Source organism: Sorangium sp. KYC3313, from assembly GCF_052075895.1.
GTDB classification, from domain to species: domain Bacteria; phylum Myxococcota_A; class Polyangia; order Polyangiales; family Polyangiaceae; genus Sorangium; species Sorangium cellulosum_B.
Window position 1 is genome coordinate 7,011,888 of record NZ_CP197255.1, and the last position, 57,671, is coordinate 7,069,558.

At 71.0% G+C, this 57,671-nt stretch carries 40 protein-coding genes (2 of these 40 cut by a window edge); 24 read left to right on the plus strand and 16 right to left on the minus strand.

Translation table 11 applies throughout. From position 1 onward, the window contains the following. A protein-coding gene (locus tag ACSRUE_RS27210; RefSeq protein WP_441286130.1) for a hypothetical protein crosses the window boundary here: on the plus strand, positions 1–347 show its 3' portion. The gene continues 610 nt to the left of window position 1, outside the view; only the last 347 of its 957 coding nucleotides appear in the window; the start codon falls outside the window, past its left edge; its stop codon occupies positions 345–347. A gap of 60 nt (positions 348–407) precedes the next feature. Here the strand turns inward: ACSRUE_RS27210 and ACSRUE_RS27215 are convergent, their stop codons facing one another. Beyond that, positions 408–1,697, minus strand: a complete 1,290-nt coding sequence (locus ACSRUE_RS27215) for a PAS domain S-box protein (RefSeq protein WP_441286131.1) — start codon at positions 1,695–1,697, stop codon at positions 408–410. A gap of 314 nt (positions 1,698–2,011) precedes the next feature. Here ACSRUE_RS27215 and ACSRUE_RS27220 point away from each other — a divergent pair, with 314 nt between their 5' ends. After that, on the plus strand, positions 2,012–3,175 hold the full coding sequence (locus ACSRUE_RS27220; protein WP_441286132.1) for a lysylphosphatidylglycerol synthase transmembrane domain-containing protein: 1,164 nt from the start codon (positions 2,012–2,014) through the stop codon (positions 3,173–3,175). A gap of 229 nt (positions 3,176–3,404) precedes the next feature. Then, complete coding sequence (locus tag ACSRUE_RS27225) at positions 3,405–7,415, plus strand: chemotaxis protein CheB (protein WP_441286133.1); 4,011 nt, start codon at positions 3,405–3,407, stop codon at positions 7,413–7,415. 145 nt (positions 7,416–7,560) lie between these two features. On the opposite strand, the gene ACSRUE_RS27230 is transcribed toward ACSRUE_RS27225, so the two are convergent. Then, positions 7,561–8,115 carry a hypothetical protein gene (locus tag ACSRUE_RS27230; protein WP_441286134.1) on the minus strand — a complete coding sequence of 185 codons (555 nt, stop codon included), beginning with the start codon at positions 8,113–8,115 and terminating at the stop codon, positions 7,561–7,563. Between the two features lie 447 nt (positions 8,116–8,562). Here ACSRUE_RS27230 and ACSRUE_RS27235 point away from each other — a divergent pair, with 447 nt between their 5' ends. Continuing rightward, positions 8,563–9,138: a hypothetical protein gene (locus ACSRUE_RS27235; RefSeq protein WP_441286135.1), complete on the plus strand. Its 576-nt coding sequence runs from the start codon at positions 8,563–8,565 to the stop codon at positions 9,136–9,138. Continuing rightward, positions 9,132–9,692, plus strand: a complete 561-nt coding sequence (locus tag ACSRUE_RS27240; RefSeq protein WP_441286136.1) for a hypothetical protein — start codon at positions 9,132–9,134, stop codon at positions 9,690–9,692. Before ACSRUE_RS27235 ends, ACSRUE_RS27240 begins: the two co-directional genes overlap by 7 nt. 114 nt (positions 9,693–9,806) lie before the next feature. Here ACSRUE_RS27240 and ACSRUE_RS27245 read toward each other — a convergent pair whose 3' ends face one another. Then, the gene (locus ACSRUE_RS27245) at positions 9,807–10,571 is read right to left on the minus strand and encodes a CAP domain-containing protein (RefSeq protein ID WP_441286137.1); all 765 of its coding nucleotides are present in this window, start codon (positions 10,569–10,571) and stop codon (positions 9,807–9,809) included. 921 nt (positions 10,572–11,492) lie between these two features. Between ACSRUE_RS27245 and ACSRUE_RS27250 the strand changes: the two genes are divergently transcribed. Next, positions 11,493–14,039 carry an RTX toxin gene (locus tag ACSRUE_RS27250; protein WP_441286138.1) on the plus strand — a complete coding sequence of 849 codons (2,547 nt, stop codon included), beginning with the start codon at positions 11,493–11,495 and terminating at the stop codon, positions 14,037–14,039. 27 nt (positions 14,040–14,066) lie between these two features. On the opposite strand, the gene ACSRUE_RS27255 is transcribed toward ACSRUE_RS27250, so the two are convergent. Continuing rightward, complete coding sequence (locus tag ACSRUE_RS27255; protein WP_441286139.1) at positions 14,067–15,356, minus strand: extracellular catalytic domain type 1 short-chain-length polyhydroxyalkanoate depolymerase; 1,290 nt, start codon at positions 15,354–15,356, stop codon at positions 14,067–14,069. Between the two features lie 382 nt (positions 15,357–15,738). Between ACSRUE_RS27255 and ACSRUE_RS27260 the strand changes: the two genes are divergently transcribed. The 3 genes from ACSRUE_RS27260 to ACSRUE_RS27270 are packed head-to-tail and all read left to right on the plus strand — an operon-like array spanning position 15,739 to position 19,038. Continuing rightward, positions 15,739–17,265 (plus strand): protein kinase domain-containing protein, encoded by a 1,527-nt coding sequence (locus tag ACSRUE_RS27260; protein ID WP_441286140.1) that lies wholly within the window; start codon positions 15,739–15,741, stop codon positions 17,263–17,265. Beyond that, on the plus strand, positions 17,255–18,256 hold the full coding sequence (locus ACSRUE_RS27265) for a hypothetical protein (protein WP_441286141.1): 1,002 nt from the start codon (positions 17,255–17,257) through the stop codon (positions 18,254–18,256). The genes ACSRUE_RS27260 and ACSRUE_RS27265 overlap by 11 nt, the downstream gene beginning before the upstream one ends. Beyond that, a complete protein-coding gene (locus tag ACSRUE_RS27270) occupies positions 18,256–19,038 on the plus strand; it encodes a hypothetical protein (RefSeq protein WP_441286142.1) in 783 nt (260 codons plus the stop codon). The genes ACSRUE_RS27265 and ACSRUE_RS27270 overlap by 1 nt, the downstream gene beginning before the upstream one ends. Before the next feature lie 94 nt (positions 19,039–19,132). On the opposite strand, the gene ACSRUE_RS27275 is transcribed toward ACSRUE_RS27270, so the two are convergent. Beyond that, positions 19,133–19,597 carry a hypothetical protein gene (locus tag ACSRUE_RS27275; RefSeq protein WP_441286143.1) on the minus strand — a complete coding sequence of 155 codons (465 nt, stop codon included), beginning with the start codon at positions 19,595–19,597 and terminating at the stop codon, positions 19,133–19,135. Between ACSRUE_RS27275 and ACSRUE_RS27280 the strand changes: the two genes are divergently transcribed. After that, positions 19,551–19,922, plus strand: a complete 372-nt coding sequence (locus ACSRUE_RS27280) for a GxxExxY protein (RefSeq protein WP_441286144.1) — start codon at positions 19,551–19,553, stop codon at positions 19,920–19,922. The genes ACSRUE_RS27275 and ACSRUE_RS27280 overlap by 47 nt on opposite strands. Positions 19,923–20,399: 477 nt before the next feature. On the opposite strand, the gene ACSRUE_RS27285 is transcribed toward ACSRUE_RS27280, so the two are convergent. From ACSRUE_RS27285 to ACSRUE_RS27305, 5 genes are all read right to left on the minus strand, one after another. Then, a complete protein-coding gene (locus ACSRUE_RS27285; protein WP_441286145.1) occupies positions 20,400–21,455 on the minus strand; it encodes an alpha/beta hydrolase in 1,056 nt (351 codons plus the stop codon). Positions 21,456–22,410: 955 nt separating this feature from the next. Continuing rightward, entirely contained in the window at positions 22,411–25,023 is a 2,613-nt protein-coding gene (rph, locus tag ACSRUE_RS27290; RefSeq protein WP_441286146.1) for a rifamycin-inactivating phosphotransferase, read from the minus strand. Positions 25,024–25,462: 439 nt separating this feature from the next. After that, positions 25,463–26,128 (minus strand): dihydrofolate reductase family protein, encoded by a 666-nt coding sequence (locus ACSRUE_RS27295; protein WP_441286147.1) that lies wholly within the window; start codon positions 26,126–26,128, stop codon positions 25,463–25,465. A gap of 412 nt (positions 26,129–26,540) precedes the next feature. Continuing rightward, positions 26,541–27,179: a superoxide dismutase family protein gene (locus ACSRUE_RS27300; RefSeq protein ID WP_441286148.1), complete on the minus strand. Its 639-nt coding sequence runs from the start codon at positions 27,177–27,179 to the stop codon at positions 26,541–26,543. Between the two features lie 121 nt (positions 27,180–27,300). Continuing rightward, on the minus strand, positions 27,301–27,714 hold the full coding sequence (locus tag ACSRUE_RS27305) for a transposase (RefSeq protein WP_441286149.1): 414 nt from the start codon (positions 27,712–27,714) through the stop codon (positions 27,301–27,303). A gap of 101 nt (positions 27,715–27,815) precedes the next feature. On the opposite strand from ACSRUE_RS27305, the gene ACSRUE_RS27310 reads away from it, so the two are divergent. The 3 genes from ACSRUE_RS27310 to ACSRUE_RS27320 all read left to right on the plus strand — a co-directional run bounded on the left by ACSRUE_RS27310 (position 27,816) and on the right by ACSRUE_RS27320 (position 29,947). Beyond that, on the plus strand, positions 27,816–28,907 hold the full coding sequence (locus tag ACSRUE_RS27310; RefSeq protein WP_441286150.1) for a hypothetical protein: 1,092 nt from the start codon (positions 27,816–27,818) through the stop codon (positions 28,905–28,907). A gap of 180 nt (positions 28,908–29,087) precedes the next feature. After that, a complete protein-coding gene (locus ACSRUE_RS27315; RefSeq protein ID WP_441286151.1) occupies positions 29,088–29,453 on the plus strand; it encodes a metalloregulator ArsR/SmtB family transcription factor in 366 nt (121 codons plus the stop codon). Beyond that, positions 29,450–29,947, plus strand: a complete 498-nt coding sequence (locus ACSRUE_RS27320; RefSeq protein WP_441286152.1) for an SRPBCC family protein — start codon at positions 29,450–29,452, stop codon at positions 29,945–29,947. The genes ACSRUE_RS27315 and ACSRUE_RS27320 overlap by 4 nt, the downstream gene beginning before the upstream one ends. Positions 29,948–30,306: 359 nt before the next feature. Here ACSRUE_RS27320 and ACSRUE_RS27325 read toward each other — a convergent pair whose 3' ends face one another. Then, positions 30,307–30,885, minus strand: coding sequence for a superoxide dismutase (locus tag ACSRUE_RS27325; protein ID WP_437767126.1), 579 nt, complete (start codon positions 30,883–30,885; stop codon positions 30,307–30,309). A gap of 361 nt (positions 30,886–31,246) precedes the next feature. Then, on the minus strand, positions 31,247–32,464 hold the full coding sequence (locus ACSRUE_RS27330; protein ID WP_441286153.1) for an acyl-CoA dehydrogenase family protein: 1,218 nt from the start codon (positions 32,462–32,464) through the stop codon (positions 31,247–31,249). 241 nt (positions 32,465–32,705) lie between these two features. On the opposite strand from ACSRUE_RS27330, the gene ACSRUE_RS27335 reads away from it, so the two are divergent. Continuing rightward, the gene (locus tag ACSRUE_RS27335; RefSeq protein WP_441286154.1) at positions 32,706–34,112 is read left to right on the plus strand and encodes an MBL fold metallo-hydrolase RNA specificity domain-containing protein; all 1,407 of its coding nucleotides are present in this window, start codon (positions 32,706–32,708) and stop codon (positions 34,110–34,112) included. A gap of 415 nt (positions 34,113–34,527) precedes the next feature. Then, a complete protein-coding gene (locus ACSRUE_RS27340; RefSeq protein ID WP_441286155.1) occupies positions 34,528–35,424 on the plus strand; it encodes a LysR family transcriptional regulator in 897 nt (298 codons plus the stop codon). Between the two features lie 100 nt (positions 35,425–35,524). Here the strand turns inward: ACSRUE_RS27340 and ACSRUE_RS27345 are convergent, their stop codons facing one another. Beyond that, positions 35,525–36,757, minus strand: coding sequence for a GNAT family N-acetyltransferase (locus ACSRUE_RS27345; RefSeq protein WP_441286156.1), 1,233 nt, complete (start codon positions 36,755–36,757; stop codon positions 35,525–35,527). Positions 36,758–37,049: 292 nt separating this feature from the next. On the opposite strand from ACSRUE_RS27345, the gene ACSRUE_RS27350 reads away from it, so the two are divergent. The 5 genes from ACSRUE_RS27350 to ACSRUE_RS27370 all read left to right on the plus strand — a co-directional run bounded on the left by ACSRUE_RS27350 (position 37,050) and on the right by ACSRUE_RS27370 (position 46,492). Continuing rightward, the gene (locus ACSRUE_RS27350; protein ID WP_441286157.1) at positions 37,050–41,498 is read left to right on the plus strand and encodes a protein kinase domain-containing protein; all 4,449 of its coding nucleotides are present in this window, start codon (positions 37,050–37,052) and stop codon (positions 41,496–41,498) included. A 167-nt stretch (positions 41,499–41,665) separates the two neighbouring features. Beyond that, positions 41,666–42,916, plus strand: coding sequence for a hypothetical protein (locus ACSRUE_RS27355; RefSeq protein WP_441286158.1), 1,251 nt, complete (start codon positions 41,666–41,668; stop codon positions 42,914–42,916). A 242-nt stretch (positions 42,917–43,158) separates the two neighbouring features. Then, complete coding sequence (locus ACSRUE_RS27360) at positions 43,159–43,887, plus strand: PAN domain-containing protein (RefSeq protein WP_441286159.1); 729 nt, start codon at positions 43,159–43,161, stop codon at positions 43,885–43,887. A 225-nt stretch (positions 43,888–44,112) separates the two neighbouring features. Next, the gene (locus tag ACSRUE_RS27365; RefSeq protein ID WP_437767134.1) at positions 44,113–45,489 is read left to right on the plus strand and encodes a serine/threonine-protein kinase; all 1,377 of its coding nucleotides are present in this window, start codon (positions 44,113–44,115) and stop codon (positions 45,487–45,489) included. 439 nt (positions 45,490–45,928) lie between these two features. Next, positions 45,929–46,492 carry a hypothetical protein gene (locus ACSRUE_RS27370; RefSeq protein ID WP_437767135.1) on the plus strand — a complete coding sequence of 188 codons (564 nt, stop codon included), beginning with the start codon at positions 45,929–45,931 and terminating at the stop codon, positions 46,490–46,492. Positions 46,493–46,642: 150 nt separating this feature from the next. On the opposite strand, the gene ACSRUE_RS27375 is transcribed toward ACSRUE_RS27370, so the two are convergent. Both ACSRUE_RS27375 and ACSRUE_RS27380 read right to left on the minus strand, forming a co-directional pair. Then, positions 46,643–48,013: a sigma 54-interacting transcriptional regulator gene (locus tag ACSRUE_RS27375; protein ID WP_441286160.1), complete on the minus strand. Its 1,371-nt coding sequence runs from the start codon at positions 48,011–48,013 to the stop codon at positions 46,643–46,645. A gap of 103 nt (positions 48,014–48,116) precedes the next feature. After that, the gene (locus tag ACSRUE_RS27380) at positions 48,117–49,904 is read right to left on the minus strand and encodes a hypothetical protein (RefSeq protein ID WP_441286161.1); all 1,788 of its coding nucleotides are present in this window, start codon (positions 49,902–49,904) and stop codon (positions 48,117–48,119) included. 947 nt (positions 49,905–50,851) lie between these two features. Between ACSRUE_RS27380 and ACSRUE_RS27385 the strand changes: the two genes are divergently transcribed. Together ACSRUE_RS27385 and ACSRUE_RS27390 are read left to right on the plus strand one after the other, a co-directional pair. Beyond that, positions 50,852–52,552: a DUF1592 domain-containing protein gene (locus tag ACSRUE_RS27385; protein WP_441286162.1), complete on the plus strand. Its 1,701-nt coding sequence runs from the start codon at positions 50,852–50,854 to the stop codon at positions 52,550–52,552. Beyond that, a complete protein-coding gene (locus tag ACSRUE_RS27390; RefSeq protein ID WP_441286163.1) occupies positions 52,549–53,925 on the plus strand; it encodes a DUF1552 domain-containing protein in 1,377 nt (458 codons plus the stop codon). The genes ACSRUE_RS27385 and ACSRUE_RS27390 overlap by 4 nt, the downstream gene beginning before the upstream one ends. Positions 53,926–54,077: 152 nt before the next feature. Here ACSRUE_RS27390 and ACSRUE_RS27395 read toward each other — a convergent pair whose 3' ends face one another. Continuing rightward, positions 54,078–55,244, minus strand: coding sequence for a S1C family serine protease (locus tag ACSRUE_RS27395; RefSeq protein WP_441286164.1), 1,167 nt, complete (start codon positions 55,242–55,244; stop codon positions 54,078–54,080). A gap of 217 nt (positions 55,245–55,461) precedes the next feature. On the opposite strand from ACSRUE_RS27395, the gene serA reads away from it, so the two are divergent. Both serA and ACSRUE_RS27405 read left to right on the plus strand, forming a co-directional pair. After that, positions 55,462–56,721 (plus strand): phosphoglycerate dehydrogenase, encoded by a 1,260-nt coding sequence (gene serA / locus ACSRUE_RS27400; RefSeq protein WP_441286165.1) that lies wholly within the window; start codon positions 55,462–55,464, stop codon positions 56,719–56,721. Positions 56,722–56,787: 66 nt separating this feature from the next. Next, positions 56,788–57,671 carry the 5' portion of a LacI family DNA-binding transcriptional regulator gene (locus tag ACSRUE_RS27405; protein WP_441286166.1) on the plus strand. Its footprint extends 142 nt past the window's final position, so 884 of the gene's 1,026 nt are visible here — the first part of the coding sequence; its start codon is at positions 56,788–56,790; its stop codon lies beyond the right edge, outside the window.

Below are 57,671 nucleotides of genomic sequence, written 5' to 3' on the forward strand. Positions count from 1 at the left end.
GGGGGCACAACGTGCGGAAGGAGCTCGTCATGCTGATGGAGGACAGGGAAACGGAGAAGAAGCTGCTCCGGACCATCCCGATCATCGAAGAAATGCTCGCCGAGGCCGAACAGGAGGGCGCGAAGGAGGCCGCGCGGGCGGGGGCGCAGGCGGGGGCGCAGAAGGCCGTCGCCGAGCTCCTCGGCCGCCTCTTCGCGCGGCGGGTCGGGCGCCAGCCGACCGCCGAGGAGGAGCGCTCGATCGTCGAGCGCGCACAGGCCATCGGACCGGGCGAGGTCGAGGATGCCCTGCTCGATCTCGACAGCGATGCGCTGGTCCGCTGGCTCGCCGAGCCGATCTGCCGCTGACCCGAGCGCGATCCTGACGGCGGCGCCGCTCCGGGGAGGAGAGCCGTCGCCCGCAGCCCGTCACCCGTCGCGGCGCCGCTGGCCGCCCGACCTCCTCCCGCCGCGGCGCGAGCGCCCCAGCGCGTGGTGGAGCCCGCTCTGGAGCGAGCTCAGCGTGACGATCTCCCGGAGGTCGATGCCGATGCCCACCATCGTCTGCGCCACCTCGGGGCCGACGCCGGTGAGGATGACCTCCGCGCCGAGCAGCTTGACCGCCTGGGCCGCCCTGATCAGCGAGTCCGCGATCTCGGCGTCCACCACCGGCACGCCGGTGACGTCGAGGATGACCGTGGCCGCGCGCTGCGCCACCACCCCCTGGAGCAAGCGCTCCAGCAGCTGCTCGATGCGCACCCGGTCGAGCCGCCCGACGAGGGGCATCACCAGGATCCCCGCGTCGAGCGGGATGAGCGGCGTCGAGAGCTCCCGGATGGTCGCCTCCTGCGCGTCGATCATCTGCGCTTGAAGCGCCGCGCGCTCCGCCTCGGCCCGCCGGAGCTCGGTCACGTCGTACCCCTCGGCGATCAGGAGGACGCTCTGGCCCAGCGTGTCGAGGATCGGCTTCATCTTGAGGTCGAGCGTCGCCACGCGCCCGCCGGGCCCGTGGATCTGGACCTCGCACGACGACGGCTCGCCCGCCGCTGCACGGCGGACGCACTCCCTGATCCGCTCCCCAGCGCTCGCTCCGCCGACCCAGAACGGCGCCTGCCAGAGCGGCCCGCCGCGCGCCTCGCCCGGCCGCGCCGCGGTGAAATCGGCCATCGTCCGGTTGCGCTCGATCAGGTCCCCCTGCGGGGTGAGCAGGCCGATGAACATCGAGGTCTCGTCGAAGATCGCCCGGAACTTCTGCTCGCTCTCGCGCAGCGCCTGCTCGCGCTTCAGCTGCTCCGTGAGGGGGCGCGAGAAGGCCGAGAAGAACTGCTCATCACCGCTCTGGACGAGGTGAGAGCTCACCTCGACGTCGATCAGATGGCCGTCCTTGTGGCGGTGCCTCGCGAGGAAGCGGAGCGACCCCCTGGCCTTGATCTCCTCGATGACCATGACGACCTCGTGCGGCGGCCGCTGGTCGATCTGGCCGATGTTCATCGTCAGGAGCTCGCTCCGGTCGTAACCCACGATGCCGGCGAAGGATGGATTGCAGTCGAGGATCTCGCCGTTCATCCCGACGACGTGGAACCCCTCGCCGGCCGCCTGCAGGATCAGCCGCGTCCGCTCCTCCCGGCGCCCCAGCTGCTCATGGAGCCTGTCGATCTCCTTGCGCAATCCGGCGTTCTCCACCCGGAGCCGCTCGATGCTGTCCTGATCCGTCTCCACGTTCGCTCTTCCTTCCATCCTTCCGGCCGCCCCCTCCCATCCGCCGAGGAGCCGCTCGCCCCTCCCGCGCGTCTCCAACGAGCAAGGAAGATAGCCGATCCCGGCGTCACGCCGCGCGCTCGTCGGTCGGCTGTCCGGGCGCGTGGGGCGCGCTCGACCAGAGCGGACGAGCTCGGCGCGCCGCCGCGCGAGTCGTGGCGTGTCGTCGCGGCGTTGCGCCCATGACATCAGCGCGCGACGCGCCTGCGCGATACGAGCGCTCGCCCTCGCCCTCGACCTCAGGCCCTCGGCCGGCGCCGGAGCGCGAACGTGTGATGACCTTCCTTGCCCGTGACGCCCACGATGAGCCTCTCCCCGGGGCGCGCTCCCGCCCGGGCGCGGGCGCCGTCGCGCTGAGGTGGCTCGGGGTCGCCGTCGCGGCGGCGGCGCTCTGGAGCACGCTGCGCGGCGCGGATCTCCCGAGCGTCGCGGCGCTCATCGCCTCCGTGTCCGCGCCGATGATGGCGCTCGCCCTCGTCCCCAACCTCGTCGCGCGGCTCTTCCAGGCCGAAGCGAGCCGGCGCGTCTTCGACGACACGCGCACGCGCGACCCCGCGTCCGGCCGCCACGCGCCGTTCTCCCGGTATCTCGCGCTCACGCTGTCGACCGAGGCGCTCACGATGAGCGTCCCCGCCGGCGCTGCCCTCTCCGAGTCGGTCACGTTCTATCTGCTGCACCGGTGGTGCGGGATCCCGGGGCCGCAGGGCGTCGCCGGCATCGCGGCGCGCAGGGCGCTCATCGTCCTCGCGAACGCGGCGTATGTCGCGATCGCCCTCGCGCTCGGCTTTGGCCACCTGGAGCGCGCCTCGCGCCCCCTGATCGGCGGGCCGGGGCTCCCGTGGCTCGTGGTCCTCTCGGGGCTCGGCCTGCTCGCCGTGGCGCTCGCGCTCGGGGGCGCGCTCCTCTCGGGCACGGTCGCGTCGCGGGTCTTCGCGTGGCTGAAGCGCCTGCCCGGCCAGCGCGTGAAGGCCTCTATCGACGCGAGGGCCGCGGCCTTCTCCGCGACCGACCGGCACGCGGCCGCGCTCGGGGAGCGTCGCGCTGCGCTCGCCGCGGCGGCGCTGCTGCTGCTCGGGATGTGGCTCGCCGAGGGGGCGGAGACGTACTTCTTCCTCCGGCTCCTCGGGGTCGACGTCTCGCTCTCCGAGGTCCTCTCGTTCGAGGTCGTCCTCGCGCTGCTCCGCGCCGCCGCCGTCCTCGTGCCTGCCGGGCTCGGCGTGCAGGACGCCGGCTATGTCGCCTTCCTGACCGCGCTCGGCGTGCCCGCCGCCGCCACGGTGGGCGCCGCCTTCGTCCTCGTCAAGCGCGCCAAGGAGCTCGTGTGGATAGCGCTCGGCCTGCTCGTGTTCTTCGGTGGCCGGGCGGCCTTCCGCCCGGCGCCCGCCCCCATGGCGGGGAGCGAGGCGACGAGAGGACGAGGCGGTGGGGTGACGAGATGACGAGGCCGTCGCGACGCCGCAAGACCACCACATGTGGCGCGCAGCGAGGCAATTTGTCACACATCCGGCGTCCGCCCTCCGCCTGAATTCCGGGGGATTTTGGCCCAGGTGAAGGCGCTCGCCAGCGGCCACAGCCTGGGCACGCTTGCTGCCGTCGAGGTCGGTCATGTCGACCGAGCGCGAGGTGCGCGACGCAACAAAGACAAGAACCCGCACAGTCCGGCCAGAGGTGGCGCCCTACGTTGTAGGAATCGGCGCTTCGGCGGGGGGGCTCGAGGCGCTCGAGCACTTCTTCGCGAACATCCCGAAGGAGAGCGGGATGGCCTTCGTCGTGGTCCAGCATCTGTCGCCGGACTTCAAGAGCCTGATGGACGAGATCCTCGGGCGCCGCACCGAGCTGCCCATTCACCTCGTCGAGGACGGCATGGTGGTCGAGCCCGACCATGTCTATCTGATCCCGCCGAAGAAGGAGATGATCATCTCCGGAGGCCGCCTCCTCCTCAGCGAGAGGGATCGCGACCAGGAGCTCGCGCTGCCCATCGACGTGTTCTTTCGATCCCTCGCGCAGGACTGCGGCCCGCGGGCGATCGCCGTGGTCCTCTCCGGGGGCGGCAGCGACGGCTCGCGGGGGATCCGCGCGGTCCACGAGGCGGGCGGGCTGGTCGTCGTGCAGGACGTCGACAGCGCGCAGTTCGATGGGATGCCGAAGACCGCGCGAGACGCCGGTGTGGCCGATTGCGTCCTGCCTCCCCAGGACATGCCGCGCGTCCTCCTCGATCACGTGAGGTCCAAGGGGCGCCGGCCGGAGCGGGACGCGGTCGGCGTCGATCAGGGGATGAGCGCGGTCTACAGGATGCTCGAAGAGCAGTTCGGCATCGACTTCACGCACTACAAACCGAGCACCGTCACACGGCGCATCGAGCGGCGGATCCAGCTCGCGCATACGGACGATATCGAACAGTACGTCAAGCGCCTGAAGAGCAAGTCGAGCGAGCTCGACGTGCTCTACCGTGATCTCCTCATCGGCGTGACGCGCTTCTTCCGGAACGAGGAAGCGTTCGGCATCCTCGAGCGCTCGGTGCTCCCCGATCTCCTGCGCGCGGGGCCGCGGGACGCCCCGTTCCGCGTGTGGGTCGCCGGCTGCGCGACGGGCGAAGAGGTCTATTCGCTCGCCATCCTCCTCCACGAGCTGACGTCCGGGGGCGGCCACCGCCCGTTCAAGGTCTTCGCGACCGACGTGCACCATGGATCGCTCGAGGTCGCGACGCGCGGGCTCTACGAGGAAGAGGCGGTGATGAACGTCTCGCCCGAGCGGCTCGAGCGGTATTTCATCCGGCGCGGACGCAGCTACCAGGTTGTCCCGGATCTCCGCCAGGCGGTGGTCTTCGCGCACCACAACGTGATCAAGGACGCGCCGTTCACGCGCGTCGACTTCATCAGCTGCCGCAACATGCTCATCTACCTTCAGCCGGCCGTGCAGCAGAAGGTCCTGAGCCTCTTTCACTTCGCGCTCAACCGCGGGGGCGTGGTTCTCCTCGGGCCCAGCGAGACGCCGGGGCACCTCGCGCACGACTTCGAGATCGTCGACAAGCAATGGCGGATCTATCGGAAGTACAGCGACCGGCGGATGCAGGTCGAGCCCCGCTTTCAGCCGGCATCGCCGAAGGCCCGGAGCGCCTCGCGCTCGGGGATCACCGCGCCCGTCGCGCGCCACCCGGCGTCGCACCTGCTCGGGACCTACGACGCGCTGCTCGACGAGTTCATGCCTCCGAGCCTCCTCGTCAACGAGACCGGGGAGCTCGTCCACGCGTTCGGCGGCGCGAGCCGGTTCCTCAAGGTCAAGGATGGCAGACAGGGGCTCGACGCCTTCGAGATGCTGGACTGCGAGCTCAAGACGGTGCTGACGGGGGGCCTCCGGCGCGTCGTCAAGGAGCGCACGGCGGTCGTGTTCAAGGGGGTGCAAGCGGAGGGCGGCACCTACAAGATCACGATGCGCCGGGTCGAGAGCCGGCGCGGCACCTTACCCCACGTCCTCATCACGTTCGACGCGATAGACGCGATCGACGCGATCGACGGGGCGCCGCGGCGGGCGGCGATGCCGGAGATCGAGATCGACCTCGACGACGTATCGCGCGAGCAGCTCGGCGCGCTCGAGGCGGAGCTCGGGCACACGAAGCAGACCCTGGAGGCGATGACCGAGCAGCTCGAGGCGAGCAACGAAGAGCTGCAGGCGGCGAACGAGGAGCTGCTCGCCTCCAACGAGGAGCTCCAGAGCACGAACGAGGAGCTCCAGAGCGTCAACGAGGAGCTCTACTCGGTGAACGCGGAGTACCAGCGGAAGATCGCCGATCTCACCGAGCTCGGAAACGACATGGAGAACCTCCTGTCGAGCACGGACATTGGCACGATCTTCCTCGACAGGGAGCTCAAGATCAGGAAATTCACGCCGCAGATCGCGGAGAGCTTCAACCTGCTCTTGCAGGACGTCGGCAGGCCGATCGAGACGTTCACGTACGCGGTCGACCACCCGGAGCTCAACGCCGATCTCAAGCGCGTGCTCGCGACGGGGGAGCGCGTGGAGCGCGAGCTGCGCGACCGGCATGGTCGCTCGTTCTTTCTTCGCATCCTCCCCTACCGTGCCAAGGGCACCATCGCCGGGGTCGTGCTCACGCTCATCGACGTGAGCGGCCTGAAGGCGGCGGAGGATGCGCTCTTCCACGAGCGCTATCTCCTGAATAGCCTGCTCCGCAGCGTGCCCGACGCGATTTACTTCAAGGACGCGCGCGGCCGGTTCATTCGCACGAACAACGCCATGGCGGAGCGCCTCGGCCTCTCCGATCCAGGCGAAGCGGCGGGCAAGACCGGCTTCGAGCTGCCTGGGTACGAGGCGGCGCTCGCCGTTCACCAGCAGGACGAGGTGGTGCTGCGGACCGGCGAGGCGCAGCATTACAAGCTGGAGAAGCGCGTGCGGCACGATGGCGTCGTGGAGTGGGACCTCGTCACGCGGCTCCCGCTCATCGATGCGGCGCGCCACATCGTGGGTATCATCGGGATCTTCCGGAGCGTCACCGCGCAAAAGCGATCGGAGGAGCAGATCAAGGACGCCGTGCGCAGGCGCGACGAGTTCCTCGCCATGCTGTCGCACGAGCTCCGCAACCCCCTTGGCGCGATCGTCCACGCCACGGCGCTGCTCAAGGAAGACTGCGCCGCGTCGGACGGCGCGTCCGGGATCGACGAGAAGGTCGTCCAGATCCTCGAGCGCCAGTCCGCGCAGATGGCGCGCCTGCTCGACGATCTGCTGGAGGCGAGCCGCGTCACGCAGAACAAGATCGAGCTTCGAAGGCGCGTGCTCGACCTCGGCACGGTGGTGAAGGACGCCGCCGACGCGGTCAAGAACCTCATGGACACGCGCGGCGTCGATTTCTCGGTCGTTGTCGATCCCGAGCCGATCTGGGTCGAGGGCGACCCCGCGCGGCTCCAGCAGGTTCACGTGAACCTGCTCAACAACGCTGCGAAGTACACCTCGCGAGGGGGTCATGTCACCCTGGAGGCCAGGCGCGTGGACGGACACGCGGTGGTCCGCGTGAAGGACGACGGCGTCGGGATCCCGAAGGAGATGCTCGACACGGTGTTCGAGCTCTTCGTGCAATCGAGCCGCACCCTGGACCGATCGGCGGGAGGGCTCGGCGTCGGGCTCACCCTCGTCCGAGGCCTCGTTGAAAAGCACGGCGGCACCGTGAGCGCGCGGAGCGACGGGGAGGGCAAGGGGTGCGAGTTCGAGGTGCGGCTGCCGATCTCCGAGCCGTCATCCGAGCAGGAGGCGGCGCGCGGCTCGCTCCTCGCGAACATCCCCAGGAGATCGCGGGTCGTCGTCGTGGAGGACAACGACGACGGCCGCGAGGCGCTCTGCGCGCTCCTGGCGCGCGCCGGGTTCGAGTGTCATTCGGCGTCTCACGGGATCTCGGGGATCGCGCTCATGGACCAGGTGCTCCCGCACGTGGCCATCGTGGACATCGGGCTGCCGGGGATCGACGGCCTCGAGTTCGCGCGCCGCGTCCGAGAGAAACCCCAGCACAAGAACGTCTATCTGATCGCGCTCACCGGCTACGGGCAGCAGGGCGACCGCGAGAGGGCGCGTGAAGCCGGGTTCGACGAGCACCTCGTGAAGCCCGTCGATCTCGCCACGCTCAGGCGGCTGCTCGCCGAAGGCGAGCCGGTGACGGGCGAGAGCAGCGCCTGAAGGGCTCGCCCGGCCGGCCCTTCCTGAGCGCCGTGCCTCCTCGCCCAGCGAACCAGCTCGCTTCGCCTGCGCGCTTCGGTCTGCGCTGGGGATCAGGCGCCGCCGGCGCGGCTCGACGGTCGCGCTGGCCGGCGCCGGCGGGCTGTCAGAGGCACTCGACGAGGCCGTCGTAGAGCGATCGGTCCGTTCCGGGGAGCTCCGCGTCGATCGCCCGACCTGCCGGCGCCGAGAGCGCCTCGACGAGGTCGGTCACGGCCGTGTCCGGGGCGACGGGCATCTCGCAGAGGAAGATCCTCGCGTCTACCTCGACGTCGCCCGTGGAAGCCACGATCTCCTCGTTGCTCGCGGCGAGCACCCACACACAGCGGCCTATCGTCCCGGCGTGCTCCTCGACGGAGCAACGGAATCGAAGCGGCTCGTAGTTGCTGAAGTCGCCTTCGCAGAACGTGTCGCCGCACACGACGTCGAAGTCGTCGTTCAGCTCGCGAAGCATCTCGTACCAGGCGTCGATCTCGGCCGAGCTGGTGAAGTACGACGCGGCGTCGACGAAGCTCTTCGCGCCCGTCGAGCCGGCCGTAGCCGCTGCGCCGTCGTGCTGCGGTGGGGTGGTCTCCGGCGGCTCCGGGGCGGCGCCTTGCGCGGCGGAGCAGGCGAGCGCGAGGACAGGGAGAAGCATGGACATGGCATGATGAACCGACATGGGTGCCTCCATCCGAGCGCGGCGCGTGACGCCGGCTCGGGCCAACACGCCGCTTCCGGGCCTCGCGCCGTCCCGCAACGGCGGGACCAGCGCGCGGTCGGATCTCGCGGCGTTCTGGTGAGCGCGCAGTGCGAGCGGCGTGCCGCGGCCTTTTTGCCGGATCTTCTGGCCCTCTCCGCGCTCCGGGACCTGGCGGCCGCCACGCGCGCCGCCAGTTTCGCCAGCTCGGGGCCCTCGCGCGCGCGGCGTTCGGATCAGGGGAAGCTCCGCGTCGCCAAGAGCACGCGCGCCAGGCTCATCCATGCGCTGAGCCAGGCGCTCGGCCGCGAGACGAGGGAGTCCAGGAACCGCCAGCTCGACGAGCCGCAAGGGCGTGAGGCGCGAGGGGCGACGGCAGAGGTGAAACCCCATGGACGAATCGCCCGAGGACCGGCACGATACCTCGCCATGGACGGAGAGAAGGCGCACGCTGCCGCGATCCTCTCGCTCGTCGCGGCGCTCGCCCAGCCCTCGCGCGCGCTCGCCGACGTCGTCCCGCCCCCGCCGACCTCGTGCCCCGCGGGCACCCACGGCGTGACCGGGCACGCTGGCGCGGGCTGCGCGCCCGACACCTGCCCGAACGGCGCCGAAGGCGCGGTCTGCGCCGGCGGGCGGCCTTGTTGCCTGATGGATCTCTGCAGCACCCGCGACGCGACGTCCTGCGCGCCCGGAGAGAGCTGCGTCGAGGTGCGCATGTGCGTCGCGCCGGGCGTCATCAAGACCCCTGTCGGGCAACGCAGCTATCGTGAGGCCGTGAGTTACGTGAACGAGGACAAGGGGTGCGCCCCGGGCTCGACGCAGGCCATCGTGGCGACGTGCATGACGACGACGACGGCCGCGGCGAGCGCCCCGGGCCGCCGTCGCGGCGCCGGCTGCTCGTGTGATCTCGGCGGGGCCCACGAGGCGCCTGCCCTGCCGCTCTCCGCGGGCGTGATGGTCTGTCTCGTCGGCGCATGGGCGCGGAGGTGCAAGGTCCGATGCTGAAATGGCTGCTCGTCGGGCTCGTGGTGTTCCTGGTCTACCGGTTCGCGATGAAGCGGCCGCGTTACGATCGGCTGTTCTCGCCGGACCACCTGATCGAGCTCTCGCGCGGGCTCGGCCGCGCCAAAAACATCGCGCTCAGGCGCGTCGGGGAGGGCTCGCCCGCGGACCCGTTCGCCGAGGGCAATGCGTTCATCACGTCCGCCGACATCGCCGTGGTGTATACCGTCGCCGAGGCAAGCAAGGACGGACGCGAGCACCACGTCTCGCTCTCGTTACGCGGCGGCGCGCTCGCTCGTGCTGCCGCGGGATTCCTTGCCGCGGCGATCTGCCGGTTGCTCGGCCTGGGTGAGACGCAGCGCGTGCTCGCTGTCTCGAACAGCGGCGTCTACCACCTGATCTTCCAGGTCCCCGCCGCGGACGAGGCACGATTCGCGGCGGGATCCGTCCCGAAGCTCGATGATGGGTCGGCGCGCAGGCTCGTCGGCGTGGCCATCGAGGATCGAGGCCCGCTGCTCGCGCGCCTCGGCAAGCTCGACGTCAAGACCCCGAAATGATGCTCTTGCGTCTCGACCTCCCCGCCGCGCCCTGACGAGGGCGGCGGCGTCGAGCTCCTTGCGGGCAAGCGGGCGCGGTTCGCTGGCGGGCATCGAGGATCTCCTCAGAAGACTCTATTCGCAGTCGACGAACACGACGTCGTAGGCGATGCTCGCCGAGATTCCGGAGACGCTCACGGAGTAGGTGTTGCCGGCTTCAGGGTCCCAGCCGTCCGGCACGATGCGGATGGCGTTCGTGGAGCCGTAGCGCCCCTGGAGCGGCTCCACGTCGACGGCCAGGGGGGCTCCGCCGCTCGTGATCGTGACCTCGGCGTCCTCGAGCTCGATGTCCTCGCTCTGAATCGACCAGCCGGTGTCGCTGAGTGAGCTCCAGCGGTCGGCATACGCCTGCATCGGGAACACCCCGGGCGGAGGCCAGGCCGTCCACTCCTTGCCGGCGCGCCCCGTCCCTCCGATGTTCTGCATGCAGGAGGCGCCGTTCTTGCCGGTCGAGCCGAGGCCGATCGGGCCGAGATCGTTCGCGAGGATGATGCGCCGGTGGCCGAAGGTCGTCTCGTTCCCGGGGTCGATCAGATAGCCCTGAACGCTCGCGACGCCGGGGCCACTCGAGATGTTGCTCGTCCTCGCGCCGTCCGCGCCTGCTTTCGAGTAGCACTTCCAGCTCTCCGGCGGCTCGTGCGAGAGGTCATTGTTCGCGTCCATCATGAGCGCGCAGGCCTGGGCCTGCACGTCGCGGGTAGGCTCGGTCACGACCGGGGGCAGGTCCGCCAGCCAGCGGTACAGGTTGAAGAGCCGGAGCGCGTTCGCTCGACCGTCGGCGGAGATGTCTCCCGGGTCGCACTCGGGATCCAGCGAGCCGCTCCACGTGCCCTCGCTCATGTCGGCGGTGTCGGCGTTGAAGCGCGCGCAGGTGCCTTCCGGCGAGCGATCGCCCGTCTCGGGTGTCGAGCCTCCCGAACCCCCGGATGCCGTGCCTGCCGATCCGCCGCCCCCTGCGCCCGTGCCGACCGCGGACGAACCTCCCGTAGAGCTGCCGCCAGCTCCTCCGGTGCTCGAGGCGTCCGAGCCTGAACCCCCGCCGCCGCTGCTCGTGGCCGCTCCACCCGTCCCGCCCGACCCGGCGGCCGGCGGTGAGCCGCCCGACGAACCTGACGCGCCAGGATCGGCATCTTCGCTGCTGCAGGACGCGGCGGCCGTGAGGAGGAGCGCCGTCGATGCGACGAGCCGAAGGCGAGTGAAAGCCGTCTTCATGGTGAGGGAAGGAAATCCAAACGTCTCGGAAACGTCAAGCCCCGATCGCGGGACCTGTCCCGGGTTGACTGAACATTTTTACTCGAGCCGACTTCCTCCCGAAAAGTGATGCTGGATCGACGACTCATGCATCGAAGGGGCCGCGTTGGCTCCAGAGCGTGCGGAGCGGCGGTTCTCTTCACCGCTGGTCCCGCCGACCGCGGGGGAGCCCGGCAAGAGATGTGAGGGTGAGGGCGTGACATGTCACGGGGCGAGCGTGACATGTCACGGAGCGAGCGTGACATGTCACGCCCGGCGGCGAGCCCCTCGACCGGCGCCGTCGCGTGAACGGGCCTGAATGCCCTCTTGCAGGTCCTGGCCCGAGGATTGCTGTTCGATCACCCGGGCGCCTCGCCGCCACCGGCAAGGCATCGCGGAGAGTTCTGGCGGGAAGCGCCGGAGCGCTCAGCAATACGCCGCAGCGCGGAAATGCAGTCTCGATCGGTGTGCGGAGCCTGCTCTTGAAGCGTTTGCTTTCTTGAAACTCGAACGAAGAGCCATCGAGGACCTATGTCGACCTATGTGCCTGGAAGACGCCTGACTTCGCGAGCGCGCGAGCGGGGCGGCCAGCGGCTCGGAGCCCTGGTCGCGCTGAAGCTCATCACATTATCTCTCCTCGGGTGTCTCGGCGAAGCGCCGATGGATGCGGGCGCGGAGGGGCGCGAGCTCGCCACCGTCTCGCAGGGCCTCCGCGACGACGACGCGCCGACGAACTCCCTCTCCGACGACCCCATCGTGAGCGCGGGCGGCGGGCACGCCTGCGCGCTGAGGCCGGATGGCACGGTGGATTGCTGGGGGAGCAACAGCAACGGCCAGGCGGCGGATCCCGAGGGCACGTTCCTCCAGATCAGCGCAGGCCGGGATCACACCTGCGGATTGAGGACGGATGGAACGGTGGATTGCTGGGGGAAGATCGAATTCGGAAAATCTACGGATCCCGAAGGCACGTTCATCCAGATCAGCGCAGGCGACTATCACAACTGCGGCGTGAGGACGGGCGGTACGGTCCACTGCTGGGGGTGGAACGGCGAGGGCGGGGCCGATGAGCCCAGCGGCACCTTCACCCAGGTCAGCGCGGGCTTCGCGTTCACCTGCGGGGTGATGTCGCACGGCGCGGTCAAGTGCTGGGGGTTCAACAGCCACGGACAGACCACCAATGAGCCGCCGGGCACCTTCGTCCAGGTCAGCGCCGGCACATTCCACGCATGTGGGCTGAAGCCGGACGGCACGGTGGACTGCTGGGGGAACAACGAGCACGGCGAGGCCGCGGATCCTGCAGGCGCGTTCCTCCAGATCAACGCGGGCTCCGGGCACACCTGCGGGCTGAGGACGAACGGCGCGGTCGACTGCTGGGGGGCGAACGAAACCGGCGAGGCCGCGGATCCCTCGGGCACGTTCACCCAGATCAGCACCAACTGGTTGAACACGTGCGGGCTGAAGGTGGACGGCTCCGTGGACTGCTGGGGCGATGCGTCACAAGACCCGACCCCTGGGATCTTCGGACGCGTCGCGGTCTCTGCGGGGGGCGAGCACACCTGCGGGCTGAGGGCGAACGGCACGGTGATCTGCTGGGGGAGCAACGTCCATGGCCAGTCCGCGGAGCCGATCGGCGCCTACCGGCAGATCAGCGCCGGCAGGAATCACACCTGTGGCGTGCTTCATTACGGCGCGGTCTGGTGCTGGGGCTTCAACAGCGATGGCCAGGCCGCGGATCCCTCGGGCGGCTTCACCCAGGTCAGCGCGGGCGGGCTGCACACCTGCGGAGTCAGGACGAACGGCTCCGTGGACTGCTGGGGGCGCAACCTCGAAGGGCAGGCCGAGGACCAGAGCGGCAGCTTCACCCAGGTCAGCGCGGGCTACTATCACTCCTGCGGGCTGTTGGCCGATGGCTCCGTGAATTGCTGGGGGCGCAACTCCGAAGGGCAGGCCGCGGACCAGGGGGGCAACTTCACCCAGATAGGCGTGGGCATGTACCACAGCTGCGGGCTGAAGACCGACGGCACGGTTCGGTGCTGGGGGCACGACGCGGACAACCAGTCCTCGCCGCCGTCCGGCACCTTCACGCAGATCGCGGTTGGCGAGTACTACGGCTGCGCGCTCAGGGTGGACGGCGCCGTGGCGTGCTGGGGGCGCGGCGACCTCGGCCAGACGTCGCCGCCCGACGCCACATTTCTCCAGATCAACGCGGGCGCCACGCACGCCTGCGGCCTGACGACGGAGGGCCTCGTGGCCTGCTGGGGAGCCAACCATTCGGAGAAGGCCGCGCCGCAGACGGACACGTTCACGCACATCAGCGTGGGCCTCGACCACGGCTGCGGGAAGAAGACGGACGGCAAGAGTTACTGCTGGGGCCGCAACGATTACGGGCAGTCCGCGCCGACCCTCGGCTTCCCCAGCTTCAGCGCGGGCAACCTCCACACCTGCGGGATGACGTGGGACAACAAGGTGTACTGCTGGGGCGACAACAGCGAGAACCAGGCGACGAACCCGCCCGGGGACTATGCTCAGATGGATGCGGGCTTGTTTCACAACTGCGGCGTGAGAATGGACGGTAGCGTGCACTGCTGGGGCAGCAACGGCAGCGGCAGGGCCACGGCCCCGTCGGGGACCTTCACCCAGGTCAGCGCGGGCGGCTCCCATACGTGCGGGGTGAGGACGGGCGGGGCGGTGGACTGCTGGGGATACGACGCCTTCGGCCAGGCCACGGCCCCGTCGGGGACCTTCACCCAGGTCAGCGCGGGCTGGAACCACTCGTGCGGGCTGAGGGACGGCGGCATGGTCGACTGCTGGGGAAACAACGGCTCTGGCCAGGCCGCGGACCCGTCGGGGACCTTCACGCAGATCGGCGCGGGCAGGGATCACACCTGCGGATTGAAGACGGACGGCAAGGTCGACTGCTGGGGGAACAACTGGTACGGCCAGTCCACGGATCCCATTGGCACCTTCACCGCGATCAGCGTGGGCGCCGGCTTCAGCTGCGGGCTGAAGACGGATGGAACGGTGTACTGCTGGGGGGAGAACGACTACCACCAGCTCTGGCTGCCACTGGCACCTTAGACCGAGCTCCTCGCCGGCGCTGCACGCTCACGCAGCAGAGCGGCGACGGCGGCGGACCACCGCGCCGAGCCCTGCCACGAGCAATCCGACGAGCGCGCCGCGAGGCAGCTGATTCCTGGAGGCCACGTTGAAGCTGCACCCACCCGCGTCGTCCGACGTGCCGTCGCCGCCTGTCGTGGCCGGATCGCTGTCTCCGGAAGAGGTGCTTCCACCCCCGTTGCCCGTCGACCCGCCCGTGGAGGCTCCGCCGGCGCCTTCCGCCGCGCCTCCGGTGGTCGCTCCGTTACCGGCGCCGCTGGCCGCGCTGCCACCTTCGCCGCCAGCGCCGCTGGTCACGCTGCCGCCTGCGCCTGAAGCGCTGCCGTTTGCGGCGCCACCTCCGCCCGAGGCGTCGCTGCCTCCGGTTCCATCACCGCCGCCCGCGCCTTCTCCGGGGGGCGGCGGGTCCATATCCAGCCCGAAGAAGCGCACGGCGTCGCCCCACAAGCCTCGCCCCGAGAGATCGTGCGGGGCGTTTGGCGCGGAGTTCGTCTCCAGGACGAGCGTCCCCGCAGCGTTCGTGTAAGAGGCCCGATCCCAGGTATCCTGGGAACCCTTGAAGCTGCTCGTCTTGCTGTCGGACTGACTCAGACCCAGGACGTTCGTCCACTGCGCGATCTCGGCAGGAAAGTTCGGGTCGTAGTTGAGCGTGGTGTCAGCCTTTCCGTGCCAGAGCTGAAGCCGAGGCCTTGCGCCTGTGAAGTTCGGGCTCGCCTTGCGCACGATGTCACCCCACTGGGCAGCGGTCCTGTTGCCAGGGGTCGTCCAGCCATAGGCGTTGCCTCCGGTCCAGGCGCCGGCGGGAACACCAGCCAGCACCGAACCCCCGGCGAACACGTCGGGGTAGGCCGCGAGGAGCGCATTCGTCATGCAAGCGCCGGAGGAGGCCCCCGCAGCGAAGACCCGGGTCGGATCGGCGTGGTGCTGTGTGACGGCGTACTGGACCATCTTGGTGATGGCCTCTCGCTCACCGCTGCGCGCGGGCGTTGCGTCAAAGCAGTTGCCGCCTGCTTGCGGAGTGATGATGAGGAAGCCGTGCTGATCCGCCAGACCCTGGAACCAGCCGTGAGCGTTTCCGGCGTTCCCGCTGCAGTAGTGCAGCGAGACCACGACCCCCGGCGAAGCGTCGACCTTGTCCGGGACGTAGAGGTCCATGGGCGTGTTCCCGCCGTAGTTGACCCGGGTCTGCCACGAAGCCGCCAATGACGGCGAGATCGCGAGCAACACGGTTGCGAGGGAAGCGGCGGCGGGCACGACGAATCGAAGGGTGGTGGTCATTGGCTACCTCGCTATCGCTATATCAATAACAGTCGACGAGTCGAACAGAAATCGCGACTCGCCGAGGTGCGTAGTCGAGGAAAGCCCGATCGCTGGGCGAGGAGGTGTGGCGTTTCGTAACAGTCCGTGGGGGTGTGGCGTTTCGTAACAATCGGTGGAAGGAATGGAAGGGCCCGTCAGCGCCGCGGCCATCGCTGAAGACGAGGTCGTCGTCGCTCTGCTCCCGGTGGGTCGCGGCCAGTCAGGTGGGAGCGATCGCGACAGGACAGGATAGGCCAATCCATGGCAGCGCTGACCGGCTGAGGCCGGCGCAGCGGAAAATTGCATGAGCCTCTGACCGTGACGTGGCATAGTGGATGCCCTTCTTCCGCCCTGGCATGCCATGTCGAGCCCTGACGAGACCACGATTGCCCCCGGGGATGTCCTCCTCGGCAAGTATCGCGTGGAGAGCGTCCTCGGACGGGGCGCCATGGGGCTCGTCGTCGCCGCGCGCCACCTCGCCCTCGACGAGCGCGTCGCGATCAAGGTGCTGTTGCCGAAGTACGTGCGGGATCCGGAGATCCTCCAGCGCTTTCTGAGGGAGGGGCGCGCCGCCGTGCGCGTCCGCAGCCAGCACGTCGTGCGCGTCGCCGACGTCGGCGCGCTCGAGAGCGGCGCGCCGTACATGGTGATGGATCACCTCGAGGGGAGGGACCTCGCCGCCGTGCTCGCCGAGAGCGGGCGCCTCGCGGTGCCCGTGGCCGTCGAGCTGGTGCTCCAGGTCTGCGAGGCGCTCGCGGAGGCGCACGCGCAAGGCATCGTCCACCGGGACGTGAAGCCGAGCAACCTGTTCGTCACGCGGAACGCGGACGGCTCGCCGTGCGTCAAGGTGCTCGACTTCGGGATCTCCAAGATGACGCACGCGGAGGACCACGCGCTGACGCGGGTGGGGGGAGTGCTCGGCTCGCCGCTCTACATGTCCCCCGAGCAGCTCCGCTCCTCGAGCGACGTCGACGGCCGCGCGGACATCTATTCGCTGGGCGTCGTCCTCTTCGAGCTGCTCACGGGGCGAACGCCGTTCTTCGCGCGCGAGCTCGCGCAGCTCGTCTACCTGGTCACGCAGGGGGAGCCGCAGCGGCCGCGCGCACTCCGCCCGGACCTCCCGGAGCCGCTGGAGCAGGTGATCCTCGCGGCGATCGCGCGCGATCGCGATCGCCGGTTCCCGACCGTCGCGGATCTCGCGCTCCCGCTCGTGCCGTTCGCGCCGCCGCACGCGCGCGCGGCGGCCGAGCGCCTCTTCGGCGCGCTGCGCGGCGCGCTCCCGGCCGGGGCGCTGCTGCCCGGCGCTCCTCGCACGGCCGCGGCGATCACCGCGGCCGGGGCGACGCTCCCCGCGTCGACCGTGCCCCTCGGCGGGGGAGCGCTCACCATGGCGCCGCTCGGTACGACGAACCGCAAGCCAGCGTCGCGCGAGAAGCGCGCCGCCGCGCTCGGGCTCGGCCTTGCGCTCGTGAGCGGCGGCCTGCTCCTCTGGCGCCTGTCGGACCGAGCCCCAAGCGACATCGAGCGCGAGACGGCGGCGCCGGCGGGTCCTCAGGGCGCGGTCCCGGAGCCGCGCCCCGCGCAGCCGAGCGCCGCGCCGGAGCCGCGCCCCGTACAGCCGAGCGCCGGGCCGGAGCCGCGCCCCGCGCAGCCGAGCGCCGCGCCGGACGCGGCCGTCGAGCCGGCCGCCAGCGCCGTGCCGCCGCCAGGCGCCGCTCCCGGCGCGTCGGCCGTGGGGCCGCCGCCCGGGGCGCGCGCCGCCGCCGCCGGCGCCCCCGCCGCGCAGAGGCCCGCGAGGCCGGGCGGCTCGGCGCAGCCGGCGAAGCGCGGCGCGCCGCAGGGGAAGCGGCCCTCCAGCGCCGACCCGTTCTCGCGCGATGTCTTCTGATACCTTTGATACCTTCGCCGACGCGATGACGCCGCCGCAGACGAAAGGCCGACCGAAGCGCGGGCGCGCCGCGCGTCTCTGCGCGATCGGCATCGGCCTGGCCGCGGCGATCGCCGGCGGGCGCGCGGCGAGGGCCGAGGACAAGGCGGGCGCCGTGGCGCTGTTCCGGGAGGCGGGAGCGCTCGTCGACGCCGGCCAGGCGTCGCGCGCCTGCCCCAAGTACGAGGAGAGCCTGCGCCTCTACGACAGCGTCAATACCCGCTATTTCCTCGCCGATTGCTACGAGCGCGTCGGCAGGATGGCCTCCGCGTGGGCGCACTTCCTCGAGGTCGCCGCGCGGGTGCACGCGAGCGGCGACCGGGTGAAGGAGGCGAAGGCGCGCGAGCGCGCGGCGGCCGTCCAGCCGAAGGTCTCGCGCCTCTCGGTGGTCGTCGAGGCCGCGGGCACGCCGGGCCTCGAGGTGAAGCGCGACGGCACACCGGTCGGCCCCGGCCAGTGGGGCGTGCCCATGCCGGTCGACGCGGGGCCCCACGTGATCCAGGCCAGCGCGCCGGGCAAGCGGGCGTGGACGGCGCAGGTCGAGGTGAAGCCGGGCGGCGTGACCTCGACCCTCGTCGTGCGCGCGCTGGAGGACGACCCCGCGTCGAGCGACGCGGGCGGCGCGAGGGATGGCCGCCGCACGATCGCGCTCGTCACGGCGGGCGCGGGGGTCGTCGCCGTCGGCGTCGGGGCGGCGCTCGGCTTCGCGGCGAAGTCGAGGTTCGACGAGTCGCGCCCGTTCTGCAACGGCGACCGCTGCGATCGGCGCGGCATGGACATCCGCGGCAGCGCCGTGGCGCGCGCGAACGTCGCGACCGTGGTCTTCGGCGTCGGCCTCGCGGCCGTTGCCGGCGGCGGCATGCTGTGGCTCACCGCGAGGAGCTCGGCCCAGGGCGCGTCGCTGGCGATTTCGCCCGCGGTGGGCGGAGCGCTCGTGCAAGGCAGCTTCTGATGCGCTTCCTGGTGCTCACGGTCGCCCTCTGCGCGTCGGTGTCGCTGAGCGGATGCGGCCTCGTCCTCGGCATCTCGCCCGGCGAATACGACCCGGATCCGTTCGGCCTCGATGACGGCGCCGGGGGAGCCGGCGGCTCGGACGCGGGTGCGGGCGGCTCGGGCGGCTCGGACGCGGAGCCCGAGCTCCCTGCCTGCACCGCGCTCCTCGACGACCTGGAGGACGGCGACGGCGCGATCCTCCGGTGCAAGGACCGTGTCGGCAGCTGGTACACGTACAACGACGGCACCCGGGGCGGCGCGCAGACCCCGCTGCCCGGCCGCCCGTTCGTACCGGTCTCGCCCGGGCACGACTCGAGCGAGTACGCCGCTCACGTCGCGGGGAGCGGCTTCGTCTCGAGGGGGGCCGGCATGGGGTTCGACCTGAGCTTCGCCCCGGGGGGCGCGAAGCTCACCTACGACGCTTCTGCCTACTCGGGCCTGACCTTCTGGGCCAAGGCGGCGGCGCCGACGCACATCTACGTGAACTTCCCCGACCGCAACACCGATCGCGAGGGCGGCGTGTGTGAAGGCACCGGCTGCGGCGACCACTTCGGCGAGGGGATCGACATCACGACCGAGTGGGCGCAGTACACGGTCATGTTCGATATCCTCAGCACGGACGGCTGGGGCGTGCCTGCGCCTCCGGCGTTCGACGCTGCGCACGCCTACTCGATCGAGTTCCACACGGCGAAGTCGACCGTGTTCGACATGCTCGTGGACGACATCGCGTTCGTCCCGTGACGAAGCCCGCCCCCCCACCATCGGTCACGACCACGTTCGTCGGCCATGGCGGGGGCGTGGCCTGAGCGCAGGCGGGCGGCGCGACGGGGCCGGCTCACATCGCGGTGATCGCGATGTTGTCGACGAGGACCGGATCGCCGGTCGAGACGCGGATCTGCAGGTTGTTGCGCGCCCACCGGTTCGCCACGTCGAGGGTCGCGAGCGCGGTGAGGTCCCAGAGCGCGTTGCGGCGCTGGCTGTCGAAGCCGAGGTTGTACCAGTCGCGCCGGGCCTCGCCGCGCAGCCGCTCGAGGTCGCGCTGGATGTCGAACTCCCAGTCGAGCTCCTTGTCCGCCCAGCCGTAGTAATTGGCCGGGGTGAGCCCGAGGCTCGTGACGAGCGAGACGTTGACCGTGGGGCCCTGGGCCGCGGGGTCGAAGCTCGGGTTGACGTAACCCGAGTAGAGCAGATCGCGCATCGAGAGCGCGTTGCGCCCCCAGCACCCGGCGGAGCACGCCGTGGAGAGCGGGGCGATGATCATCTTGCCGTTCGCCGCGTTGAAATGGGGCGAGCCGCTCATGCCACCTTCTCCCCAGACGTTCATCTCGACGCCGGTGTTCGGCGCCGAGGCCGGGTGCGCCAGAAGGCCGTACCGCTCGTGTACAAGGGCAAGCGCTTTGCGTCGGACCTTCGCCTCGACTTGCTCGTGGACGATCGAGTCACCGTCGAGTCACCGTCGAGTCACCGTCGAGTGCAAGGCGGCGGCCGCCTACAACAGAGTGTTCGAGGCGCAGGCCCTCACCTACCTGCGGCTATCCGATCTCAAGCTCGCGATTGTCATCAACTTCGGCGAAGTGAGGGGGAGGCAGGCCATCCATCGCGTCGTCAATGGATTGGAAGAATGACCTTCCTCTCTCTCGCATTTTTGCGTCTTGGCGCCTTTGCGTCTTTGCGTTAAATTCTCCGGTCTCCCGCTACGAGTAGACACGCCCATGCACCGCCTCTGCGACCACGGTCTGCGAGCAGGCGACGCATCCCACAGATCCCGCACCGCATCGCCCAGCCATGCGATGCGGCAGGGCGCCCCCGCGGATGCCCGCAAGTCGTTCTGCCCTTGCTCGGCTCATGCGCCCATAGATCCTACGGAGGAGCCAGTAATTCTAGCGGGTGAGCGTGTCCCGTTGGGTTCAGCGGTTACCGCTCTACTGTACGCGCCTCCGGAGTGAGCACGCGGGCAGCGGACGCTTGATGCCCTCGGGTGTCGGCGGAGCCGACGTTGCCAGCGCCAGCGTGAGCGAGGTCGCAGCCCAGATTGAAGGTCGGACCGGGAGGGGGCCGGGAGCGCGGAGGGGAGCGGGAGCTCCAGCACCCTCGACGCGAGGTTATTCCCAGTTCTTGCGCTGGGGATTCTCCCAGGGCGCCTTGCACAACACGCAATCATTGCCGAAGAAATGGCCCCGCGCGCCCATGTCGTTGTAGATCCAGTAGCGCATCCATGCGACGATCGCGGGCCGCTCCTCGCCGCCGCCGTCGCTCTCGATGTATGCATGCGGCGCGCCCGTCAGCGTTGCCAGGAATGTGGGCACTTCGGACATGTCGTAGGTGTCCTGCTGGAGGGGCATGCCGACAGTATCCCGGGTGCCAGTCGTCTGCAGCATCGTGCCGTGGAGGTCGGCCGAGGCCCTGTGGCCGTGGATCGAGACGACAGTGGCCACCGCCTCGTGACCGCCGAGTTGCACGGCCGAGGTGCCACCGACCGAGAAGCCCATCGAGACCGCGTGATCGACGTAGAGCTTGCCCTGGTATTTGCCTGGCGCGTCGTTCTGCTCCAGGATCCAATTGAGACCATCCTTCATCTTCATGAGATTGCCTGCGTCGCCGGGGCCGCCACTGAGGACGGGGCACCCGACGACCACGAAACCGTGAGAAGCAAAGTTCGTCAGCATGGTCGTGTGCACCGCCACCTGCTGGCCGATGCCGGGGCCGAAAATGATCGGAGCGTGCAAGAAGCCGTCCACACCCAAGGGTTCGGGCCTAAACACCGTATAGGCTCCGTTCGGCCCCACGTTCCGCTCCACGGTCGTCGCGAACGGGCCCTCGGCAGAGTAATCCGTGATGGGCGGGAGCGCCGAACCACCGGCTCCGCCGGCTCCTGCGCCGCCGTCACCTGCTCCGCCCGCGCCCGCGCCTGCTCCGCCCGCGCCCGCGCCTGCTCCGCCCATTCCACCGGCGCTGGTGTCGGCACCGCTACTGGCCGCGCCACCCGACCCAGCGGATCCGCCGGTCGACGCCCCGCTGGTGGTGGCTGACACGCTCGAACTGCCCGCACCGGCAGCTTGTGCCGCGCCGCCGTTGTCTTCGCCGCACGCCAGCAGCGCGACGCTCGAGAGCAAGCAGAAGACATTGAAACGCCTGACGGTTTTCTTTTTGTTGTACATGAGGCCTCTCTGGTTACGTCACGCCAGCGCCAAGCGCCTGCTTCAGGCCGACGATGACGATGTTGGCAGACAGGTGGTTGCCAGGCGTTCCGCCTTGGAACCGTTGCAACGCTCCCCTGCATGCTGCTCATCTGGAGCGAGAGCCGACCGTCAGGGTTAACGCGCATGAAGGAGAAGGGCCCGATGCGCATGACAGTCTATCCAGGGTTAAGCGGAAGAATATCCAGAAAGCCAATGTGAACGCTCACATTGCCGGCGTCAATCAAAAACCGCCGCGCGGCGATCCTCGATGATCCGATGGGTGCGCAGCGGCGGCCGCCTCGTGAGATGCAGCGGCGCTCCGGGCCGTGCGGCGGACGTGGCTTCGGTGGGTAGGGGGGTCCAAACGCTTTTGCGAAGGCAAGTGCCCACTCGCTCCAACGTTCGGTTGACATCATCGCACAACCACGACGCGGTCGTGCCATCCAGAAAACCCTAGTAATTTTAGCAGGTAAGCGTGTCCCGTTGGGCTCAGCGGTTGCCGCTCTACTGTACGCGCCTCCGGAGTGAGCTCGTCCAAACGGGGCGCCGGCGTGCCACGCGCCCACACGTTCGCCTCGTCCCGGCGTCTGGTCGGGTGACCGTCGGGGGTCTCGTGGCGGCTCGCTACGCTGCGGCGCCGCCCATCCAGGAGGCCGGGTCGTCCGGCTCGCGGGTCCGGGATCGCGGCGAGGTCGGATCGGCGGGCAGGCCGAGGTGTTCCAGGATCTTCCTGGCGGTCGCCTTCTCGGTGATGGCGGCGAGCAGGCGCAGGCGGCCGGCGCAGTGCGCGCAACGGAGGGCGTCGAGCCCGAACGTTCGACGGATGAGCTTGGTCCAGTCGATGCGCGGCGAGATCTGGTGCGCGGTCCCGCATCGACCGGACGATCGAAGGTGCCCAGCGCGGCCCCGACGAGGAGCGCGAGCGCCGCGGATCTCAGGTCAGGATCTCGACATACCCGTCCGTTCCATGCACGCGGATACGTTGTCCATCCCGGATCAGCCTGGTCGCGCTGTCCACGCCGACGACCGCCGGCAGGCCGTATTCCCGGGCGATCACCGCGCCATGGGTCATCAGGCCCCCCACCTCGGTCACAAGGCCCTTGACGGACACGAACAAGGGCGTCCAGCTGGGATCGGTGAAGGGGGTGACCAGGATGTCCCCCGCCTCCAGCTCCGCGTCGGCCATGTCCAGGAGGACGCGGGCTCGTCCCTCGACGACGCCGGAGGAGACCGCCAGGCCGACGAGGGCCCCGGCGGGGAGATCGGCTCGTCTGTGCGCGCCTGTCACGACCTCCCCATCGGACGTGATGACGAGCGGCGGCGACAATTTTTTGTGGAGCTCGTGTTCCGCTCTCCGCTGGCCGACGATCCGGTCGTCCAGCCGGTGGGTGCGCACGACCTCGCGGAGCTCGTCGAACGTGAGATAGTAGATGTCTTCGGCCTCGTGGATCACGCCGGCCTGCACGAGCCGCTCGGCTTCTTGCAGCAAGGCCTGCTTGTAGATGAAGTAGCGATTGACGAGGCCGTACTTCGGATACTCGCGATAGCCGATGAAGCTCCGGAGCCGGTCGATCATCCGCTGGGCCTCGCCGGCCTTCTGCTCCCCGTCCGGCAGCTGCCTCAGCCGGTCGAGCAGCGCACGCGCTCGCTGCGAGGCCTCCTGCCGCCCCTGCTCGAACCTCCGCGCGCCGGCACGAGGCTCGAAGTTCTTGATGTTGCTCAGGATCAAGGGGACCAGGGTCGCTGGCTTCTCGCTCCAGCGGGCCCTCGTGACGTCGATCTCCCCCACGCATCGCATCCCGTATCTGTCGAGGTAAGCCCGGATGGCGTCCCGGGCTTCCTTGCCGCCGTCGAGCGCGACCAGCTCATCCAGGAAGCCATCGTGCTTCACGCTCTGCAGATAAGCGACCACGTCCGGATAAGGACGGATCACGTCGGCGACATCCAGCAGCGCCAGGCCCATCTCCGACGTGATGTTGTTCGACACGGACTGGGAGAGCGTATCCGCGACGCTCTTCTCGCCGAGCCACGCCATCATCTTCTCGTTGATCCACGAGGAAGCGTTGATGCCCGCCATGATCACGCCCATGCTCTGCGGACCGAACATGGACGAGTTCCGTTGCTGGATGTCCTCCCGGATGAGGTCGAACAACGCCGTTCCGGTCCTGGTCCGGATGTCGCGCTTCAGCTCCGCCAGCGCGGCCTGGGTGCGCTCGATCAGCTCCGCGACGATCGCCGGGTCGTCCTCGACCTGCGCGTCGAAGCGCCCGGGCGCCTGCTTGCCCTGCCCGGGGCGCGGGGCCGTCGGATCGTCGGGCGAGGGCTCGATGAAGTCTCCCCGCTCGATGATCGTCGAGAGGGCGTCCCTGAGGAGCGGATGGGAGCGCCCCAGGAGATCCAGGAGGGCGTCCCGGCTGGCCGGTGAGGCCAGCTGCTTCGTGGGATCGACGAACAACCTGCCGCCCGCCGCGAGCATGCGGCCACCCGAGGTCAGCTGGAACAAGGACAGCCCCAGGGGCTTCATCGCGTCGGTCATCATCTGTTGATGGCCGACCGATATGTAGACGTGGTTGCCTCGATCACCGGCTTCGGGGATGGGGTACAGGGTCGTGATCGGCCGGCTCTGGACGATGTGGAGCTCCTCCTCGACCAGGCACCACTCGATGTCCTGGGGGTGGCCGAAATGCCCTTCGATCTGCCGGCCCAGGCGCTCCAGCCGCAGGATCTGCGCGTCGGTCAGCACCTGCCCGTCCCGCCGCTCGGGCTCGATCGCCCGCTCTTCGGTGCCGCCCTCCTCCAGGGCACGCGTGGCCAGCGTCTTCCTGGCGATCGCCTTCTCGAGGACCTCGCCGTTCCGCACCTTGTAGCGATCGGCGCTCGCCAGGCCGGCGACCAGGGCCTCCCCCAGCCCGAAGCCAGCCTCGATCGACGACACCTTCCGGTTCGACGTGACGGGATCGGCCGTGAAGACGATCCCGGCGGCCTGCGGGAAGACCATCTTCTGCACCACCACCGCCATGTGGACCTTGCGGTGATCGAAGCCGTGCTGGATCCGGTAGGTCACAGCCCGCTCGGTGAAGAGCGATGCCCAGCACCGGCGGACGTGCTGCAGGATCGCCTGCGTCCCGAGGACGTTCAGGTACGTATCCTGCTGGCCCGCGAAGGAAGCCCCCGGCAGATCCTCCGCCGTCGCGCTGGACCGCACGGCATAGGCGTCGCCCGCGCCGAGCGTGGAAAGAGCTTGAGTGAGCGCCTCTCGTAAGTCCTCGGGGATGGCCGTCTCTTCGATGATCCGGCGCAGCTCGGCGCTGAGCTCCCGGATCCCGTCCCGGTCCTCCGCCGCGAGCGACGACAGCCGATCGAGCAACCCGCCGACCGACGGCGCTTCTCCCATGATCCGCTGGAAGGCCTCGGTCGTCACGCAGAAACCAGCGGGCACGCGGATCCCCTCGATCCTGGAGAGCTCCCCCAGGTTCGCGCCCTTCCCGCCGACCACCCTGGCCTTCGTCCGATCGACCTCCTGGAGAGCAAGCACATAGGTCCGCATCCGTTCACCTCCATCAGGGCGTCGGCGGCTCGTTCGCGTCGACGGATCGTCACGCCCCCCTCGTCGAAGGGCGCCACTATAACGCGAACCAGGAGGGACTCCACCGAGAGAAACCCCAGCATGGCGACCTCGTCAGGTCGACGAGCGGCATCCATGCTTCCGGTGGCTCGACGCGCGCAGCAGCATCGCCCCGGAGGCAACACCGCAGATGCGCTGCACCCTCTGTCACCTGCGGGAAGTTGCCCCGGATCGGCAGCAAAACCGCCATGGCGCCAAGGTCGCCAAGGGGAGAAGAGGAAGTGCCGTCCCGGCATTCCCTTGCACGCCGGCGGAGCCCTTGGGCCGAAACGGTCGAATCCGGACACCAACCCGGGTCCGCGCGGGCTGCCTCGCCTTCAGGATCTCCGCTGCCGCTCGATCTCGGCGCGCAGGCGTTACGCTATTTCGTCAGGACGACATGGGTGGCGTGGCCCGTGGAGGCGTGCTCCGTGCACCTGTAGCCGAGGCTCACCGTATCGATGCCGGCGAGGAGGTGCTCGCCCCGGCCGAGGAGCACGGGGGAGATCACGAGGTGGAGCTCGTCGATGAGCCCCGCGGTGAGGTACTGCCGAACGGTGGCGACGCCGCCGCCGAGCCGGATGTCCTTGCCCTGGGCCGCCTCCTTCGCGCGCTCCAGCGCGGCGTGGATGCCCTCGGTCACGAAGTGGAACGTCGTTCCGCCCTCCATGGTGAAGGACTCACGGGCGTGGTGCGTGAGCACGAAGACGGGCACGTGGTAGGGCGGGTTCTTGCCCCACCATCCCTTCCAGCCGTCGTCGGGCCAGGGGCCCCGCTGCGGCCCGAACATGTTGCGGCCCATGATCCAGGCGCCGAGGTTCTCGAAGCCGCGCGCGGCGAAGTCGTCGTCGACGCCCGCTCGGCCGACCGTGTCGCCGATCAGCGAGCCAGCGTAGTCGGCGGACATCTTCTGGAACGTCTTCGTGCCGAGGACCCACTGGTGCAGCGCCATCCCTCCGACGCCCATCGGATTGGCCAGATCCTGGCCGGGACCGGCGCCATGGCCGTCGATCGAGATCCCAAACGCGTTTACCCGAAGCCTCGACATGAGCGCAACTCCTTCCGGCGCAGGCATCGCCTGCGACCCTTGTGACGACCGTTCTTCTGAAGTGGCGACGAACGACCCAGGGACGGATCGACACGCCGACGAATCTTTTTGGCTCCTCCGCGGGATCTGTGGGCGCATGAGCCGAGCAAGGGCAGAACGACTTGCGGGCGTCCGAGGGGCGCCCTGCCGCATCGCATGGCTGGGCGATGCGTTGCGGGCATCCGCGGGATGCGTCGGCTGCTCGCAGACCGTGGTCGCGGAGGCGGTGCATGGGCGTGTCTACTCGTGGCGGGAGACCGAAGATTTAACACCAAGGCGCAAAAATCGTGCCGCGGGCACACGTCGCCCTCCGGGCGTTGGGTCGGAGGGGGACGCGCCCCTGGAGGCCCGGGCGGAAGCGCTTCGCGGAGGGTTACTCCAGCTCGATGAGGCCGCAGCCGATGCGGCTGCCGGCTTGCGGGTCTGCCGCGGCGTGCACCACGATCGCGTACTTCGTCACGTCGGTGGCCTCGTCGCCACCGACGGTCCAAACATCGGTCCCGCGCTTGACCATATGCGTGCCCTGGCCTGCCTCATTGCACGTGAAGCTGCCGAGCCCTTCGCCGTTGGGGATCCAGTGGGCGCCCGCAGCATCACCGTTGTTCTCGCAACTCTTGTTCTGGTGGATGTGAGCGGAGTGCTCGCCGGCAGGGCAACCGGACACCGTGATGGTGAGCGTCACATCCTCTCCGGCCTGCGTGAACGTCGCAGTCCCGGTCAGACCGCTCGAGTTCATCCCCTGGAGCTCCGCCTCGGCCCGCAGGGACTCGCCGCCGCCGCTTCCGCCGTCACCGCCGCCGCTTCCGCCGTCACCGCCGCCGCTTCCGCCGTCACCGCCGCCGCTTCCGGACGCGGAGGTGCTCGTCGAGGCGTCGCCGCCGCCCGAGCCGGTCGCGGCCGACGTGCTCGCGCCGCTGCCGGAGCCGGCGGACGACTCACCGTCATCCCCGCACGCGGCCAAGAGAGCGCTGGCACCAAGGGCGAGCAACGAGAGCTTCAACCATCGTGACATAAGTCTCCTTTCCTCAGCGCGACCCGAGCGGGCAGGCAATTGCCCCCGGATGCGGCCAAGCCATCGAGGGAACCAGTATGTCCCAGCGGGGCGAGCGTCCAAGCAGCTTTAGCTATAAAAATCACGCATCGGTCGACTTTTTCGGCGGGGGGGAGCTGCGCCGATAGCGGAAAAATGTGGTCCTGCTTCCCGCGCTCAGCGCTTGAGCTCGCCGTGAGCGCTGGCCAGCCTTGAGCGCCCCGGTGAAGGAGGCTGTCCTGGCAGCGAGGCGATCGTATTCGCGACCGAGCCAGTCAAGAGAATTCTGATTCCACGTAGGACCGTCCAAGTGTTGCTTTATCGTACGGCCGACCTTCTTGAAGGAATCGAGCTGCGACCGAGCAGCCCAGCCAGTCCAATCTACCAGCATTTCGCGCGCGACGTTCGCCTGGCGACCGTCGAGAATGCCAGCGAGCGTCTCTTCGAGCAGGTGAGCCCGGCAGAGTGGTCGATTGCGCCTCTGCACCTCCGCCAGCCGCTCGGTTTCGGGCTGCATCAGGTTCCATGGATTCTTCTGGAGAGCGAAGCGGGTCTTCCTTATGGCTTTGGGCTCGTGGCAAACTCCCCATGGCTCTCGTTTGGTGAGGTTCAACGCATATGAGACGCAGGATCAAGCTCATCGCGATCGAGGTCGCCGGTGCGGTCGCGTTCCTGGTGCCCGGGCAGGCCCTGGCGTCGCCCGAGGGGTCGTTCAACCCCGGCTTCTTGCTGTCCGTCGGCAACGGCGAATGCACGGTCGGTGTCGGTGCGGAGCTCAGCGGCATGTATTTCCCGAAAGGCGACCCGGGCTCGATCGGTTACGGCGGTTTCCTCCAGATGCAGACCTATGCCGGCGACTATTCGCGCCATGCGCTCGGGTTCCAGCTCGGAAACATCGTCGGTGCAGAGCTCGGCATCGCGGCTCTGACCCGCAGCGAGCTCCACGCGTCGACGGTCGCTCTGCACACGGGCGTCTTCGCCTCGGCCGCCGTGCTGGGGACGGGGCTGCGCGTGACGATCCCGATGAGCGGCACCGATGGCGGCCTCCCGGCTCACGGCGTCGAAGCGTCCTGGGTCTTGACCCTCAAGGTTCCGCTCTACAGCGGCAAGATCTTCAACTCGTTCGGCCGGCCGCTGCGAGACGAACAGGGTCCCATCACGGCCGCGGCGCTCGAAGCGAGCGGCTGGGCGGACGTCGGCGACGCCGCGCTGGTCGCTCACCTTTCGCCGCGCACCGTCGCGCGCCTGAGCTTCACCGACGGCTGCATCGGCGAGACCTTCGCCGCGGCGCTGGCGCGACGAGCGCTGCGCCACGCGACCGATCCGGCCGTCGCGCGGGCGCTCGCGCGCATCGCGACGGACGAAGCGCGGCACGCCGCGCTCGCCTGGAGCATCGTCGCGTGGTGCCTGACGCTCGACCCCGCGCGCGTCCGCGCCGCGCTCGGCGCTGCGCTGGCGGAGCCGGAGATCGAAGCGCAAGCCGCCCCGCTCACGGATGTCCTGGGGCTGCCGATCGTGCCGGCGGCTCGCCACGGAGCGGTGCCCGTCGACGAGCAGAAGCCGCTGCGGCGCCGCGCCGAGCGGACCGCCCGGGCGCGCCTGAAGCGCGTGCTGCGGGCGCCGCGCGAAGCGCGGATTCTCACCGCGGAAGGTGCCACGCGAGGTGACCTCGGACGCGTCGACCTCGCGATCGATCAGACCGCCCCCTGACGCAGCGCCAGCTCACTTCGGGCGGCAGACGGAGCCTTCGACGGCGACGGGCCCCGCGCCTGCGCTCGTGATCGAGCCTATCGGCTCGGCACCGCTCGGACAGCGGTGATCCGGCCGATGGGGGGCGCCGAGGGCGGTCGCGCTTGACCAACGTATGCACCGTGGTGTATATGCATATTCATGCAACTGGATGTCTTCCAGGCCCTGGCCGATCCCACGCGCCGCCGCATCGTCGAGGCTCTCCTTTCCGGCGAGCAACAGGTGGCCGAGGTCGTGGAGAAGGCCGGCATCCACCAGTCGGGCGTGTCGCGGCACCTGCGCATCCTCTCGGAGTCAGGTTTCGTCTCGATGCGACCCGATGGGCAGCGGCGCCTCTACTCCCTTCGTCCCGAGCCTTTCCGCGAGCTCGAGGACTGGCTCGGCCGCTACCGGCAGCTCTGGGAGGAGCGCCTGGATCGTTTTGGCGCCGCGCTCGAGGAGAAGCGCGCGCTGGCTCAGAAGAACCCGGCCGCTCAAGGCGGCCCAACCACGAGGAAGCGACCATGAACAGCGCAGTCAAAGCCCACGCCCGATCCAAGGTCAGAATCGAGCGCACCTATCGCGCCACGTTGCAGGAGGTCTGGGACCTCTGGACCACCCGAGAGGGCTTCGAGTCCTGGTGGGGGCCGCGGAACTTCCGGGCCGCCGTGGCGGAGCTCGATGCGAGGCCGGGCGGCGCCCTGCGTTACGAGATGATCGCCGCCACGCCCGAGATGGTCCGCTCCATGGCGGAGATCGGCCAGCCGCCCTCGCACGCCGTCACCTCCACCTTCGCCGAGCTCAGGCCCATGACACGGCTCGTGCTCCGCAATGTGATCGACTTCTTGCCCGGCGTACCGCCCTACGAGGCCGACATCGAGGTCGAGCTCACGGCGCTCGGCGACCGCGTGAAGATGGTGGTGCTGCTCGACACCATGCATAGCCCCGAGTTCACCGAGATGCAGAAGGAAGGCTTCACCAGCCAGCTCAGCAAGCTGGACGAGAAGTTCGGGGCGGGGTGAGGAGCTGCCGCGGCCGGGCGAGCGGCGTCGCGCGTCAGTAGGCGAAGGCCTGGTAGACCTCGGTCTCCTCCGTCTCCTCGCGCGCATGGTTCGGGGTCCCGCGGTGGAGGCAGCGAACGTCGCGGACCATGACGTCGCTCTCCGCCGGTTCATCCCCATCCCACCGCTGCCGGAATCATCTTCGTCGGAGGAGAATGCGGCGCTCCAGGCGCCCGGCCCACGCGCGCGGGACGGGCAAGTGAGCTCAGCCTCGCGAGGCCGACGCCCGCGCGGCCCCGCTCTGCGTCAGCTGAGGCTGGTCGCCCTCGTGCCTGGACACGGAGCGTCCTCGACGCCGCCTTCGCGGGGGCGCGCGCGGGTCACAGCTTCGAGGCGGCGTGGTCCCAGTTCACCAGGTTCCACCAGGCCTCGACGTACTTCGCCCGGGCATTGCGGTAGTCGATGTAATACGCGTGCTCCCACACGTCGCACGTGAGCAGCGGCGTCTTGCCCTCCGTGAGCGGGCTCCCGGCGTTGCCCGTCTGCACGATTTCCAGCTTGCCTGAGCCGTTCTTCACCAGCCAGGCCCAGCCAGAGCCGAACTGACCGATGGCCGCGGCGGTGAACTTCTCCTTGAACGTCGACACGCTTCCGAACGCCTCGTCGATCGCCGCACGGAGCGCGGCCGGGGGCTCACCGCCGCCCTGCGGCTTCATGCTGTGCCAGTAGAACGTGTGATTCCACACCTGAGCTGCCTGGTTGAAGACCGCGCCGGACGTCGTGCGGACGAGATCCTCGAGGCTCTTTCCCGCGAGCGCCGCGTCCGCTGCCACGAGCTCGTTCAGCTTCGTGACGTAGGCGTTGTGGTGCTTGCCGTGGTGGAAATCGAGCGTCTCGGCCGAGATGTGGGGGACCAGCGCGTCTCTGGAGTAGGGGAGCTCGGGAAGAGTGAAGGTCATGGTTCTGTTCCTCGTGTTGCGTATCGGCGGCCACGCGCTCGTCGCAGCCCGTTGTGAGTAGCTCGGCGAAGACCTTCGGGTGGCGCTCCGGCCACGGATCGAACGTCCGCGCTTCGCGGCCAGACAGCCGCTCCACGTCGCCGGGTCCGGCGGCAGCGTAGCAGCCCCGGCGGGCGCGCGTGGCGCCTTGCCAATGAGTTGGCAGTTTTCCATCCATTTGGAGAGATGGCCTGCCGGCCGGCGGCTCAGCGGCTCCGCAAACCTGCCAGAGCGGACGGCGCGCGGCGCGCGGCGCGGCCGGCGCGTCTCCGAGAGCACCAGCGCGAGCGACCCGAGCTCGAGGGCGCGGGCGACGTCGCTCTCAGTAGGCCCCCTTCGGCTCGAGGCCCAGCATGTGCTGGCCGACCATCGTGGACACGGCGTCCCAGTTGAGGGTGATGTGCTGGGCGATCGCGTTGCCGTCTCGCCACATGCGCTGGATGGGTTGACCGAGCGCCAAGCTGCTGCCTCCGACGCACGAGAACAACGCCTCGATGGCGGAGTGCGACAGCTTCGCCGCGTAGGCGTGGCCTCGCCGGTTGCGGATGCGCTTCTCGACGCTCACGGACCTCCCCTGGGCTGCTGTCAGCTCCACCTCGGTGATGTCGCGGTCGAGGACGAGCCTCGCCGCGTCCACGGCGGCCGCCGCGTCGGCCAGGCGCGACTGCACGTGAGCGAACTGGCAGAGGCGCGCTCCCGCGCCGCCGATGCCGCCGCGCGTGACGCGGCCCTCGCAGAGATCGAGGAAGGCATCGATGGCGCCTTGGGCCGTGCCCAGGAGCGGGGCCACGAGGCAGACGGGGATCGCCGACAGGAAGGAGATGCTGTAGATGCGGTTGGGGTTCACCGCGGCCCCAGGGGGCGCACCGGACGCGGCCTCCGCGAAGGTGAGCTTCCGGTGACCCGGGACGAAGGTCGGCTTGTTGAGCACCACGGTCTTGGACCCGGTGCCAGCTTGACCCGCGACGTGCCAGTCGTCCTCGATCGACCAGTCGGAGCGGGGCACGAGCAAGAAGCCGGCGTCGGGGGTGGCGTCGTTCTCCCTCGGAAACTGGACGCCCAGCACGGCCCATTGCGAGTTGTCGACGTTGGACGCGAAGCGCCACTTGCCCTGGATCAGGTACCCGCCGTCCACCGGACGCGCCGCGGTGACGGGCGAGTAGGAGCCGCACAGGATGGCCCGGGGATTTTCCCTCCACACGTCGTCCTGCGCCTGCTCCGGGAACAATCCGAGCAGCCACTGGTGGATCGCCCCGAGCGAGCATGCCCAGGCGGATGAGGTGCAGCCTCGCCCGATCTCGCTGATCACGTCGAGGAGCGCGGTGAAGCCGTACTCGTAGCCGCCGTAGCGGGCGGGCTGCATCAGCCGGAAGAAGCCGGCGCGATGGAAGAGCTGGTTCGTTTCCTCCGAGACGCGGCGCTCGATCTCCGTTCGCTGGGCTTGCTCGCGGAGGCGGGGGATGAGCTCGCGCGCCGTGGAGACCAGACTCTCGAGCGACGGCGCGTCGGCGGTGGGGCTGACCCGACCGGGGGCCTTCATGACCACGGTTCTGATCGACGAACGTTCGAGACTCATGGATCATCCCTCGCGTGGCGAAGATTCGCTGGATGGCGCGACGGCGCGTCCAGGCGCCGCGAGGCTCTGGATCACGTCCGGAGTATGCGAAGATGCCCGCGACGGCGCCAGACGGCGCCCTGGAACGGCCGCGTTCGAGGAGTGGAACGTCGAGGGAGCTCGACGATCTGTCCGGTCTGTCGGTACGGTTGCTATCATCGAGCCCGTGCACCTCGAGTTCATCGGCGCCGCCCGGACCGTCACCGGATCCATGCACCTCCTGAGGACGCGTGACGCGACCGTCCTGCTCGACTGCGGCCTCTACCAGGGCCGCCGCGCCGAGTCGTTCGAGCGCAACCGCCACCTCCCTCTCCCCATCCACGAGATCGACGCCGTCGTCCTCTCCCACGCGCACATCGATCACTCCGGCGCCCTGCCGATCCTCGTGAAGAACGGCTATGAAGGCCCGATCTACGCGACCCCGGCGACGCGCGATCTCGCGGCCGTGATGCTGCGCGACGCCGCCGCGATCCAGGTCTCCGACGCGCGCTACCTCAACCGCCGCGCCGAGAAGCAGGGGAGCGACGAGCCGCGCGTCGAGCCGCTCTACGAAGACGACGACGCGGTCGAGGCGATCTCCCGCTTGATCGCCGCGCCCTACCACCGCCCGATCGAGATCGCGCCGGGCGTGCGGCTCACCTTCCTCGACGCGGGCCACGTGCTCGGCAGCGCCGTCTCGCTGCTCGACGTCGTGGAGGGCGAGGCCCACAGGCGCGTCGCCTACACGGGCGATCTCGGCCGCTACGGGCGCCCGATCCTGCGCGATCCCGAGGTCGCCGAGCGCGCGGACGTGCTCGTCTGCGAGAGCACCTACGGCGATCGCCTGCACGAGGGGACCGACGAGCTCGACGAGGATCTCGCGCGCGTCATCCGGCGGACCTCCGAGCGGGGCGGCAAGCTCTACATCCCCACGTTCGCGCTCGAGCGCGCGCAGGAGGTGATCTTCGCGCTCAAGAAGCTCCGCCGGCGCGGCCGCATCCCGCCGCTGCCGGTCTACGTCGACTCGCCGCTCACGGTGAAGCTCACCGACGTCTTCCGGCTCCACCCCGAGTGCTTCGACGTCGAGACGCGCGCGCTCCTCCGCGGCTCAGGATCGCCCTTCGATTTCGAGGATCTTCGCTACGTCGAGGACGTCGCGGGCTCGAAGGCGATCGACGCCGAGCCCGAGCCCTCGATCGTCATCGCGGCGAGCGGCATGTGCGAGGCGGGGAGGATCCTCCACCACCTGAAGGCCGGGATCGAGGACCCGAAGAACACGATCCTCATCGTCGGCTATCAGGCGCAGCACACGCTCGGGCGGCGGCTCGTGGAGGGACGATCGCGGGTGAGGATCTTCGGCGTGGAGCGGGACCGTCGGGCCGAGGTCGTGGTCCTGAACGGCTTCAGCGCGCACGCCGATCAGGGCGACCTGCTCCGCTACGCGGACCGCTGCCGCGAGCGCGGCCCGCTCGGCAAGATCGCGCTCGTCCACGGCGAGCCGCGGGCGCAGGAGGTCCTCGCGAGGATGCTCCGTACGCGCGGGCACGGCGAGGTCGTGATCCCGGCGCCCGGTGATCTCCTGGAGATCGCCTGACCGGTCGTGGCTGCCGATCGTGGCCCTGCTGCGCGCCGCGCGCGCCCGGGTCGCCACTTCGCCAGGCCGGGGACGAAGGGCAAGGCGTTCTCCGCCTTCATGACGAGGCCTCTCCAGATCTCGCCTCTGCTGAGCCTCGGCTGGGTCGGGGCGAGATCCCGGTTCACGGCGACCTCTCTGAACACGTAGATCATGCTGTCTCCTGGTCGATCTTCCCCAGGCTGCGCGCGCTGGGCCTTCGGGGTCCTCCGGGAGACCGGCATCGCCGGCAGCGGCCCGCGCGTCGGCGCGGATCGCCGCGAGGCGGGACGCCGCGCCGGCGCCGCCACGCTTAGGATCGCGTCCGGAGTATGCGAGGATGCCCACGACGGCGCCAGATGGCGCCCTGGAACGGCCGCGTTCGAGGAGTGGAACGTTGAGGGAGCCCGATGATCTGTCCGGTCTGTCGATGTTCGTACGCATCGTCGAGGAAGGCTCGCTCAGCGCGGCCGGCCGGGCGCTCGGGCTGCCCAAGGCGACCCTCAGCCGCAACCTCGCGCTGCTGGAGCAGCGGCTCGGCGCGCCGCTGCTGATCCGCTCCACGCGCGCGCTCAGCCTGACGGATACGGGCAGGCGCTTCTTCGACAAGGTCCAGCCCATCGTCCGAGAGGCGCAGCAGGCGACCGCCGAGGTCAAGATCCTCCACGCGGCTCCCTCGGGGCTGCTGCGCATCACCGCGCCCGTCGCGTACGGCCAGGCGGCGATCGCGCCCCGCCTGCTCTCGTTCATGAGGCGTTATCCGGCGGTTCGCATCGACCTGCATCTCCATGATGGGCGCGTCAACCTGGTCAACGGCGGCTACGACCTGGCCATCCGGATGGGGGCGATCGAGGACAGCGAGCTGATCAGCCACAAGCTGGCCGACGTCACCATGGTCATCGTCGCCTCGCCGACCTGGCTGGAGCGGCACGGCATGCCCCAAAGGCCCGTCGAGCTCGCCCAGCATGCCGCCGTCGTCACGCGGCCCGATATCGTCCAGTGGAAAGTCGGCGGGGAGACCGTGCGCGTCTCCTGGCGCATGAGCACCGGCAACATGATCGTCACGCGGGACGCCGCGAGGGCCGGGCTGGGCATCGCTTTCGTGCCCGAATTCCTTGTGTTGCGCGACCTGGAACAAGGAACGCTGGTACGCCTGCTCCCCGACGTCGAGCTGCCGGTGATTCAAGCGACCGCGCTGTATACCCGCGCCGCCGGCCAATCGGTGGCGCTGCGCACCTTGCTCGACGACCTCCTCGCCAGCCGACCCATCGAGGCCGACGCCGCGCCGTCGTGACCCTGCCCGGGCGCGGGTATAACGCCCCGCTGCTGCGACATGCGATGTCGGTGCACCGGCCTTTCATCAGGTGGGGTGAAGATGAACGAGCCGCCGGCCTTCAGAACCTGTCTGCCAGCGTGAGCTGCGGGTGCTGCGCCGGGAAGAGCGCCGGGACGAGCCGGGCGGCGTCTCCTGTAAGCCGGAGCTTCCCCGCGTCGCACACCTCCAGCGGCGCGTCCGAGCCGAGGAGGAGCCGCGCCACCGCCCAGCCGCCGCGGACCGCGCTGCGCGCCCCCGCGGCGCTGCGCCCGTGGACGACCTCGACGCGGCCGCGGTCGAGGCGGAGCGTCGCCGTCTCCTCCGGGCTGGCGAGGGTGAGCGCGCCGCGGTAGCCCGCGAGCTCGGACGCGGCGAGCCGGGCCGAGAGCTCCGGCGCCATCGCCGCGAGGCATCCCGGGAGGTCGATGACCCGGACCATCGCGGCGCCGTTGGCGGCATACCGCTGCTCGTGGCGGCTGTTCAGCGTCCGGAGCCGCGCGGCGAGCGCCGAGCGGTAGGGGAGCGTGTCGAAGCGGAGCTCGGGGAGCGCCTTCCGCCGGCAGAGGGCCCCGAGCGCCGAGAGCGCCGCTTCAGGCGCGCCGGTCGCCTCGGCGCACACGAGCCGGCTCCCGCTTGCCTGGACGACGACATGCCCTTCGGGGCGCTCTCGATCGGCGCCCCAGCACCAGGCCTCGACGTCCTTGCGCATGCCGCTCCACGAGCGGAGATAGGTCGGCCGCACCGCCGTGCCGGTGAGGCCGGCGTTCCACCGGTTGTGCAGCCGCACCAGCCCCGGCGTGGGCGCCGCGGGGATCTTGCGCAGCCCGCGCAGCCGAGGCAGCGTGGCCGGGAGGTCGGCGAGCTTCACACGCCACCGCGACTCGGGCCAGGCCGGCGCATAGCCGAACCGGTGGTAGAAGTCGTCGATCCCGAACAGGATCGAGAGGTGATAGCCGCGGGCGCGCATGCGGTCGAGGCTGTGCGGGGCCGTGCGGGCCATGAGCCCTTTCCCGCGGTGGGCCGCCTCGGTGGCCACCGCGCCGATGCCGCCGCAGCGCACCTCCGCCCGGCCGATCCGCATCCGGTAACCCCACACGCCCCAGTGGGTGACCATCGCGTCACCGAGGAATCCGACGGCCGAGGCGTCCCAGTCGTAGTGGCTGTGGTTCACGTACCAGGCGGCGCATTCGGCGCGGAAGCTCGCGTAATTGCCAAAGGTGCGCGCCGCGATCTCGATCACCGCCGTCGCGTCGGCGACCGGAGCGGGGGAGCGGACGGCGAGGGACGGAGTCTTCAGGAGCGTACCCGCCATCGGTAATAGAAGCGGTTCGCCCACGGCTCGGGATCGAGCATGCGCCCCTCGTACCCGGACCCCGCCAACCCTGTCCAAATTCCTGACATGCGGACCGGCGATCGCGTCGCAGGCGGCGCCTCGGGCCGCCCAGCCAGGCCTGGCGCCGCCCGAGCGCCTCGCGGAAAGCGCGCGCAACGCGGCCAGAAACGCGCGCAAGCGGGAGCGGAGAGCCCGCCGGCACGGCCGGCGCCGACCGGCTTCCGGTGGCTCGGCGCGCGCAGTAGCATCGCCCCGGAGGCAACCCCAGCGGATGCGCTGCACCCTCTGTCACCGCAGGATCGGCGTCGTCGCGGGTTGCCCGCTGCACGGCGGCGACCCCGTGAGCGCCGCGAAGGAAGAGCCCGGGGCGGCGGAGGTCGCGCCCCGGGTCCCGGGGTTCGATGGGCTCCGCCTCCTCGACGAGGGCGGCTTCGCCCGCGTGTTCGCGGCCTCGCGGCGCGAGGACGGCCTGGCGGTGGCGCTCAAGGTCGCGCGCCATCGAGGCGATCCACGGTTCTCGCGCGAGGCGGCCGCGCTCCGCCGGGTCGGCCCGCCGGCGGTGCCGCGGCTGCTCGGCGAGGGCGAGATGGAAGGAGGTTTTCCTTATCTGGTCCTCGAGCTCATCGACGGCGAGACGCTGGCGCGCTGGATGGAGGCGCTCCCCGGGGCGGGCGCCGCCGCGCCAGGGGAAGCCATGCGGCTCATCGACGGGATCGGCGCCGCGGTCGACAGGGTACACGCGGCCGGCGTCGTGCACCGGGATCTGAAGCCGGAGAACGTGATGCTGCGGCGGGCGGGGAGGCCGGCGCCGGAGGTCGCCCTCCTCGATCTCGGGCTCGCACGGCCGGGGGAGGCGAGCGGCGCGGCGGAGGAGGGGAACGCGGTCACGCGCACGGGGCTCCGGCTCGGCAGCGCGCTGTACATGGCCCCGGAGCAGTGCCTCGACGCGCGCGACGTCGACGCCCGCGCGGACCTGTACGCGCTCGGGGTCGTCGCCTTCGAGCTGCTCACCGGGCGGCCACCCTTCGTGGGGGAGCCCTCGGCCGTCGTCCGCGCGCACGTCTCCCGTCGCCCGCCGCGGCCGTCCGAGATCGCGCCCGTCCCGCGCGGCGTGGACGAGGTCCTGCTGCGCGCCCTGGCCAAGGCCCGGGAGGAGCGATTCGGGTCAGCGCGCGCCTTCTCCGAGGCGGTGCGGGCGGCGCTCGAGGGCGCCATCGCGAGCCCGCCGGCCCAGAGGGGCGGTGAACCGCCTCCTCGTGCCGATGGACCGTCCCGACGGGTCGGCGAGCCGCCCAAGGGGGTCGATGAACCAGAGAATCAGCTCAGAGAACCACCTGATTCGAGCCTTGAACCAGAGAATCAGCTCAGAGAACCACCTGATTCGAGCCTTGAACCAGAGAATCAGTTCAGAGAACTACCTGATTCGAGCCTTGAACCAGAGAATCAGCTCAGAGAACCACCTGATTCGAGCCTTGAACCAGAGAATCAGCTCAGAGAACCACCTGATTCAGGCGCTGATCCAGAAAAAAGTGCCAGAAAACCGCTTAAGCTTCGCGACGAGCCCTCCGAGACAGCGGGCGAGCCACCCACGATGGCCGGCGAACCGCCTCCGTGGGCCGGCCAGGTGCCCCAGCTGGCTGGCCAGCCGGCCTCGGACGCCGCGCCGGGCAGGCCCGACCCGCCCCGGCGGAGCCCCGTGGCGCTCCTCGCGGTCCGCGGCGGCGCGCCGGTGCAGGAGGTCGTCGGCATCGCCGCCACGCTCGGCGGGCGGCTCGCCAGGGTGCAGGACGGGCTCTATGTCATCGCCTTTCCCGCCTTTCCCGGGACCGCCGCCCAGGGCGCTCGTGCGGCCCTCCAGGCGGCCCGGCAGCTCGTGAGCGCGCTGGGCCAGGGCGCCTCGGCGGCGGTGCACGTCGCCGAGCTCCAGGTGCGCGAGGGCGCCGCCGGGACGGTCTTCGCAGGGCCCGCGCTCGCGCGACCCGCGAGCTTCTGGCCCCCCGGCGCGCCGGAGGCGGTCGCGATCACCCCGGAGGCGGCCGCCCTCCTCGGCGAGCCGACCGGACCGGCCGGCGACGACGACGCGAGCGCAGGCGCCGCCCCCCCGGGAGCCCCGGCGGTCGAGCCGCCGATCCGCGGGCGAGATGGGCTGCTCGACGAGATCGTCGCGCAGGTGCGCGCCGCATGGCGCGACAGCACGCCGCTCCTGCTCACGCTGCTCGGCGAGGTCGGGCACGGCAAGACGCGCCTCTGGAGAGCGGTCGCCGCGGCGCTCTCGGCCGAGCCCGGCGCGCAGGTGATCGCCCTCGCGGCGAGGCCGCCCGACGTCGCAGAGCCGGCAGGGCTCGCCCGCGCGCTGCTCCGCGCCGCCCTGGCCCTCGGCGACGGCGCGCGCGCCGACGCGATCCGCGCGGCGTGCGTCGCGCGGCTCGGCCCCGAGCTCGGCCCCGCGTCGTGGCCGGCGGTCGCGTTCGCGCTCGACGCCCTGCCGGAGACCGAGCCCGCGGTCGCCGCGGTGCTCGCGGCGCCCGGCGCGCTCCGCCAGACGCTGGCCCGGGCCGCCGGAGAGGCGCTCCGGCGCGCGTGCGCGCCGGAGGGACGCCCGCTCGCGCTGGTCGTCGACGACGCGCAGTGGGGCGACCAGGCCGGCCTCGACGCGATCGAGATCGCGACCCTCGCGGGGGCCCGCGCGCCGCTCGCGATCCTCGTGGCGGCGCACCCCACGCTGGCCGCGGTGCGCCCGCTCCACGGCGAGCGGGCGGCGCGCTCCGCCCAGCGGGCGCTCCCGCCGCTCGACCCGGGCGCCGCGCGCGCGGCGCTGCTCGATCGGCTGCGCCCGGTCGAGTTCGTCCCGGAGCCGGTCGTCGCGGGCCTGCTCGAGGCGGCGCAGGGGGTCCCGCTCTTCCTTGTCGAGCTCGCGGCCGCCCTCTGGCAGGCGGGCGCCGTCCGGAAGGTCCGCGGCGGGCCAGGGTGGTACCTCGCGGCCGACGAGAGCGCGCGCGGCGAGGCGGCGCCGGTCATGGACCGCCTCGCGCGGCGGGCCCTCGCGGGCCTGCCGCCGCCGCTCGCCGAGCTCGCGCAGGTGTGCGCCGTGGCGGGCGACGAGCTCGCGGTCGACGACCTCGGGAGCCTCCTGGACGAGGCGGTGCGCGCGCGGGCCGTCAGCGCGTGCGGGGACCTGGATCCCGGCGTCGGCCTGTCGCGCCTCGTGCGCCGCGGCGTGCTGCGCGCCGTGGACGCCGCCGGCGCGAGCCGCCTCGCGTTCGCGCACCCGCTCCTGCGCGAGGCGATCGAGGCGGAGGCGCCGCCCTCGCTGCGGCGGCGGCTGCACGGGATCGCGCTCCGCCGCCTGCTCGCGGCGCCCGCGGAGCGAGGCGCCCGGCTCGCGCGGCTCGCGCGCCACGCCGCGGCGGCGGGCGCGCACGCCGAGGCGGCCGCGGCCTGCTTCGAGCTCGCGGAGGAGGCGCGGCGGCGGCACCTCTACGTCGACGCGGAGCAGCGCTACACCGCGGCGCTGGCGGCGCTCTCGCAGATCGAGCCGGCGCTCTCGCAGATCGAGCCGGCGCGGCCGGAGGTCGAGCCGGCGCCGGCGCTCCTCGTGAGCCGGGCCGCCGTGCTGGCGGGCCGGGGCAAGGTCCGTTACCGGAACCAGCGCTTCGACGACGCGGCCAGCGACCTCCGCGCCGCGCGGGCGCTCGCGGAGGCCGGGGAGGACGGCGCCCGGGTCGCCGACCTGCTCCTCGAGGAGGCCACGGTCCTCGACTGGTGCGGCGACTACGCGGGCTCGCAGGCGCTCGTGGACCGGGCGGCGCCCCTCGCGGCGCGCCTCGGGGACGCCGGTCTCGCGGTGCGCTGCGACGTCGCGGTGGGGCGCGGCCATTTCCGCCGGCAGGAGACCGAGGAGGCCATCGCGCGCCTCGCGGAGGCGGCCCCGCGCGCCGAGGCGCTCGGCGACCACGAGAGCCACGTGATCGCCCTGCTCCTGCTGGCGCCCGCGCTCGTCTACGCCCGCCGCATCGACGAGGCCGAGGCGCGGTTCGAGGAGGTCATCGCGCGCTGTTCGAGCGCGGGGGATCGCCTGCACCTCGGCGTCGCCTACATGAATCGCCTCTTCGTCCGGCTGATGCGCGAGGATCCGGAGGGCGCCGTGGGCGACCTGCGGACCGCGGTCGCGCTCGCGCGCGAGCTCGGCAGCGCGTTCCTCGAGCGCGGCCCGACGCACAACCTCGCCGAGCTGCTCTACTGGAGCGGCGAGCTCTCCGAGGCGCTGCCCCTCGCGGTCCGCGCCTGGGAGCTCCAGCAGCGGTTCTTCGAGGCGAGCCTCGTGCCCGACTACGCGCTCCTCGTCGCGCGGATCCACTGCGCGCGCGGCGAGCTCGACGACGCCCGGCGCCACCTCGACTGGGTGCTCGGCCACGCCGATCTCGACGCCGTGCCGCCGGTCACGCGGGCGCTGATCCGCCTCTGCGCGCAGGTGGTGCAGGGCGGCGACGCGCCGGACGCGCTGTGGGACGCGCTCGTGAACGAGGTGCGGGGGGCCGCGCTCCTGAGCGAGCACATCGAGGTGCTGTGCTTCGCCGCGGAAGCCGCGCTCCGCGGCGGCCGGATGGATGCGGCGCGCCGCTGGCTCGGCGAGGCGGCGGCGCAGACCTCGGGCTCGCGCTTCTGGAGCGGGCGGCTCTCCCGGCTGGCCCGGGAGCTCGAGCGGCGGTCGCTCCCGTGAGCCCCTGGGCCGCCGCTGTCGCCGCCGCGGCGACAGCCGCCCTCCTCGTGTCGCCGCGCGGGCCACGGCGCGGCTGGCGGCGCCCCGGCGCTCTCGCGGTCTGCTCGGGCCACCATCGTGGCACGCCCGCTGCTTGACCCCCTGCACCCCATGCGAAAGGCACGATCATGACCCGACGAACCGCCTGCCTTGGCCTCTCCACGCTGTCCGTGACCGCGGGCCTCACGCTCGCGGCGAGCGTCTCCGCCGCGCCCCTCGCGCCCTCGATCCCGCTGATGCAAGCCGGCAATCACCTCACGCTCGAGCAGCTGGGCTTCAACCTGCTCACGACCAACCGGCAGAGCCTCACGGCGCTCTCCAGCAACCCGCTCAACGAGGCGTCGTTTCGCGCGGGAGCGCCCCTCGCCGGCAGGCCCGGGACGCCCGTCCCCGCGGGGACGCTCCACCGGGCGTTGCTCGACCCCTCGGCGCGCGAGGTGATGAAGGACCTGGTCGCGTGCGCGCTCGGGGGCGGTCAGAGCGTCTCGTGGACGCCGGGGGCCGGCGAGGCGTGGCGCCCGACCGCCGCGGAGTCCATGGAGGCCGGCGACACCGGCAAGCTCACGTGGCCGGGCGCCGGCACGGGGCTCTGCCCCGCGTGGGCCGGCGGCGCGCCCGACGCGGCCTGTCAGGAGCGCGTGTCGGCCTGCCTCCTGACGAGGAACAACGCCTACGGTAGACCTCAGCAGATCTCGATCCGCGGCGGATCCGCCGCGCTCGCGACGAGCCCGGAAGAGCTCACGAAGTTCACCGACCGCGAGGGCGCCTACTTCGGCAACATCCTGAGCCCGGACGGGCTGAACCCGGCCGCGGAGAAGACCTCTGTCGACCAGCCCCGGCCCGCGGTGGACCTGATCTACAAGAACGCCTTCGTGTGCGCTCCGCCCGACACGCGCGCCCTCATGGCGATCGGGTGTCAGAACATGACGATTCGCTTCTGGATGTCGACGCGTGTCTGCGCCGTGCCGGACCGGCAGGGAGGGACGCACCATCAGGGGTGCGTCGCGAGCTATGCCGGCTATTGCGGCGAACCGGCGCCCAATGCCACGCCCGGCGAGGCCCATCACGTGTGCGCCCCAGAGAGCTCCGCAAGGACGTACCCGACCTGCACGGCGGGCGGTCGCCCGTGGGCGCACCCGATCACCGTGTTCCTTCCTCACGAGAAGCCCGAGCTGCACAGCTGCCGGGGGTGGATGGAGATCCAGGACCCGCTCCGCGATCACAACCGGCCCAGCCCGGATCCCGTCCCGGACCAGCGTATCCGCGCGCGAAAGCCGGGCTCGCCGGACGACCGCGCGTCGATCGTTCGCCAGCAGCCCCGAGCGCCGGCGGCCCTCCCCGCCGTCCGCCAGCAGCCCCGGGCGCCCGTGCAGCGCTGAGGCGACCGCCGACCGCCCGGCGACCTCGCGGGGCGTGGACCCCGCCGTCGGCTGCTGCGCTTTGCCCCTCGCAGTGACAGCGACCCCCGATCCCCCGGACGGCTGCTATTGCGACGCCGAGCGCGCGCGCTTCGGCGACCGCTGCCCGAGCTGCGGCGCTGCCTGCTAGGGCTGCTCGGCCCACCGTCGTTCCCGCAACAATCCCCAAAGGGGAAGTGTGAATGATGTCAGGAGGCGATACAATGAAGGTGATTGCATATGTTTCGACGTCGGTAGTACTGGCGACCGTCGCGGCCTGCGCTGACCCGCCAGGCTCCTTCGAGGAGGGGTCCGTCGAAGAGTCGGAGGCGGCGCTCTACGGTGGGAAACCCGTGCCGCCCGGGCCAGACATCCTTACTGGGCCCGATTGGGACACGGATCGGCCGGGGCTCGATTACTGGAGCATCAAGACCGATTCTGCTTATAGTTGTCGAGATGCCTGCGCACAGGATTCCGGCTGTGCAGCTTGGTCGTATTATCTGGGATTCTGCAACTTCAAGCACGGTATTGCGTTCCAGCAGCGCAAAGCGGGTGTGGCTTCGGGTACCGTCGCTCCCAGGTATGAATGGAGCATCGTTCACGAAGGTGGCGAGACGTTCCAGACGCTTCAGGTCAGCAGCCTCGACGCCTGCCGGCTGGCCTGCCTTAACACGCCCTACTGCACGAATTTTACGATGGACCTCGGGAGTCCCAACGGCTTGTCGGGAGTCGGGGCGCCCGCGTCGACAGCAGGCGCTTGCTGGCTGAAGCACGGCTATGGCTCTGCGAGGTGGGCCGAGCGCGAAAATTGCGTGTCGCTGCCGAGCGGCTATGGCAACGGCCAAGGGGCGAACGGGGGGTATTTCGTCTCGTGGACCACCTATTGCGCAGAACGATTCCTCGTTTCCGGACTCCTGGGATTCACTTTTTTCGATGCTGGGCGACCTTGGTAGGCGCCGGGAGTGACGGCTATCAGCACGGGCCGAGCCTGTCGGCGCGACGCGTGCGTCAGGGCGTATTCAGCCCATCGCGACTGGCCCTGCGGCTCGCGCCGGCCTGAGGTCGCGCCGGCGCGGCGGGCGGTCCCGATCCGTACCACCACACCTCCGCCCGCCACGTGATCGCGGCGGCATCGCGCGCTTGCATTCCGCCGCGAGCTCGGGCGAACTCACCCGAGCATGGCGGCGACCACGAGGCCTCATGATCCCCCTGGCACCCTCGTCGACGAGGAGCCGGTCGCCTCCGACGAGCTCGCCCCCGGCACCCTCGCCGGGGAATTCTTGATCGAGGAGGCGCGGAGCCACGGCGGCTTCGCCGTGGTCTACCTGGCCACGCAGCTCGGCACGGGGCGGCCCGTGGCGCTCAAGGTCCTGCGGCGTCGGCTCGCCGCACGCGCGCGGATTTTATCGAGGTTTCAGCAAGAGGCCGCGGCCCTCCGGGGCCTCGCGCACCCGCACATCGTCGAGATCGTCGGCGTGGGCGACCTGCCGGACGGCCGGCCTTACATCGCGATGGAGTGGATCGAGGGCCGGACGCTCAACCAGGAGCTCCGCGGCCGCGGCGCGCTGTCGCCCGCCGAGGCGCTCGCCGTGCTCGAGGAGATCGGCGGCGCGCTCTCCGCCGCGCACGCGCTCGGGATCGTCCACCGCGACGTCAAGGCGCAGAACATCATGGCGATCCCGCGGGACGGGTGGTTCACGACGCGGCTCGTCGACTTCGGGATCGCCAAGCTGCTCGATCCCGGGCGGCTCGGCCGCGAGGCCATCGTCACGCAGGGCAGCGTGCTCGGGACGCCGGGCAGCATGGCCCCCGAGCAGATCGCCGGCCTCGCCGTCGACGCGCGGACCGACGTCTACGCGCTCGGGCTCCTGCTCTACGAGATGCTCACCGGGCAGCCCGCGTTCCGCGCCGACAACCCCGTCGAGCTGGAGGAGCTCCACCTGTTCGCGCCGCCGCCCCGGGCGAGCGATCTCGTCCCCGCGCCGCCGGCCGTCGACGCCCTCATCGCGCGCTGCCTGGCGAAATCGCCGGACCGGCGCTGCCAGGGCGTCGCCGAGCTCCTCGCCGAGCTGCGCGCCGCGCTGGCGGGGGCCGAGGCCGGCGTCCGGGCCGCGGCGGCGCTGTTCGCCGGCGTGCAGATCGAGGGCGAGGGCGAGATCGACGAGGCGGCCTTCGACGACGCCGAGGCGGTCCTCGCGGCGGTCCGGTGCGCCGCGGCCGACGCGGGGCTCGCCACGGTCGTGGACGGCGGCGGCGTGCTGGTCGGGGCGGTGGCGCTCCCCGGCGAGCCGGAGGGCAGCCGCGCGGCGCGGGGCCGCCTCGTCGGCGCGGCGCGCGCGCTCTCGGCCGCGATCGCGGCGCGCTCCCGCCCGAGCCCTGCGGTGCACGTCACGCTGATCGTGCACGCCGCGCCCGCGATGGTCGTCCACGGCGCGCCGGGGCGGGAGCGGTTCGGCGGGGGGGAGCTCTTGCGTCTGCACGAGTGGACGGCGGGGCACCGCTCGGGCGGCCTCGTGATCACCCCCGCGGCGCGCGCCGGGCTCGACGAGGGCTAGCGACCTCCGGATCGCGCGACCCGCCTCGTGCGCCGGTCGCGACCGGGCGCGCTGTCGCCTCCGCGTCGCAGCCGGCGACCGTCGTGTCGCCGCGCAGGCCACACGACGCCGGGGCTGACGCTGCGCCCTGCGCGTTCCGGCGCCTGGATTCCACGACATGGCTCCGGCGGAGAGGCTGGCACGTGCCGTGCTGAGGTGACGCGATGTGCAGAGGTGACGTGCAGCGGTGATGTGCTGACGTGCTGACGTGACGTGCTGAGTGCCAGGAGCGCCGAGGGGCACCGCCGGACACCAGGGCTGACGAGGTCGATGAAATGACCCCGGCGCCCGTGGACCCGGGGCGAACGCGCGCCCGCTGCGTCGTCTGGGCCGCGGGGGAGCTTCGACCCAGCGCGCCGGCTGCCGCGCCTTCTTTGTGGGTAGAGATAAGGAGACAACTATGAAGTATAGCGCCATCGTCTTGTTTCTTGGTTCGTTGCCGCTCGCGGCATGCGCCGTCGAGCCGCCCGAGGACACCGGCATCGAGGCCGACGGCCCGGTCGCGCCGGAGGCGGCGGGAGATCCGGAGATCGGGGTTGCCGAGAGCGCGCTGGGCAGCGGCGAGCGGCTCTATTATCACGAGGAGTTCAAGGTTCGCGGCTGGGTCGTGGAGGAGGTCCACTACGAGGTGCTCCCGCGAACGAGCAACCGGAAGTGCACCCCCGGCTATCAGCGGGATCATATCGAGGTGATCCACCGCGGAAACGGAGATTGCTCGTTCGACAAGTGGTTGAGCCCGGGCGATCCGACCGACTGCGGCGCGAGCATCAGGGTCAAGCGCAGCGCCGGAGGGGACAACATCTGGAACGGCACGTGCGAGGTGTCGATCTTCGAGAAGCCGATCCTGACCCGCAACAACAGCTGCGTGAACCATTGCGGGGGGAGCGCCGCCGAATGTCATTGCGACCCGCTGTGCCTCTACTATGACGACTGCTGCTCGGACTTCCAGCTCGCCTGCAGGTAGAGCGGCCGTCCCCGACGCGATCCCGAGGGGCGCCGAGGCGGCTCGTTTCACGAGCACGCTCCGGCGCCTCGCCGCGGGGTTCAGGCCCTGAGCGCGGCGGAACGAGCCTGGTTGGCCCCGACGGGGGTGGGGGACGGGCCGATGGCTGAACTACCCCTCTGGGTCCCGCTCCGGCCCCAGCCCGTGCCGGTGCAGCAGCCGGTACAGGTACCGTCGATCCAGCCCCGCCGCCGCCGCCGCCCGCGAGACCCTGCCGTCGTGCGCCCGCAGCAGCGCCTCGAAGTACCGCCGCTCGAAATCCGCGAGCACCCGGTCCCTCGCCTCGGCGTACGGCACGCTCGCGTCGACCGGCGGTGGCGCGCTCACCGGCGCGAGCTCGCTCACGGGCGGCGGCGCGCGGAACACGAGGTACTGCTCCACGTAGTTCCTGAGCTCGCGCACGTTGCCCGGCCACGCCGCGCGCTTCATGCGGGCGATGATCCTCGGCTCCCGCAGCGCCGCGGCCTCCTCCGGCGTCGCGTGGAGCGCGGCGAGGAGATCGTCGAGCAGCGCCGGGATGTCCTCCGGCCGCTGCCGGAGGGGCGGCATCGGGATCCGCACGACCGCGATCCGGAAGTAGAGATCGGCCCGGAAGCGGCCCGCGTTCACCTCGGAGCGCAGGTCCCGGTGCGTGGCCGCGACGACGCGCACATCGACCGGCCGCGCCGTGTTCGTCCCGACGCGGCGGATCTCGCGCGCCTCGAGCGCCCGCAGGAGCTTCGGCTGGAGGTCGAGCGGCAGCTCGCCGATCTCGTCGAGGAAGATCGTCCCGCCCGACGCCTCCTCGAAGGCGCCCACGCGCGGCTCCGCCGCGCCCGTGAACGCGCCCTTCGCGTGCCCGAAGAGCTCGCTCTCGATCAGGTTGCCGTGGATGGCCCCGCAGTCGACGACCACGAACGGCCCCTCCCGCCGCGCGCTCCGCTCGTGGATCGAGCGGGCCGCCTGGCTCTTGCCGGTGCCGGTCTCGCCCTCGAGCAGCACGGTGACGTCGCGCTCCGCGGCCCGGGCCAGGAGCGCGAACACCCCGCGCATGGCCACCGACGCGCCCGAGAGCGCGCCGAACCGCGCCTCGTCCCACAGCGGCAGGCGGTTGTGCTCCGCGCCGAACTCGAAGCGCGCCACGGTCTTGCCGACGCGGATGAGGCTGCCCGTGCGCAGGAACGCCTCGACGATGGCGACGCCATCGACGTTCGTGCCGTTGCGGCTCTTCAGGTCGCGGACGCGCGCGCCGGCCTCGTCGATGCGGATCTCGCAGTGGAAGCGCGAGACGGTGGGGTCCGCGACGACGAGGTCGTTGCCTTCGCCCGATCCGAGCGAGCACCGATCGGCGGAGGAGTCCCACACGGCGCCTCGGGCCGGCCCCTCGACGAGCTCCAGACGGAAGCGGCGCACCGCGCCCGCGCTGTCATCCGCAGGCGAGCCGGTGTGCGTCAGCGTCTCGGGGCCGCCTTCGGGCGCCTTGCTCGGAGGTCTGCTGGGCACGCGGCCACGGTATCACAGCGGGCGGGCGAGCCATCGAGCCGCGCTCGGGCGCAGGGGCAGGCGGATCGAGCGCGGCCGGGTGTCCCTGGGGGCGGCTCCGCGCTCAGAAGAACCCTATCGGCCCCGGCGACCACCGGAACTCCACCGCCTCGCCGATGGCGGGCGGCGCGACGCGGCGGAGCCTCCCGTCGCGCCACGCCAGGAGGACGAGCCCCGGATCCTCGAGCGGCGCGCCCAGGTCGACCTCGAGCCGCACGGGCTTCCCGTCCGCGACCTCGGCGACCCGGATCGTGGCGCCGCACTGGCCGACCTCGTAGCCCGCGGCGATCGGCGAGGACGGCGCGCGGTAGAGGGTCTCGAACGCCCCGGTCAGCATCGTCCCGTCGATGCGCTCCAGGGAGAACGAGGACGGGCCTGTGCGCGTGAGGCGGTGCGTGCCCTTGTTCATCGAGAGGATCGTCCAGCAGGAGAACGAGTCGGGCGACTCCAGGGCGCGGATCGCCTGAGGGTACATGGCTGCCATGGGATCCGAGGCGGCCGCGATGAAGACCCGCTTGCGGGGCGGCGCGTCGATCTCCGCGCTGCGGGCGATGTCCTCGAGCTTGCGCGCGATATCGATGCTCGATGCGGTGGCGGCGAGGAACAGGAGCGGCGCGATGCCGAGGTGCACGGCGGCGAGGAACCCGGCGCCGGCGCGGCGGGGCCATGACGCGACGCCAGGCGAGGGCGCGCGGCGCAGCCCGCGCAGGACGACGACGGCGAGGAGCGGCGCGATCCCGAGGCCCGGCACCAGCAGCAGGCGCGACCCCGGGAAGCCCCCGAGGCTCGTGAAGAACGCGAGGAGCGCCCCGGGGACGAGCCAGCGCAAGGCGGCCCGCTCGCGCTCGGGGACCGCGGGGAGGCAAGCGCGGTAGAGGAGGGCGACACCGGCGGCCGCCGCGAGCCCGACCGCGATGAAGGGGAGCTTGGGGAGCGGGACGGAGAGATCCGCGGGCACGGCCACGAGGGCGCCGCCGATCAGGATGGGCAGCCGCTCCGCCGCGGCGGCCACGAAGGCGAGCGGGCTGCTGAGCGGGTCGATATACCCGCCGGTGTGCGCGGCGCCGCCGCCGAACGCCTTGTACGCGGCGAAGTACGCGAGGAGGCCGAGCGCCGGGAGCACGCCGACCGCCCGGGCGCGAAAGCCGTCCGCGCGGCCCGGCGGCACGGGGCCGGCGAGCTGATAGGCGATCCAGTACGCCGCGCCGCCGAGCGCCGCCTCGCCGCCGAGGAGCCCGATCCCGAGCCCGAGCGGGCCCAGGTACAGCCCGGGCCGCCACCCTTCCTCGCGGTAGCGGAGATGCGCAAGGAGCCCGAGCACCACCGGGAGCGCCGCGAGCAGCATGTGCTGGCACGCGATCCAGCCGACCGGATGAACGTGGTTCCCGCTGATCGCGAAGATCAGCGTGGCGAGCGCCGCGGTCGCGCCCGGGAGCACCCGCAGGAACAGCCTGCCCGCGGCCGCGACGAGGGCGACGTAGAGCCCTATCGAGACAAGGTGATACCCGAGCGGGGCGTCGCCGAAGACCGCGCGCTCCAGCGTGAGCAGCGCGCTCGCCAGGGGGCGGACAAGGTGGATCCTGAGCTCCGGATCGGTCCACCACGGCAGCCCGGAGATGGAGACGGCAGCCCGCGTCTCCTCCGGGGCGCCGGGGAAGAAGTTGTAGAGATCGTACCAGGGAGGCGAGCCAGGGATCAGCTTCGCGAGGTAGCAGAACAGGATGTAGTCATCGGCATAGAAGGCGATCGCCACCGTGGGCAGCGCCAGGGCGAGCGCGAGGAGCAAGACAGCCGTGAAGAAGCGAGGGTGGTTGAGCCACCGCGCGAGGCGATCGGAAGGATCCGGTTTCATTCGGGCCCGCAGCGTAGGGTACGCTGCGCGCGCCGTGTAGATGGCCCCGAGCGCCCGCGCGGCGCCGCCGCACCCCCCGGCGCGCGCTGCCTCGCGGCGCGGCCCGGACGACGTCCGCCGCGCGTGCTCGAGGGGGGTCGACGAGGAACTTCCGCGCCTGCTGCGCGGGCGGGAGCTCATCCATGTCGAGATCGTAATTGCCTGTCTCGTTCAGGTTGCTGCGGCCAATCAGGTAGCGATCGCGTCGCGCGTCGGGCCGATCGGGACGCGCCGGTCGTCCTCGCCGTGGAGCGCGACGGGCAGCGCCGCCCCCGGGCGGGGCTGCCCGTCGCTCGCGCGCGGCGAGCGAGACGAGCGACGCGAGCGCCAGCGCAGACCAGGCGTAGCAGCGGCGGAGGCGAGAGGGGCGCATCGCGCCGATGCTTGCTGAGCCCGCCGCTCGGCAGCAACAGCGAACTTCCCGGCGGCAACACCGCATCGCCTCGGCAGGATTGGCCAGCCATCGAGATCTCCCGCCATGCCGGGCATGCATGGGAGATCACACACACGAGTAAGCAGAGTTTTGGGTGCCGTTGGATTTGTCTGCTCCAGGGCGATCGTCGCGTACCTGCCCATGGACCAAGATTTTTTTTGGTTGTTAGTAAAGTGTATTTCCTACATAACTGGATCTCGCTGCTTGGCTTAGAGCGAACGAGACCTCTTGTCGCCAGGCAGCCGATGGTCGGCGCGTCGCGTCGTTGCTCCGCGTCGCCCTGCTTCAGCAGGGCGCCTCGTGGCACCCGGCGCTGCGCCTACCGTCGGCTGCCTGGTGCAGTCCGGATTGGTTCGGAGCCTTTCTTCAGGAGAGGTCGGCGACCCCACTGGCTTATCGATTGACCACCTCGTCGCTGTGGCGGCCGAGGTGTGTCTCCTGCGTACACAATCGGTCTGCTCATCAGGAGAGCTCGATGATCTCACCGGCTTGTCGATTGACCGCCTTCCCGCGGTGGCGGCGGCTGCTCGGCGCGCAGCTGAGCGTCGCAGCGCTCCTGATCTCGGGGTGTACGGGCGCCGTGGGTGATCCGCGGGGAGGCGACGGGGATGGCGTCATTCCCGGCGGGCCGGCCGGGCCCGAGGTCGCCGAGCGCAGCATGTTTCCGCGGCTGACCCACGCGCAGTGGGAGAACACGGTGCGCGACCTCCTGCGCCTCGACGACCGGCCCGGCCTCTCGGCGTCGTTCACGAGCGACCCGCTCGGCGGCGTGTTCGACAACAACGAGGCGGCGCTCCTGGTGACGCCGGGCCTCTGGGGCGATTACCAGCGCGCCGCGGAGGAGCTCGCGGCGATGGTGACCGCCGACCAGGGCAAGCTCGGTCGGATCGCGCCGGCGGACCTGCCGGACGCGCCGGACGCGCGGGCGCAGGCGTTCGTCGAGCGGTTCGGCGAGCGGGCGTTCCGGCGCCCGCTCACGGACGAGGAGCGGGACACGTACGTCGCGCTGTTCCACCGCGGCGAGGAGCTCTTCGAGGGCGAAGACCCGTTCGCCGCGGGCGTCCGCGCGGCGCTCGAGGCGTTTCTGCAGTCCCCCCATTTCATCTACCGCGTCGAGATCGGCGCCGGGCCGGCGGAGGGCGGGCTCATCCCGCTCGGCGGACACGAGATCGCGAGCAAGCTCGCCTACACCCTGTGGAACACGATGCCCTCCGACGCGCTCCTCGAGGCGGCGAAGGCGGGCGAGCTCTCGACCCGCGAGGCCGTCCGCGCCTACGCCGGGGGGATGCTCGAGGACCAGCGCGCCCGCGAGGTCGTCGGCGCGTTCCACCGGCAGCTCTACGACTACGAGCAGTACCACGACCTCAACAAGGACCAGGCGCTCTACCCCGAGTTCGTCCCCGAGATGGGCGACGACATGCAGCGCGAGGCGGAGCTCTTCGTCGATCACGTCGTCTTCGACGAGGAGGGCGGGCTCACCGACCTGCTCACCGCGCGCACCGCGTTCGTGAACGATCACCTCGCCGCGGTCTACGGCGTCGAGGGGGACTTCTCGGACGAGTTCAAGCGGGTGGAGCTCGACGAGGGGGAGCGCTCGGGGCTGCTCACGCGCCTCGGCTTCCTCGCGGCCAAGGCGACGGCGCGGCAGCCGGACTCGATCCACCGCGGCGTCTTCGTGAACCTCAGGATCCTCTGCGCCACGCTGCCGCCGCCGCCCGACGACGCGACCTCGCTGCCGCCGGGCGAGCTCGCGACCAACCGAGAGCGCGTCGAGGCGCACACGGGCAAGGGGACGTGCGGCGCGTCGTGCCACGGGCTGCTCATCAACCCCGCCGGGTTCGCCTTCGAGCACTACGACGCGATCGGCAAGTACCGCACGACCGACAACGGCGCGCCGGTCAACGCCGCGGACGCCTACACGCTCGGCGGCCAGCCGAGGAGCTACGCGGATGCGATCGAGTTCAGCCAGCTCCTCGCCGAGAGCGGCGAGGCGCACACGTGCTACGCGGAGCGCTGGCTCGAGTTCACCCACGGCCGCGGCGCGCGCGCGGAGGACCGGGCGCTCGTCGAGGAGCTCGGCGAGGCGTCGCGCGGCGGCACCTCGACCAAGGAGCTCATCGTCCGGATCGTCTCCTCCACTCCCTTCCTCGCTCGCGTTCCCGCGGAGGCGCCATGATCACCCGACGACGTGTGCTTCGAGGCCTGTTCGGCGTCACGGTGGCGCTCCCGTTCCTGGAGACGTTCGCGCCGCGCCGCGCCGCGGCCGGCGCGGGGGACGCGCCGCCCTTCGCGATCTTCATGCGCCAGGCCAACGGCGTCGCGCAGCAGGTCGGCGACGAGCCGGAGATGTTCTGGCCCAGCGCGCCGGGCCCGCTGACCGCCGAGTCGATGGCCGCGGACGCCGATCGGGCGGTCAGCGAGCTCAAGGACTACGCGAGCCGGCTGATCCTGGTGCGCGGCGTCCGCTTCGCGTTCCCGGGCAACGGGTGCGGCCACTCCGGCGGCGGCAACCAGTGCCTGACGGCCGCGCAGGTGTCGGAGGATCCGGCGGGCAACGAGTCGCTGGCGATGGGCGAGTCGATCGACAACCGCATCGCGACCGAGCTCAACCCGGCGGGCGTCGAGCCGCTGACGCTCTACGCGGGCAGGAAGGCCGGTTACATCAACGAGGTGCTCTCGTACCGCGGGCCGAAGCAGCTGCGCGCCGCCGAGCGCGACCCGTACAAGGCGTACCAGAAGCTCTTCGGGCTCGCCGAGGTGGACGCCGCGGCCGCGAAGGCGCTGGCCGCGCGCCGCGCCAGCGTGAACGACCTGGTCCGGGAGCAGATGCAGGCGCTCATGCGCCGGAAGGACCTCAGCCAGGGCGACCGCGAGCGGCTGGAGCTCCACTTCGACAGCATCCGCGACCTCGAGGTCGGGCTCGCCTGCGCGCTCCCGCCGGAGCGGGTCGCGGAGATGGAGGCGATCTCCCCGAACGTCGGCAGCCACGACAACATGGAGACCGTCGCCCGCATGCAGATGGACATCATCGCGCTCGCGATGGCGTGCGGCGCGACGCGCGCGGCGACGCTGCAGGTCGGCGACGGCAACGACGGGACCGAGTACACGATCCACGGCGTGCGGCAGAAGAGCTACCACAAGATCTCTCACCGCATCGACGGCGACGGCGAGGTCGGCCCGCCGATCGAGGGCGCGCAGGAGCTGCACCACCAGATCGACCGCATCCACGCGCGGATCTTCAAGCACCTGCTCGACAGGCTCTCGTCGTACGATCTCGGCTCGGGGACGCTCCTCGACCGCGGCGTGGCCGTGTGGCTCAACGACAACGCCGACAAGTACCACTCCTACTCGAGGGTCCCGTACATCCTCGCCGGCGGCGCCGCGGGTTACCTGAAGACCGGCCAGTTCATCGACCAGCGGGTCACCAACAACAAGCTGCTCAACACGATCGGCGCGGCCGTCGGCTGCACGAACGGCCAGGGCGGCCCGCTCGACGACTTCGGCGACGAGAGCCTCGAAGGCGGGCTAGTCGACGCAATCGTTGCCTGAGCGAGGAGCTCGCCCGCTGCGGAGACGGGCCCACCTCGACGTTTTCGGTGCTCAGCGTACATGAGTACGCCTCCGCGCCGAAAACGCCGATCTGGGCCCGTCTCCTGTGCGGGCGAGCTCCGCCGGCGCTTGGGTAATCGGGGAGGGGCGGGTCAGCCGAGGAGCTCGACCGCGACCTCGACGGTGGTCTTCTCGCCGCTCGGGCCGCGGAGCACGTCGACCTTCACCTTCTCGCCCGGCTTCTTGCCGTCGAGCGCGTTGTACAGCCCGTCATAGTCCTGGACGGGCGTTCCGTCGATCCCGACGATCACGTCGCCCAGCACGAGCCCGCGATCGCCCTCGGAGAGGCCGCGCAGGCCCGCCTTGTCGGCGGGGCCACCCGGGACGATGGCCATGATGATGACGCCGCGGATGCCGTTGCGCCGCTCCAGGCGGCGGGACTGATCGAGCTGGATGCCGAGGCCGACCGTCTCGGCCTTCCCGGTCTTGATGATCTGCGGGACGATCCGCGCGATCGTCGTCGACGGCACGGCGAAGCCGATGCCGGCGGAGCTGCCGCTCTTCGAGAAGATCATCGTGTTCATCCCGATGAGGTGCCCGCTCGAGTCGAGCAGGGGGCCGCCGGAGTTGCCCGGGTTGATCGCGGCGTCCGTCTGGATCATGTCGCGGATGGTCACCTCGCCCACGCCCTGGACCTGGCGGCCGAGCGCGCTGATGATGCCGGTCGTCAGCGTGTGATCGAGGCCGAACGGGTTGCCGATCGCGATCGCCTTCTGCCCGACCTCGAGCGGCTCGCGCAGGGGCGCGACCTGGATCGGCCTCAGCATGTCCTTGGGGGCGTCGATCTTGATGACCGCGATGTCCTTGCGCGGCTCGACGCCGACGAGCTTCGCCGGGAACGTCTTCTCCCCCTGGAGCCGGACGACGAGCGACTGCGCGCCGGCCACGACGTGGTAGTTCGTGACGACGTGCCCGTCGGTGTCCCAGACGAAGCCGGAGCCCGAGCCCGCGGGCACCTCGACGGCCGTCCCCCAGAAGCGGTCCACGACGAGCCGCTGCTGCGTCACGAACACCGTCGAGGGCGCGACGTCGCGGAACACGGCGATCGAGTTGCGCTCGTCCTCGATGAGCGCGCCCTTCGAGGGCGGGACGGGCGGCGGCGTCGTGTCGATCGTCGCCGACGTCGCCGGCGCGTCGGGGACCTTCGTCGCGTCGGGCGACGGGCCGCTGGGGCCGGGCTTCCCCTTGCATCCAGCGGAGGCGGCGAGCGCGGCGACGACGAGGACGACAGGGAGTCGAGCGTGGCTGCGGTGGCGCATGCGGCGCAATCTAGCTTGCTATCGGCGAGGCGTCTCCCCTGCGGCGCGCCGTCGGCCTGCGCGGCGGCGCGGCAGTCTGCCGCGCGCAACGAATGCGCGGAACCGACGCGCGGAACCGATGCGCAGGACGGTCGCGCTCCGGCATCGGCGCGCGTCGGCGTCGGATCGGATCCTGGGATGCAAAAGGGCGAAGTTGCGGTAGAGGTGGCCTTGACGGATGAAGCCCATGACGCCCTCACCAACGAAATTTCAGACGACCCCCCCTGTCGCGAAGGAGCCCGTCAAGGTGCTCCTGCTCGAGAACATCCACCAGAGCGCGCACGAGCTGTTCCGGTCGCGATCATTCGAGATCGAGACGCGGAGCTCTGCGCTGAAGGAAGACGAGCTCATCGCCGCGCTCGCGGGCGTGGACATGCTCGGCATCCGGAGCAAGACGCACGTCACCGCGCGCGTGCTGGAGAAGGCGGACAAGCTGCTCTCCATCGGGTGCTTCTGCATCGGCACGAACCAGGTCGACCTCGATGCGGCGAACCGGCGCGGGGTGCCGGTGTTCAACGCGCCGTTCAGCAACACGCGCAGCGTCGCCGAGATGATCATCGCCGAGTCCATCATGCTGGCCCGGCAGCTCGGGGACAGGTCGCGCGAGGTGCACGCGGGGACATGGAAGAAGGTCTCGAAGGCCTGCTACGAGATCCGCGGCAAGACGATCGGCCTCATCGGCTACGGCCACATCGGCCAGCAGCTCGGCGTGCTCGCCGAGGCGATGGGGATGCGCGTGGTCTACTACGACATCGCCCAGAAGCTCCCGATGGGCAACAACCGCGCGCTGCCGACACTGCAGGCGCTGCTCGAGGAGTCGGATTTCGTCTCGCTCCACGTGCCGGCCACGCCGGAGACGCGGAACATGATCGGCGCCGCCGAGCTCGCGCACATGCGCAAGGGCGCGTACCTGCTCAACGCGAGCCGCGGCTCGGTCGTCGTGATCCCGGAGCTGGCCGAGGCGCTGAGGCGCGGCCACCTCGCGGGCGCGGCGATCGACGTCTACCCGGAGGAGCCGGAGTCGAACTCCGACGGCTTCCTGACCGAGCTGCAGAAGCTCCCGAACGTGATCCTGACGCCGCACATCGGCGGCTCGACCGAGGAGGCGCAGGAGGCGATCGGCCGCGAGGTGTCGCGCGCGCTGACGCAGTTCGTGACCACCGGGGCGACGACGGGCGCGGTGAACTTCCCGAACGTCGAGCTCCCGCCGCTCAAGGCCACGCACCGCATCCTCAACGTCCACCGCAACGTGCCTGGCGTGCTCCGCGACGTGAACCGCATCGTGTCGGACGTGAACGCCAACATCGACAGCCAGGTCCTGTCGACCGACGCCAACATCGGTTACCTGATCATGGACCTGTCGCAGGACGTGTCCGCGGAGGTGGGCCGGCGCATCGGGGCCCTGGAGACGAGCCTCCGCACCCGCGTGCTCTACTGAAGCCGCGTCGGGCCGGGGCGCCGCCGCGCCCCGGCCGGCGTCCCCGGCCCCGGGAGGTGCCCCGCCTTGTCGCCGCCGTTCACGATCCAGCCGGGGCCGCGGCCGCAGATCCGGATCGAGGAGGTCGCCAAGCGCGCTCGCGTCTCGCCCGCGACCGTCAGCCGCGTGGTGAACGGCAGGGGCAAGTACAGCGCGGAGACCCGGGAGCGCGTGCTGGCCGTGATCGACGAGCTCGGTTACGTGCCGAACACCGCCGCCAGGAGCCTCGCGCAGGGGAAGACGGGTGTCCTCGGCCTGCTCCTGCCGAACGTCAGCACCGAGTTCATCTCCAGCCTCGTGCGGGCCATCGCCGCCTCGGCGGCCGAGGCCGGCTATGACGTGCTGCTCTCCGTGAGGCCGGAGGCGCCGGCGCGGCGCCTCGTCGGGCGGCACAACACGGACGGGGTGCTCCTCTTCGGCCACTACGTCCACGAGGCCGATCTCCAGCAGCTGGTCCACCAGGAGTGCCCGGCGGTGCTCCTGTACCAGTCGTCGCCCGCGGACGTCCCGCTGCCCAGCGTGATCATCAAGAACGCCTCCGGCGCGCGCGCCATCGTGGGGCACCTGATCGAGGCGCACGCCCGGCGCCGGATCGCCTTCCTCCACGGCGTCTCGGAGAGCGAGGACTCGACGACGCGCGCGGAGGGGTACCGGGAGGCGCTCGCCGAGCACGGCATCGCCGTGGATCCGCGCCTGATGCGCCGCGGCTTCGACGCGCGGGAGGCGCGGGCCGCGACGCTCGCGTGGGTGCGCGAGGGGGTCGACTTCGACGCGATCTTCGCGTGGTGCGACCACGCCGCGGCCGGCGCGATGGAGGCGCTGCGCGCCGCGGGCAAGCGCGTGCCCGTGGAGATCTCGGTCGTCGGCTTCGACGACGCGCCGTCGGCGCGCCACCTCGAGCCCGCGCTCAC

Bases quoted from the DNA above. Each gene is read 5' to 3' on its own strand.
- ACSRUE_RS27220 (WP_441286132.1), top strand. From the start codon at position 2,012: ATGACCTTCCTTGCCCGTGACGCCCACGATGAGCCTCTCCCCGGGGCG.
- ACSRUE_RS27230 (WP_441286134.1), bottom strand. From the start codon at position 8,115: ATGTCGGTTCATCATGCCATGTCCATGCTTCTCCCTGTCCTCGCGCTC.
- ACSRUE_RS27235 (WP_441286135.1), top strand. From the start codon at position 8,563: ATGGACGGAGAGAAGGCGCACGCTGCCGCGATCCTCTCGCTCGTCGCG.
- ACSRUE_RS27240 (WP_441286136.1), top strand. From the start codon at position 9,132: ATGCTGAAATGGCTGCTCGTCGGGCTCGTGGTGTTCCTGGTCTACCGG.
- ACSRUE_RS27245 (WP_441286137.1), bottom strand. From the start codon at position 10,571: ATGAGCGAGGGCACGTGGAGCGGCTCGCTGGATCCCGAGTGCGACCCG.
- ACSRUE_RS27250 (WP_441286138.1), top strand. From the start codon at position 11,493: ATGTCGACCTATGTGCCTGGAAGACGCCTGACTTCGCGAGCGCGCGAG.
- ACSRUE_RS27255 (WP_441286139.1), bottom strand. From the start codon at position 15,356: ATGACCACCACCCTTCGATTCGTCGTGCCCGCCGCCGCTTCCCTCGCA.
- ACSRUE_RS27260 (WP_441286140.1), top strand. From the start codon at position 15,739: ATGTCGAGCCCTGACGAGACCACGATTGCCCCCGGGGATGTCCTCCTC.
- ACSRUE_RS27265 (WP_441286141.1), top strand. From the start codon at position 17,255: ATGTCTTCTGATACCTTTGATACCTTCGCCGACGCGATGACGCCGCCG.
- ACSRUE_RS27270 (WP_441286142.1), top strand. From the start codon at position 18,256: ATGCGCTTCCTGGTGCTCACGGTCGCCCTCTGCGCGTCGGTGTCGCTG.
- ACSRUE_RS27280 (WP_441286144.1), top strand. From the start codon at position 19,551: ATGATCATCTTGCCGTTCGCCGCGTTGAAATGGGGCGAGCCGCTCATG.
- ACSRUE_RS27275 (WP_441286143.1), bottom strand. From the start codon at position 19,597: ATGAGCGGCTCGCCCCATTTCAACGCGGCGAACGGCAAGATGATCATC.
- ACSRUE_RS27285 (WP_441286145.1), bottom strand. From the start codon at position 21,455: ATGTACAACAAAAAGAAAACCGTCAGGCGTTTCAATGTCTTCTGCTTG.
- rph (WP_441286146.1), bottom strand. From the start codon at position 25,023: ATGCGGACCTATGTGCTTGCTCTCCAGGAGGTCGATCGGACGAAGGCC.
- ACSRUE_RS27295 (WP_441286147.1), bottom strand. From the start codon at position 26,128: ATGTCGAGGCTTCGGGTAAACGCGTTTGGGATCTCGATCGACGGCCAT.
- ACSRUE_RS27300 (WP_441286148.1), bottom strand. From the start codon at position 27,179: ATGTCACGATGGTTGAAGCTCTCGTTGCTCGCCCTTGGTGCCAGCGCT.
- ACSRUE_RS27305 (WP_441286149.1), bottom strand. From the start codon at position 27,714: ATGCAGCCCGAAACCGAGCGGCTGGCGGAGGTGCAGAGGCGCAATCGA.
- ACSRUE_RS27310 (WP_441286150.1), top strand. From the start codon at position 27,816: ATGAGACGCAGGATCAAGCTCATCGCGATCGAGGTCGCCGGTGCGGTC.
- ACSRUE_RS27315 (WP_441286151.1), top strand. From the start codon at position 29,088: ATGCAACTGGATGTCTTCCAGGCCCTGGCCGATCCCACGCGCCGCCGC.
- ACSRUE_RS27320 (WP_441286152.1), top strand. From the start codon at position 29,450: ATGAACAGCGCAGTCAAAGCCCACGCCCGATCCAAGGTCAGAATCGAG.
- ACSRUE_RS27325 (WP_437767126.1), bottom strand. From the start codon at position 30,885: ATGACCTTCACTCTTCCCGAGCTCCCCTACTCCAGAGACGCGCTGGTC.
- ACSRUE_RS27330 (WP_441286153.1), bottom strand. From the start codon at position 32,464: ATGAAGGCCCCCGGTCGGGTCAGCCCCACCGCCGACGCGCCGTCGCTC.
- ACSRUE_RS27345 (WP_441286156.1), bottom strand. From the start codon at position 36,757: ATGGCGGGTACGCTCCTGAAGACTCCGTCCCTCGCCGTCCGCTCCCCC.
- ACSRUE_RS27350 (WP_441286157.1), top strand. From the start codon at position 37,050: ATGCGCTGCACCCTCTGTCACCGCAGGATCGGCGTCGTCGCGGGTTGC.
- ACSRUE_RS27355 (WP_441286158.1), top strand. From the start codon at position 41,666: ATGACCCGACGAACCGCCTGCCTTGGCCTCTCCACGCTGTCCGTGACC.
- ACSRUE_RS27360 (WP_441286159.1), top strand. From the start codon at position 43,159: ATGAAGGTGATTGCATATGTTTCGACGTCGGTAGTACTGGCGACCGTC.
- ACSRUE_RS27365 (WP_437767134.1), top strand. From the start codon at position 44,113: ATGGCGGCGACCACGAGGCCTCATGATCCCCCTGGCACCCTCGTCGAC.
- ACSRUE_RS27370 (WP_437767135.1), top strand. From the start codon at position 45,929: ATGAAGTATAGCGCCATCGTCTTGTTTCTTGGTTCGTTGCCGCTCGCG.
- ACSRUE_RS27380 (WP_441286161.1), bottom strand. From the start codon at position 49,904: ATGAAACCGGATCCTTCCGATCGCCTCGCGCGGTGGCTCAACCACCCT.
- ACSRUE_RS27385 (WP_441286162.1), top strand. From the start codon at position 50,852: ATGATCTCACCGGCTTGTCGATTGACCGCCTTCCCGCGGTGGCGGCGG.
- ACSRUE_RS27390 (WP_441286163.1), top strand. From the start codon at position 52,549: ATGATCACCCGACGACGTGTGCTTCGAGGCCTGTTCGGCGTCACGGTG.
- ACSRUE_RS27395 (WP_441286164.1), bottom strand. From the start codon at position 55,244: ATGCGCCACCGCAGCCACGCTCGACTCCCTGTCGTCCTCGTCGTCGCC.
- serA (WP_441286165.1), top strand. From the start codon at position 55,462: ATGAAGCCCATGACGCCCTCACCAACGAAATTTCAGACGACCCCCCCT.